The sequence below is a fragment of the Candidatus Rokuibacteriota bacterium genome, assembly GCA_030647435.1.
GTDB lineage: Bacteria > Methylomirabilota > Methylomirabilia > Rokubacteriales > CSP1-6 > AR37.
Genome location: JAUSJX010000073.1, coordinates 1 through 53697, shown reverse-complemented (window position 1 = coordinate 53697; position 53697 = coordinate 1). Strand labels below are relative to the sequence as shown.

Below are 53697 nucleotides of genomic sequence, written 5' to 3'. Positions count from 1 at the left end.
GACGCTGACGGCGCCCGACGGCACGGCGCACCGCTTCGAGGTGGACGCGTTCCGCAAGCAGGCGCTCCTCCGGGGGCAGGACGAGATCGCGCTGACCATGGAGTACGAGCAGGCCATCGCCGCGCACGAGTCTCGGCGCGCGGCCGAGATGCCCTGGCTGACCTGAGGCGTGTCGACCTTGCTAGGCCAGGCACTGAAGTCCTCGTAGGAGCTGTAGGAGATCGTCCATCAGTTGCGTCATCGAATCCTCCGGATTGTCCGAAAGATCCTAGACAAGCTCAAGTTTGACCTGACGGCCGATGGCGCGCGCTGCGCGAGTGAGTGTCTCCAGAGTCACGGAGTCGCTGTCCGGATCGAGGAGTCTGTCAAGCTGGCTCCGACTCGTCTCCATCCGCCGCGCCATCTCCGCCTTGGTGAGGCGCTGCTTCTTCATCGCCTTCTCGATCTGCCAGGCAAGAACGCGCTTGATGGCAACGCTCTGGGTCGCTTCGTAGGTTCCTTCGTCTTTCAAGAAATCTTCGAACGCTGTGCCGATATCTGCCTTCTTGGTTGTGCGCTTCTTCATTGCTCGATCTCCTCCATGCGTCTGCGGGCTAGGGCCAGGTCCTCGTTCGGAATCTTCTGCGTCTTCTTCAGGAATCCGTGCAACAGCACCATCCGCCCTTGCGCGATGCAAAAAATCACGCGAGCGATGCGGTTGCCGGGAAGGGTACTGCGAACCTCCCAGAGGCCCTGGCCCAGCGGCCGGCACACTGGCATCCCGACGGGCCACCCGTACTCGACGGTGGCGATGTCCTCGCCGATCTCGCGGCGCTCCTCGACCGACAGGCCTTTGAGCCAGTCGCGAACCGGCTCAGTGCCGGCCGCCGTCCGATAGAACGCCGCGGCGATCTTCTTCAGGGCTTGTCCGCTAGCGCAAGGTACCAGAGATGGTACACATTGTCACGTGCTGCTCAGCTCAGTAGCCGCCTACCTCGTAAGTGGGTGCTGAGGCGCCACCCCAGATACTGAGTCCATCAAGGCCGGCCTCCTCACTATCTTGTGCTTGCTAATACTAAACAGATGACGTGTAATATTGGGACTCCTTTAGTTAATGGGGAGCTGCCATGGCTACCTCGACCGAGTCCTTGCCCCCGCCAGGGTGGGATCGTGAGGGGCTCGATGGCTTGCTGAATGCTTTCCCTGAAGGCCGGCTCAGCGAGATCGTCGGACCCCGATCCTCCGGAGGCGGCAGCCTGCTGCTGGCGCTCCTGGCTCGTGCCGCATCGCGCGGGGGCTTGGTCGCCCTCGTGGACGGTGCCGATACATTCGACCCTGAGACGGCCGCGCGCGCGGGGCTCGACCTGCGCGCGCTGCTCTGGGTGCGCTGCGGCGGCCGCCTGCAGCCTGCGTGGAGCGCGGCCGATCTCCTGGCGCGCTGCTCGGGCTTCGCCGCGGTCGCGCTCGATTTGGGAACGGCGTGGGGCACGGCGTCCGTCGCCGCGCCGCCGTCCTTCGGCGTGCGCCTCCAGCGCGCGGCGGCGGGGAACGCGGCCGTGGTCGTGGTCCGCGCCCCGCGGCACCTGACGGGTAGCGCCGCCGCGTTCGTGGTCTCGGTGCGCCGCGTGCGCGCGCGCTGGATCGGCGCGCCCCGGCGCATCCGTCTTGGCGGGCTCGTCTCCGAAGCCCGCGTGCTCCGTTCCCGCTTCGACCCGCGCCTGGCCGCGCCCGGGCGCGCCTGGCTCATCGAGTGGCGGGCGTGACGCGCATCGCCTGCCTCTTCGTTCCCGGCGCCGACCCGCGGGTGAAGCCGGCCTTGCTCGAGATCGCGCTCCGCCACTCGCCTTCGGTGGAGGACGGTGGCCCGGGCATCGTCTACCTCGACCTCGGCGGGCTCGAGAGGCTGTGGGGCGGTGAAGAGGAGATCGCGCGCCGGCTCCACCGCGCCGCCCGCGAGCGCGGCGCGGCGGCGCGGGTCGGGGTCGCGGGCAGCCGCGCCGGCGCCCGCTTCGCGGCCCGCGCCGGCGGCGACGTCACTATCGTTCCGCCGGGCCTGGATGCCCGCTGGCTCGGCCCCGCGCCGCTGGTCTTGCTCGACTTAGGCCCCGAGATGACGGCGCGCCTCGATCGCTGGGGCATCCGCACTCTCGGCGAATTGGCCGACCTGCCTTCGCGCGGGCTCGCGGAGCGGCTCGGCGGCGAGGGGCCGCGGCTTCAGCGGCTGGCGCGCGGCGAAGATGCGACGCCGCTTCGCCTCTGGACGCCGCCGCCGGTCTTCGAAGAGTCGGCGGATTGCCCTTGGGGCGTCGAGGCTCTCGAGCCGCTCGGCGATCTCGTCGCGGGCCTGGCCGAGATGCTCTGCGCGCGGCTGCGCCGCTACGAGCTCTCGGCCGACGCCTTCGAGTGGACCTGCCGGCTGGCCGACCGGACGGTGCATGAGGGCGACTGCGCGCCGGCGGCGCCGCTCGCCGATCCCGTCGCCGCCGCCGCGCTCCTGCGCGCCTCGCTCGCGGCGCGGCCCCCGGGCGCCGCCGTGGAGGCGATCACGCTCCGCGCGCGTCCCGTGCGCGTGGGGAATATCCAGCCGCGCCTCGACGAGCCGCCGCGCCCGAGCCCGCGCCTGCTCACGGCCACGCTGGCGCGTCTCGCCGCCCTCGTGGAAGCGCCCGGTATCGGCTCGCCGGTGTTGGTGGACAGCCACCGGCCCGACGCCCATCGGATGACACCGTTTCTTCTCCCCTCACCCCAGCCCTCTCCCCAGGAGGGAGAGGGGGGTCGAACCCTTCCAGAGGAAAATCGAAACCCTCTCCCCCACCGGGGGAGAGGGCCGCAGTTCGAGCCGAAGGGCGAAGCCGTGAGGCGAGGGCTGAATAGTCAGGGGGCTATTCTGGCCGTTCGCCGCATGCGGCCGCCGAGGCCGGTAGAGGTGACGGTTGATGCGGGGGCGCCCGCCCACCTCCGCGCCGCCGGGCTCGCGGGGCGGATCATCGCGGGCGCGGGGCCGTGGCGCGTGTCGGGCGAGTGGTGGACGGAAGCGCCCTTCGTCCAGGACGAGTGGGACGTGGAGCTCGACGACGGCACGCTCTGCCGGCTCGCGCGCGACGGCCGCGGCTGGCGCCTCGAAGCCGTCTATGACTGACCCCTCACCCCAAAGGGAAGAAGGGTGAGGGGACCCTACTTAGGGGGAGTAGAAATGTGGACGGAGATCTTCTTCAGGTATGAACCGGCCGGCCTGTCGGAGGATTGCGCGGCACGTTCCCGTGTCCAGTTCATGGTGTGTCGGGACCGTGAGGGTCTCGGTTGTGCCGTCGGCAAGAGTCCGTCGTGGATCGTGAAACCGAAGCGGCCAAGGATCGCAACGATCTCCGCGCCTGAGAGGCGGCGGAGCTTAGGCATGCGTGGGCGAGAGCTCCATCGTTACGACAACGGTGGGGTTGGGGGCAAGCCCCAAGGCGGACAGGTCCTCATCAGCCAGATGGAGAGCGACGGCTTCCTGAAGGTTTCGAGTGACCTCGTCCAGCGTGAGGCCCTGAGTAACTACCGGGATCTCGGGGCATTCCGCCACGTATCCCGACTGTTCTCCTGGACGAATCACGGCCTTGATCGTGTGTTGGAGCATCTCTCCCCTCCCTTTTGCAGGCCAGTATAGCGCGACTCCCAGTCATGTTCGTCGAGCTGCACGCCAAGAGCGCATTCAGCTTCCTCGAAGCGGCCGTCCTGCCCGAGGCGCTGGCCGAGCGGGCCGCCGCCCTCGGCCAGCCCGCTCTCGCCCTCGTGGACCAGGACGGCGTCTACGGGGCGCCGCGCTTCTACGGCGCCTGCACGCGCCTCGGGATCACGCCGCTCGTCGGCGCCGAGGTCGGCATGCGGGACGGCGGCAGGCTGCCGCTCCTCGTGGAGGACCGTGAGGGCTACAAAAACCTCTGCCGCCTGCTGACGCGGATCAAGATGCGTGCGCCCAAGGGTGAGGGCCTAGCCGGCTGGGACGATCTCGAAGAGCACGCCGGCGGGCTCGTCTGTCTCACGGGAGGCGTTGAAGGTCCCGTGGCCCGGCGGCTCATCCGTGACGGCCATGAGGCCGCGCGCGCGACGCTCGACAGGCTCGCCGGCCTCTTCGGCCGCTTCGGCGTCTACGCCGAGCTCCAGCGCGCGCTCGAACGCGAGCAGGAGGTGCACAACGAGTGGCTGAACGCGGAAGCGGAGCGGCTGGGGCTGCCGCTCCTCGCCAGTAACGCCCCGCTCATGGCTCAACGCGGGGATCGGCCGCTGCTGGACACGCTGACCTGCATCCGCCACGGCATGACGCTGTCACAGGCGGGCAGGCTGCTCGCGCGCAACAGCGAGCGCTTTCTCAAGCCCGCGCGCGAGATGGAGCGGCTCTTCGCCGACTGCCCGGCGGCCGTGGCCAATAGCGGCGAGCTGGCATTGCGGCTCGGCTTCACGCTCAAGCACCTGGGCTACCGCTTCCCCGACTACCCGCTGCCGCCGGGCCAGACGCCGGTCGGCTTCCTCCGCGCCCTCTGCGAGAAAGGCGCGGCGACGCGCTACGGCACGGGACCGCTCCGCGGGCGCGCGCGAAGACAGATCGAACGCGAGATCGACCTCATCGGCCGCCTCGACCTGGCGGGCTACTTCCTGATCGTCTGGGACCTGGTCGAATACTGCCGCCGCCACGACATCCTAGTGCAGGGGCGGGGCTCGGCGGCCAACAGCGCCGTGTGCTATGCGCTCGGGATCACGGCCGTCGATCCGGTGGGGATGGAGCTTCTCTTCGAGCGCTTCCTCTCCGAGGAGCGCGGCGAGTGGCCCGACATCGACCTCGACCTGCCGAGCGGAGACCGGCGCGAGCGGGTCATCCAGTACGTCTACGAGCGCTACGGGCGCCTGGGCGCGGCCATGACGGCCAATGTCATCACCTACCGGGGCAGGAGCGCGGCGCGGGAGGTAGGCAAGGTCTTGGCGCTCCCCGCCGCCCTCTGCGACCGGTTGTCGGGGCTCGTCAGCGACTGGGAATACAAGGATCCGGGCGACACGCTCCTGGTCCACCTCCGCGAGGTCGGCTGCGATCCCGGGGAGCCGGTCATGCGCCACTTCGCCCATCTCTGGACGGCCATCCAGGACCTGCCGCGCCATCTCGGCCAGCACTCGGGCGGCATGGTCATCTGCGCCGGACGGCTCGACGGCGTGGTCCCGCTCGAGCCGGCCGCCATGCCCGGGCGCTCGGTCGTGCAGTGGGACAAGGACGACTGCGCGGCCATGGGCATGATCAAGGTGGATCTCCTGGGGCTCGGGATGATGGCGCTCCTCGAGGACGCGCTCGGGATGATCCGCCGCCGCGGCGGCCACGTGGACCTGGCTCACCTGCCGCCCGACGACCCCACGGTCTACGCCATGCTCAAGAAGGCCGACACCATCGGCGTCTTCCAGGTGGAGAGCCGCGCCCAGATGGCGACCCTGCCGCGCCTTAAGCCCGAGTGCTTCTACGACCTCGTGGTGCAGGTGGCCATCATCCGTCCCGGGCCCATCGTGGGCGACATGGTGCACCCGTATCTCAGGCGCCGCGCGGGGCGCGAGCCCGTGACCGTGCCGCATCCGGCGCTCGAGCCCATCCTCAAGCGCACGCTCGGCGTGCCGCTCTTCCAGGAGCAGCTCCTGCGCATGGCCATGGCGACGGCGGGTTTCACCGGCGGCGAGGCGGAGGAATTGCGGCGCGCCTTCGGCTTCAAGCGCCGCAAGCAGGCCATGGACGAGGTGGAGCGGAAGCTCCGCGCCGGCATGGCGGGGCAGGGGATCACGGGCGAGGCGGCGGAGGCCATCGTGCGCGCGATCACCTCCTTCGCCCTGTACGGCTTCCCGGAGTGCGTCGTCGGCGAGACGCGTGTGGTCGATGCCGATACCGGGCACCTGGTGCGGATCGAAGATGTCGTGAAAGGCCGCGAGAGAATCTGTCACACCCTCGCCTGCGATACAGACATGAAGATCCGAAAGCGTCGCATTCTCAAAGCCACATCCAGCGGGCGCCGCATGGTCTACCGCGTCCGTACCGCCTCTGGGCGGACGATCACGGTGACTGCGGAGCACCCCCTGCTCACCATGGGCGGCTGGCGCCCGCTCCACGACCTCCGTCTGGGTGATCACATAGCGGCGATCCGCGCATTACCTCCTCTCGGGCGCCAGCGGTGGTCTCGCCACTGGCTGATCGTTCTGGCGGATCTCATCGCCGAGGGCAACCTGTGCCATCCGTCTACACCGTACTTCTACACAACTGACTCGCAATACTGCGATGAGTATGTGAGAGCCGTGGAAAAGTTCCCAAATACACGCGCGACGGTTGCCCGCCACAAGAGCTGCTATAGCGTGCACGTTCGGCGCCGTGACAGGGCACGAGCGGCCGGAGTTGTCGAATGGCTCAAAGAGCTTGGTCTCTGGGGGCTCGATTCACGAGGGAAGCACGTGCCTGATACGGTGTTCGGCCTCCACGCAAGCGATGTGGGGCTCTTTCTCGCGCGGCTCTGGGAGGGAGATGGATCGTTTTCACGGACAGGTCATGTGTCGTATGACACTGCTTCATCCCGTTTATCGGAGGATGTCCGACATCTTCTCCTCCGTCTGGGGATCATGGCGCGCCTCTACAAGCGCGTCCGCCCATATCGGGGCCGGACGGTGACAGGTTTTGTCGTCACTGTTACGGGCCAAGAGAATTTGCGACTTTTTTATCGGAAGATCGCCCGTCGTTTCTTGATTGGACGGAAGCGCGAGCTTGCCAAGGTCATTGCTGATATGGCCGTAGAAGATCGATCCTCTCGTGATGTCATTCCTGTCGAGATCAAGGCGGTGATTGATCGCGCGCGTCAGCAGCGGAGTGTGACGTGGGAGAGCATGGCAGAGGCGACGGGGCTGTCGATGCGCGCTATTTGCTCTCCGGACAGAGCGAAGCGTGGATACCGGCGATGGACGATTGGCAGGTTGGCTCAATATTTTCAATCCAACGAATTGAAGTGCTTGGCTGAATCCGATCTTTACTGGGATCGAATCGTCGCTATCGAACGTGTAGGCTTACACGAAACGTACGACCTCAGCGTCGAAGGCGATCGCAATTTTGTCGCCAATGGCCTCGTCGTCCACAACTCGCACGCCGCCAGCTTCGCGCTCCTGGCCTATGCCAGCGCGTATCTCAAGGCGCATCACCCGGCGGCCTTCTACGCGGCGCTGCTCAACAACCAGCCCATGGGCTTCTACCACCCCGCCACCATCGTGGGAGATGCCGCGCGCCACGGGCAGGTGATCCGACCGGTGGACATCAACCACTCGGACTGGCTCTGCGCCATCGAGGCCGACGGGACCGTGCGGCTCGGGCTTCGCTATGTCCGCGGGCTGCGCGAGGAGGCGGGGCGGCTCATGGAGCGCGAGCGGCCGTTTTCCTCCGCCGACGATCTCGTCAGGCGCGCCGGGCTTCACAGGGACGAGGTGGCCAGGCTGGCCGAGATCGGCGCGCTCGGAAGCCTCGGCCTCGAGCGCCGCGCGGCGCTCTGGGAGATCGAGAGAGCGGCGCGGCCATCGGGTCCGCTCTACGTTGATCTTCGCGCGCCGGCCGGGTCATCGCCGCTTTCGCCCCCGCTCCCACCCCCGCTCCCACCCCCGCTTCCACCCCCGCTTCCACCCATGACGCCGTCCGAGGCGTTGGTGGCCGATTACGAGGGCACGGGGCTCACCCTGGGCCCGCACCCCATGGTCTTTCACCGGGCCCGGCTTAGGCGCCTGGGCGTGGCCCGAGCCGCCGATCTTCGGGGGATGCGGCACGGCGCGCCGGTCCGTGTCGCGGGAGCGGTGGTGGTGCGCCAGCGGCCCGGCACCGCCAAGGGTTTCGTTTTCCTGAACCTTGAGGACGAGAGCGGACTCGTCAACGTGGTGGTGCCCCCGTCCCTCTTCCGGCGCTGCCGGCTCATGCTGGTGGGCGAACCCTTTCTCTGGGTCGAGGGGGCGCTCGAGCACCGCGAAGGGGTCATCTCGGTCCGCGCCGGACGGCTCCATCCGCTCCACCACCGGCTGCGGCAGGTACCGTCCCACGACTTCCACTAGCCCAACCCGCCCACTTCCTGCTACCTTCATGCCGCGACAACCCTCAAACACGGCCCCTGCGGCCGGGGAGGATCGTGCGTGCTGTTTGCCCCGTGGCTCGTGATCCTGCTGGCCGGCGCAGCAGGCATCGTCGAGATGAGCATCGGGCTCCACGCGGCGCGCATCAAGAAGCCGTTCCTTCTTCCCGCCCACCACCTGTACTGGACCCGCGCCGCCGTCATGGCGGCGGTGATCCTCGGGCTGCCGCGGCTGACCTTCCTGGCGCCCGCAGTCAACAGCAACGCCTTCGACGCCGTGCTGCTGCTCCCAATCGGCCTGGCTGCGGGCTGCTTCTGGATGCTCGGACGCGGCTATGCTGCCCCCGGCCTCGACCGCGACGCGATGCTCGACACCGTCCGGGAGGTCCTGCGTGAGATGGGCTACAACGCGCGCGAGTCCTCGCCGCGGGCGGGCGAGGACGAGTTCATGCTCTTGGGGGCGGGCACCGCGATCATCGTGCAGGCGCCGTCGTGGAGCGGGACGCCGCGCCTGCGCGTCCAGCCCGCCGACGCGACGCCGCTCCTCCGGCAGATCGCGAGCGCGATCAACGTCCTTCTCGTGCTGGGGGCCCACGACGTGCGTAGCGCCCCCTTTGTCCTGCACACGCTCAAGGGGGCGCTCCTGATCGTCGCAGCCGTCGCCGGGTTTCTGGTCCTGATCGTGGGCGCGCGCTGAGGACAGGTCAGGGACGGGTGATCGTGGTGCTGTCGCCCGCCGCGGTGATGGTGTAGCCGGTCGGCCCGCCGGTGGAGTAGCCGTAGGTCCAGCCGGCCGGCGGCGCCGGGTCGGCCGCCATGAAGGGGCCGGCGACCTGGCCCGTGACGTTGGTCTGGGCCACGGTCAAGTCGGCCAGCGCGGCCGGCATCTGTCCCATGTGCGCCTGGTACGCCCCAACCGCCGAGGCCAACGTCCGCGTGTCGGCCTGGGCCTTGGCCATCCGCGAGCGGGACTGGACGTTGTTGAAGATCGTGAGAGAGATCGTGGTGAGAATGGCGATCACCGCCACCACCACGAGCAGCTCGACCAGGGTGAAGCCGCGCTGGTCCCTTGGCATAAGGTTGTCTACCGCAAGCTCGATGCCACGTCGCCTGGCGCCTTCGGGGTCTCCAAAGGCCTTGAAATACAAACCCTTCTCCCACGCAGTGTATGGTCGGCCCGGCCTGATGGTGTCAAATTTTGTAGCATCGGGCTGACATTCGCGCAACCTGGGGGCCCGGGTAGCAGGCTGGGGGTGACGCGAGGGCGGCTTCACGGTATGCTCGGTGTCCCGTGAGTCCAGCATCCAAGCCACGCATAGCCCGGCCCCCGGCGGCGGGGCCGACTGCCGCAAGTCCGGCTCGGCGGAAGCGGCTCCGCCGGGAGTACGCGCGCCGCCTGCTGGGTCCCGCCATCGCCGTGGTCGTCGTGGCGCTCATCGAGATCCTCTCGTGGACCCCGCTGAAGTTCGCGGCGTTCGCCCCCATCCTGATCCTCGCCGTCGTTTGCGCGACCTTCGTGGGCGGCCTCGTGGACGGGCTCATCGCGGCGGGGATCGTGGTCTGGTACTACGCCTACGATCTCTCCTCGACCGGCACGGCCTTCTCCTACACGCATGAGACGCTGCGGCGGGTCCTCGTCTTTGCCTGCTCGGCGCCGGCGGTGGCCCTCATGGTCGGCCTACTCGAGCAGCGGGCGGCCCGGATCGCCGCCGAGGCAGCGCGCAAGGAGCGGGAATCTGCCGACGCGGTGTACACGTCGCTGACCTGGACCCGTGAGGCCGAGCGGTTCGGGCGCGAGGCGGAGAGACGCTTCCGCGCCTTCTTCGACACGAGCGAGGTCGGGGTCATGCACACGCTGCGTGACAGGCGCCTGGTCGAATGCAACCAGACCTTGGTCGAGCTCCTGGGCTGCGACTCGCGCCAGGAGCTCATGACCATGGAGGCCGATCGCCTCTTCGAGGATCCGACGGACTACGCCGGGCTCATGGCGGAGGTCGATCGCGGCTCCGCGCCCGCGAAGCGCGACCTCGCCCTGTGGCGGCGGAGCGGCAAGTCACTCTGGGTGCGCGTGTCCGTCAGGCGGCTGGACGACCCGACGCGCCCGGTCTTCGAGTGGAGCGTGGTGGACATCACGCGTCAACGCCAAACCGAGGCGCGCGCGGCCGCTCTCCAGGCCGAGCTCGAGCGGCGCCAGGGCAACCAGGGCGCGCTGCTGCAGGAGATCGAGGGCTTCGCGTATGCGGTCGCGCACGACCTCCGCAGCCCCGTGCGCAGCATCGACGAGCTCTCCCAGGCGCTCCTGGCGGGCTACGGGCTCAAGCTCGACGCCGCGGGCCGGGACAGCCTCACGCGGCTGGCCTCCATCAGCAGAGCCATGGAGCGGCTGGTGCAGAGCCTGCTCGAGCTGGCGCGCGCCTCGGGCGGCGAGATGCGCCGGAACGCCGTCGACCTCTCCGCGCTGGCACAGACCATTGTCCAGGCGCTCCGGACCCGCGACCCCCAGCGCCGGGTCGATGTCGTCATCGCCCAAGGGCTGACGGCCGTCGGCGACCCCGCGCTCCTGCGCCAGGCGCTCACCCACCTCATCGGCAACGCCTGGGCCTTTACGAGCGGCCGTCCGTCCGGCCGCATCGAGTTCGGGGAGACCAAGGCGGAGGGACGCCCGGCCTACGTGGTGCGCGACGACGGCGCCGGCTTCGACCGTGCGTATGCGGGGCCGCTTCCCGGCGCCATCCAGCGGTTGCGGAGCGCCGACGCGTGGTCGGGCGCGGGACTCGCCCTAGCCATGGTGCAGCGGATCGTCCAGCGCCACGGCGGTCGCATCTGGTCCGAGGGCAGCCCCGAAGGCGCGATGTTCTATTTCACCCTGGGCGAGGCCCCGGGGCCCCCCGCAGCATCCGCATGATGCGATAAGCCATCTCAATGTCGGGAAAGCCGAGGACCCAGGGTGCCCATCTACGAGTATGAGTGTCGGGGCTGCAGCCGCCGCGTGAGCCTGCTCGTCCGTTCGCTCGCGTCTCGGGAAACACCCCGATGTCCGCGCTGCGGCAGCGCCGAGCTGTCCCGACTCATGTCCCGCTTCGCCACGCCCAAGTCCGAAGATGCCCGCCTCGAAGCTGCCGCCGACCCGTCACAGTACGGCGATCTCGACGAGAACGACCCGCAGGCCGTCGCGCGCTTCGTCAGGCGCATGGGCGACGAGATGGGCGAGGACCTGGGTGACGACCTCGGCGCGGCCATGGAGGAGGCGTCGGGGGAGGAGGGCGGGATCGAGGAGAGTGGCTTTGGCGGAGCCGGTGACGGCGAGGCGAGTCTCAGCGAGGCCGGAGGCGACGATGAAAGTTGAAGCGCTGCCGGGTTTCGAGAGCTTCGACGAGGGTGGCTGGAACGGTCTCCTCGCCCAGGCCCGCCACCCCTCGGTGTTCCTCTCCTGGCAGTGGCAGACGGCCTGGGCCCGCGCCTTCCTCGCTTCGCGGCCGCTGCACCTGCTCCGGGTCAGCGACGATGCCGGCACGCTTGCGGGGTTGCTGCCGCTCTACGACGAGGACGCCGGGCTCCGGCGCTTCGTGGGCGGGGTGGACGTCTCGGACTACCTCGACCTGATCGTCCCCGCCGGCCGCGAGGAGGAGGTCTGGCAGGCCCTCCTCCAGCACCGCGCGGGCGAGGCCACCGAATGGGACCTCCGGGCGATCCGTGCCGCGTCGCCGACCCTCGACATCCTGCCGCGGCTCTGCCCCGCAGCCGGGATCCGGGCGCAGGTCGAGCGAGAGGACCGCTGCCCCGTGCTCGACCTGCCCGCTTCCTGGGACGCTTATCTCGAGCGTCTCCCGGGCAAGGACCGCCATGAGCTGCGGCGCAAGATCCGAAAGCTCGAGCGCGAGCTGCCGGGCACGTCCGTGCGCTCCCACGCCTCGCCCGAGGGATGGGACGGCGCGCTGGCGGTGTTCCTGAGGCTCCACCGCCTCTCCAAGGCCGGCAAGGCGCGCTTCATGGACGAGCGCATGGAGGCCTTCTTCCGCGACGCGACCCACGCGCTGGCGGCTCGGGGCTGGGCGCGGCTGTGGTTCCTCGACTGGGACGGGGCGGCCGTGGCGAGCTTCCTCTGTCTGGAGAGCTTGGGTTCGGCTGGGGGCTCGGTCGGGTTGTACAATTCGGGCTTCGACCCGCTCCACGCCAAGCTTGCCCCGGGCATCGTGCTCCTCGCCCACGTGATCCGCGACGCGATCGACCGCGGCGTCGCCGTCTTCGACTTCCTGCGTGGAGAGGAGCCTTACAAGTACGCCTTCGGACCCACGGCCCAGGATCTCTTCCGCGTGCGGGTGGCGCCGTGAGCCTCCGCATCGCCGTGCTCAGCGTCCACACCTGCCCCCTGGCCGCGCTCGGCGGCAAGGAAACGGGCGGCATGAACGTCTACGTGCGCGAGACGGCGCGCGAGCTCGGGCGCATGGGCGTCGCCGTGGACGTCTTCACGCGCTCGCAGAACGCCTCGATCCCCCGCGCGGCCGAGCTGGGAGAGGGCGCGCGGGTCATCCATCTGCCGGCGGGCCCTCAGGCGCCGATCGCGCGCGAGGCACTCCACCGCCACCTGCCGGAGTTCGTCGAGGGCGTCGAAGCGCATCGCTGGGCGGAGGGGATAGACTACGACGTCATCCACGCGCACTACTGGCTCTCGGGCGTGGCGGGTCTCGAGCTGCGCGAGCGCTGGGGCGTGCCGCTCGTCCAGATGTTCCACACTCTCGGCCGCCTCAAGAACTCGGTGGCGCAGGGGCCCGACGAGCTCGAGCCCGAGTTGAGGATCGCCGAGGAATCGCGCGTCGTCGCGGGCGCCGACCGGATCGTGGCGGCCAACGTCGTCGAGCGCGCGCACCTCGTCTGGCACTATGGCGCCGCGGCCGAGCGCATCGCCGTCATCCCCTGCGGCGTGGACACCGAGCTGTTCCAACCGATGTCCCAGACCACGGCCAAGGACCTCCTCGAGCTGCCGCCCGACCCGATGCTGCTCTACGTCGGGCGGCTCCAGCCGATCAAGGGGCTCGAGACCCTGCTGGACGCCATGGCGCGGCTGGGCGGGGCGGCGCGACTCTACATCGTCGGAGGCGATTGGGACGAGCCCGATCCCGGGGACACGGCCTCGGGCCATGCCCGGCAGCTGCGGTCGCGCGTGGCGGCGCTCGGGCTGGGCGACCGGGTGCGCTTCCTCGGCCCGCAGCCCCAGCGGCGGCTCCGCCTCTTCTATGCGGCGGCGGACGCCACGGTCATGCCGTCCTACTACGAGTCGTTCGGCATGGTGGCGCTCGAGGCCATGGCCTGCGGCAGCCCCGTGGTCGCCTCGCGCGTCGGCGGGCTCACCACGACGGTCAAGGACGGCGTGACGGGCTATCTCGTGCCTGAAGGGGATCCAACCGCCCTCGCCGAGCGGTTGGAGCGGCTCCTCCACGACCCCGAGACCCGGGCGCGCCTCGGCGTCAATGCATCGCGCTGGGCGGCAGACCACCGCTGGCCGTGCGTGGCGGAGGCCGTATGTCGCCTGTACTCCGAGCTCCGGCCGGCGGCGGCTTCCCACCTCGGCCGCGGCCGCTGCCAGACGTAGCGGATACGGTATGGCGCGGGGCGGCGGGCCGATTACCGTCAACGGGCGGACCTACGGGTGGCCGGCCCGGCCGCTCGTGGTCGTGTGCGTCGACGGCTGCGAGCCCGACTACCTGGCGCAGGCCTTCCTGGCCGGGGCCATGCCCTTCCTCGCCTCGGCCGCGGCGCGTGGCGCAAGCCTGCTGGGCGCCGCGGTCATCCCGAGCTTCACGAACCCGAACAACCTTTCGATCGTCACGGGCGCGCCGCCCTCAGTGCACGGCATCTGCGGCAACTACTTCTGGGACCGCGAGGCCGGCGCCGAAGTGATGATGAACGACCCGAAGTACCTGCGCTGCGGGACGATTCTGGCGGCATTCGCTGAAGCCGGCGCCTCGGTGGCTGTCGTCACGGCAAAGGACAAGCTCCGAAGGCTCCTCGGGCACGGGATGCGGGGGACCTGCTTCTCGTCGGAGCAGGCGGACCGGACCACGAGGGCCGAGCACGGTATCGACGACGCGCTCGGGTTCGTCGGGCTGCCGCTCCCGTCCGTGTACAGCGCAGCACTCAGCGAGTTCGTCTTCGCGGCGGGCGTCAAGCTCATGGAGTCGGCCCGGCCCGATATCCTGTACCTCTCGACGACGGACTACGTCCAGCACAAGCACGCCCCCGGGACGGCGCAGGCCAACGCCTTTTACCGCATGGTGGACGGCTACCTCGTCAAGCTCGACGCCATGGGCGCGGCGATCGCGCTCACGGCCGACCACGGCATGAACGCCAAGACGGACGAGCACGGAGCGCCCCAGGTCATTTACCTCCAGGATGTGCTCGACGCCTGGCTCGGCGCGGGCCGTGCGCGGGTGATCCTGCCCATCACCGACCCGTACGTGGTTCACCACGGGGCGCTCGGCTCCTTCGCCACGATCTATCTTCCCGAAGGCGCCGACGCGCGCGCGGCGGTGGCCGGCGTGGGCGCGCTGCCGGGCATGGAGCTCGTCCTCGACCGGGAGGAAGGGTGCCGGCGCTTCGAGCTTCCGCCCGACCGCATGGGCGATCTCATCGCCATCTCCGCGCGCCACGTCGTCATCGGCACCAGCGCCGTGAGGCACGATCTCTCGGGACTGGATGCGCCGCTCCGCTCCCACGGCGGGCTCACCGAGCAGACGGTGCCGTTGGTGTTCAGCCGGCCGCTCGCCGCTCTGCCGGAGGCGCGCCGGCTGAGAAACTTCGACATCTTCGACTTGGCACTGAACCGCGCCCGGTGATTGCGAGCCACGCGCGCGCCGTCATTGTCGGCGGCGGGATCATCGGCACGAGCGTCGCCTATCACCTGACGAAGCTCGGGTGGAAGGACGTGGTGCTGCTCGAGCAGGGCAGCCTCTCCGGCGGCACGACGTGGCATGCGGCGGGTCTCGTGGGTCAGCTGCGGGCCTCGAGCAACCTGACCCGGCTCATCCGGTACAGCGCCGATCTCTACGAGCGCCTCGAAGCCGAGACGGGCCAGGCGACAGGCTGGAAGCGCTGCGGCAGCCTCTCCGTGGCGCGCACGTGCGAGCGCATGACCCAGCTCGAGCGCAACGCCGCGCTCGCGCGCTCCTACGGTATCGACGCGGAGGTCATCAGCGCCTCGCTCGCGGGCGAGCGCTACCCGCTCATGCGCACCGACGACCTGGTCGGCGCCGTGTGGATCCCCGGCGACGGCAAGGCCAACCCCGCCGACATTACCCAGGCGCTGGCGCGCGGCGCGCGGGCAGGCGGCGCCGCTATTCACGAGGGCGTCAGGGTCACCGGCGTCCGGCTCGAGCGCGGCGCCGTCGCGGGGGTCGAGACGTCCCAGGGCCCTATCGCCACGGAGATCCTCGTGAACTGCGCCGGCATGTGGGCGCGGGAGCTCGGCCGTCTGAGCGGCGTCACGGTGCCGCTCCACGCCTGCGAGCACATGTACATCGTCACGAACCCAATAGACGGCGTGACGCCCGACCTGCCCGTTATGCGTGACGCTGACGGCCACATTTACTTCAAAGAAGAAGTGGCCGGGCTTCTCATGGGCGGCTTCGACCCGTGGGCAAAGCCATGGGGCATGGACGGCATCCCCGAGGGCTTCAGCTTCGGCACTCTGCCCGAGGACTGGGGCAAGTTCGAGCTCCTGATGCGGAACGCCATCCAGCGAGTGCCCGTCCTCGAGTCGGCCCAGGTGCGCCTGCTCATGAACGGGCCCGAGAGCTTCACGCCCGACAACTACTTCATCCTGGGCGAGGCGCCGGAGGTCCGCCGCTATTACGTCGGCGCCGGCTTCTGCTCGGGCGGCATCGCCGCGGCCGGCGGCGCGGGACGCGCGCTCGCCGAGTGGATCGTCGAGGACCGGCCGTCGATGGACCTCTGGCAGGCCGACATTCGCCGCTTCGCGCCCTTCCATGCCAGCCCCGCGTTCCTGCGGGAGCGGGCGAGCGAGATCGTGGGCGTGCACTACTTCGTGGCCTTCCCGAACCGCGAGCTCGAGACCGGGCGCGGCCTGCGCCTCTCGCCGCTCTACGAGCGCCTCCGCGACAAGCGCGCCTGCTTCGGCAACAAGATGGGTTGGGAGCGCGCCAACTGGTTCGCCCCCGACGGTGTCGCCCCCGAGACGGTCTACTCCTTCGGCAGGCAGAACTGGTTCCCCTACGCCGCGGCCGAGCACCGCGCCTGCCGCGAGGCCGTCGCCGTCTTCGACCAAAGCTCGTTCTCCAAGTTCCGCCTCGAGGGCCCCGACGCGGAGGCCGCGCTCCAGCGGCTGTGCGCCAACGACGTCGCCGTGGCGCCGGGGCGGGTGGTCTACACGGGGATGCTCAACGAGCGCGGCGGCTTCGAGAGCGACCTGACCGTCACGCGGCTCGGCGCGGACGCGTACCTGATCGTCACGGGCTCGGCGCAGACGACGCGCGACGCCCACTGGATACGCCGGCACATCCCCGACGGCGCTCGCGCCGCGCTCACCGACGTCACGGGCGCGTACGCGGTGCTGGGCGTGATGGGCCCGCGCTCGCGCGATCTCCTCTCGAGGCTCACGCGGGCGGACCTGTCGAACGCGGCCTTCCCCTTCGCGGCGAGCCGGGAGATCTGGCTGGGGCGCGCCCTCGTGCGCGCCTCGCGCATCACGTACGTCGGCGAGCTCGGCTGGGAGCTCTACGTGCCTGTCGAGTTCGCCGCCGGCGTGTATGATGCGCTTCATGCGGCCGGCGGCGACCTCGGGCTCGCGGACGCGGGCTACTACGCCATCGAGTCGCTCCGCGTCGAGAAGGCCTATCGCGCCTGGGGGCGCGAGCTGACGACGGACGACACGCCGCTCGAGGCGGGGCTGGGCTTCGCCGTCCGCTTCGACAAGGCGGCGCCCTTCATGGGCCGGGAGGCCCTGCTCGCGCAGCGCGGCAAGCCTCTCGGCAAGCGGCTCTGCAGCTTCGTCCTCGACGACCCCGAGGCGCTGCCGCTGGGCGACGAGCCGATCTGGTGCGACGGGAGCATCGTGGGCTCCACCAGTTCGGCCGCCTACGGCCACACGCTCGGCCGCGCCGTCGCCATGGGCTACGTCAGCCGCCCCGTGGGCGTGGACGCGGCGTATCTCTCGCAGGCGCGCTTCGAGATCGAGATCGCCGGCGACCGCTTCGCCGCGCGCGGCAGCCTCAAGGCCCCATACGACCCCGATGGCCTCAGGGTCAAGAGCTAGCCCAGAACATGCGTGAACACATGCGCCACCCTCACCCCGACCCTCTCCCTCTCCGAGGGAGAGGGAGCTGTTTCGATCCCCTCGCCCCCGGGGGGAGAGGGGAGGGTGAGGGGGCGGCGGGAACGCGGAACACGCGTTCGTGAATAGCACGCTAGCAGAGAGAGGAGCATCGCCATGACCGAGCCGCGCCGCGATCCCTGGCTGCTGACGCCGGGACCGCTCACGACCTCCCGTACCGTCAAGGAGGCGATGCTGCACGATTGGGGCTCGCGCGACGGCGAGTTCATCAAGCTCAACGCCCGCGTGCGGGAACGGCTGGTGGAGCTGGCGGGCGGGCAGGGCACCCACGTCTGCGTGCCGCTCCAGGGCAGCGGCACCTTCATCGTCGAGGCGATGATCGGCACCCTCGTACCGCGCGCGGGCAAGCTCGCCGTGCTCGTCAACGGCGCGTACGGCGCGCGCATGGTCCGCATGTGCGAGTACCTGCGCCGCGAGCGCGTCGTGCTCGAGACGCCGGAAGACACGCCGGTCGATCCGGCAGCCCTCGACGCCGCGCTCGCGGCCGACGCGGCTATCACGCATGTCGTTGTGGTCCAGTGCGAGACGACCTCGGGCGTGCTCAACCCCGTGGAGGAGATCGCGGCGGTCACGGCGCGCCGGAGCCGTCGCCTGCTGGTGGACGCAATGAGCGCCTTCGGCGCGCTGCCTCTCGATGCGGCGGTGACCCCCTACGATGCCCTCGTGGCGTCCTCGAACAAGTGCCTCGAGGGCGTGCCGGGGGTGGGCTTCGCCATCATCCGCCGGTCCGCGCTCGAGGCCGCAAAGGGGAATGCTCCCACGCTGTCCTTCGATCTCCACGACCAGTGGGCGGCCATGGAGAAGACCAGGCAGTGGCGCTTCACGCCGCCGACGCACGTGCTGGCGGCCCTCGACCAGGCGCTCGCCGAGCACGCCGCCGAGGGTGGGGTGGCGGGGCGGGGCGCGCGCTACGCGAGCAACTGCCGGATCCTCGTCGAGGGCTTGCGCGCGCTCGGCTTCGAGACCCTGCTGCCGGACGCGCTCCAGGCGCCGATCATCGTCACGGTGCGCATGCCGGCCGACCCGAAGTTCAACTTCGAGAGCTTCTACGACCGGCTCTCGCGCCGCGGCTACGTCATCTACCCGGGGAAGCTGACCGTCGCGGACAGCTTCCGCATCGGCTGCATCGGGCGGCTGGGCGAAGGCGAGATGCGCGGGGTTCTTCGAGCCATCAGCGAGATCCTGGCTGAGATGGGCGTGACCCGCTGCGCGCCCGCCGGCCGGTAGCACGCGACCACACACCCCCACGCGACCATATACCCTAAGGAGACGAGCATGAGCTTCACCTACGAGCGCCGCTACCGCGGCAAGATCCAGGCCGTCCTGCTCGACTGGGCCGGCACCACCATGGACTACGGCTGCATGGCGCCCGCCGTGGTGTTCGTCGAGGTCTTCAAGCGCCAGGGCGTGCCCATCACCATGGACGAGGCGCGCGCGCCCATGGGGGCGCACAAGCGCGTCCACATCAGGAAGATCACGGAGCTGCCGCCCGTGGCGCGGCGCTGGCAGGAGAAGCACGGGCGGAAGCCCACCGAGGTCGACGTGGACGCCATGTTCGCCGAGTTCGTGCCGCTCCAGCTGGGGTGCCTGTCGGAGTACTCGGAGCTGATCCCGGGCACCCTCGAGGCGGTCAACCAGATGCGGAAGCGCGGGATCAAGATCGGCTCGACCACCGGCTATCTCACGGAGATGATGGACATCAACCGCAAGGATGCCGCCCGGCAGGGCTACGAGCCCGACTCGACCGTCTGCGCGAGCGACGTGCCCGCGGGCCGGCCGTACCCGTACATGTGCCTGCAGAACGTGATCAACCTCCAGGTCTGGCCGGTCTCGGCCTGCGTCAAGGTGGACGACACGGTGCCGGGTATCGAGGAAGGGCTCAACTCGGGCATGTGGACCGTGGGGCTCGCCATGAGCGGCAACGAGATCGGCCTGCCTCTCAAGGAGGTGCAGGCCCTGGCCCCGGCAGACCGCGAGGCGCGGCGGCAGCGCGCCTACACCCGGATGCACCAGTGCGGGGCGCACTACGTCGTCGACTCCATCGCCGACCTCGTGCCCTGCCTCGACGACATCGACGCGCGACTGGCTAGAGGCGAGCGCCCCTAGCCTGGCCGCCTCGCGAGAGTGAGCTCGTAACGAGGCCAACCGCCCGCTTGTGCTAGACTGCCCGGGCCATGGAGCAGGGCGGCGACCTCCTCCTTGATGTCAGGAACCTCCAGACGCAGTTCGCGATCTCGGGCGGCGTCGTGCGCGCCGTGGACGGGGTCTCCTGGGATGTGCGGGCGGGGGAGACCGTTGCCCTCGTCGGCGAGTCGGGCTGCGGCAAGTCGGTGAGCGCGCTGAGCGTGATGCGCCTCGTGGCGGCGCCGGCGGGGCGCATCGTCGGCGGCCAGATCCTCTTCAAGGGACGCGACCTCCTCCAGCTCTCCGACGAGGAGATGCGCGAGGTGCGTGGCGCCGCCATCGCCATGATCTTCCAGGAACCCATGACCTCGCTCAACCCGGTGCTGACCGTCGGGCGCCAGCTGACCGAGCCGACCGAGATCCATCTCGGCATGACGTCGACCCAGTCACGGGCGCGCGCCATCGAGCTCCTGGGCATGGTCGGCATCTCCGACCCCGAGCGGCGTCTCCGCCAGTACCCGCACCAGTTCAGCGGCGGGATGCGGCAGCGCATGATGATCGCCATGGCGCTGGCGTGCAATCCGGCGCTGATCCTGGCCGACGAGCCGACCACGGCCTTGGATGTCACAATACAGGCTCAGATCCTCGAGCTCATGAAGGGGCTCTCCCGGAAGCTGGGCGTGGCCATGGTCATGATCACCCACAACCTGGGCGTGGTCGCCCGCTACGCCGACCGGGTCAACGTCATGTACGCGGGGCGGGTCGTGGAGCGGGGGACGGCGCGCGAGATCTACGCCAACCCGCGCCACCCCTACACGCTCGGGCTCCTGCGCTCGGTGCCCCGCCTCGACGAGCCCCGGAAGGCCAAGCTCCTGCCCATCCAGGGCCAGCCGCCCGATCTCTCGCGGCTGCCGCCGGGCTGCGCCTTCCAGCCGCGCTGCCAGTACGCCGTGGAGCGCTGCCTGCGCGAGGCACCCCCGCTGGAGACCGTCGCGGCGCGCCACGTCTCGGCCTGCTGGGTGGCATCCGACCTCGGCCAGAAGGTGAGCGCGTGAGCCTGGCGGCATCCGTCCGCGACGATCGGTCGCCTGCTGAGCCCCACAAGGGCGACGAGATCCTGGTAGTCCGGAACCTGACCAAGTATTTCGAGGTCTCGGGCGGCTTCTTGAGCGGCAGGCGCGGCGTGGTCAAGGCGGTGGACGACGTGTCCTTCTCGATCCGCCGCGGCGAGACGCTCGGCCTCGTGGGTGAGTCCGGCTGCGGCAAGACCACCACAGGCCGCTGCGTGCTCCAGCTGGAGAAGCCGACCAGCGGCTCCATCCTGTTCGAGGGCAAGGACCTGGCGGCGGCCTCGCCATCCGAGCTCCGGGCCGTGCGGCGGAAGATGCAGGTCATCTTCCAGGACCCGTACAGCTCGCTCAACCCGCGGATGACGGTGGGCCAGATCATCTCTGAGCCCCTGGCCGTGCACGGCATCGTGCCCGAACGCCCGGCACGGGAGGCCCGCGTCAAGGAGCTTCTCGGCCACGCGGGGCTCCTGCCCGCCATGACCCGGCGCTACCCCCACGAGCTCTCGGGAGGCCAGCGCCAGCGCGTCGGCATCGCCCGCGCCCTCGCGATGGAGCCGACCTTGATCGTCTGCGACGAGCCGGTCTCGGCCCTCGACGTCTCCATCCAGGCCCAGATCATCAACCTGCTCGAGGAGCTGCAGACCGGCTTCGGCCTGACCTATCTCTTCGTCGCCCACGACCTCTCGGTGGTCCGCCATATCTCCGACCGGGTGGCCGTGATGTACCTGGGCAAGATCGTCGAGCTCACCGACCGGCAGTCGCTGTACGAGAACCCGCAGCACCCGTATACCAAGGCGCTGCTCTCGGCCGTCCCCATCCCCGACCCGGCCGTGGAGCTGACCCGCGAGCGGACGATTTTGAAGGGCGAGGTGCCGAGCCCGCTCAATCCCCCGGCGGGCTGCGTCTTCCACCCCCGCTGCCCCATAGCCATCGAGCAGTGCAGCCAGGGGGTGCCCGACCTTCGGGAAATCCTGCCCGGGCACCGGGCGGCCTGCATCCGCGTTTAGTCATCGAGCGATAACGCTTCCCGCCTTGACAGGAGGGAGGTGCGGCCGCTAATGTACGGCAAGTTGTTGGAACCACTGACGGTCTTTCCCGTCGCACCAGCGCAAGGAGGCGTCGCATGACACTGTCCACTGCCGGGCGCATCACGCTAGGACTTCTTCTCGCCGCCCTGCTCGCGGCGCCGGTTCCCGTTACAGCACAGGACAAGCCCCGCCTGGGCGGCGAGCTGATCTTCCCCGTCCCCTCGGAGCCGCCCTCCTACGACGCCCACGAGGAGGAGACCTTCGGGGTCATCCACCCCTTGGCGCCGCTCTACAGCACGATCCTCAAGGTCGACCCCTTCGACAAGACGGGCACCAAGCCGGTTGGCGACCTGGCCGAGTCCTGGACCATCTCCAAGGACGGGATGACCTACACCTTCAAGCTCCGGCGCGGCGTCAAGTTCCACGACGGCAGTGAGATGACCTCCAAGGACGTCAAGGCCAGCTACGACAAGATCATCTTTCCCCCTGCCGGCGTGAAGTCGCTCCGGAAGGCCGCGTACGACGTGGTCGAGGTGGTCGAGGCCCCGGATCCCTACACGGTACGGCTCCGTCTCAAGCGGCCGGAGGCGTCCCTGCTGCTCAACTTGGCGTCGCCCTGGAACTGGATCTACAAGGCCGACATCCTCGCCAAGGACATCCACTGGTACGAGAAGAACGTCATGGGCACCGGGCCTTTCAAGTTCGTGGAGCACGTGAAGGGCTCGCACTGGGTCGGCAAGAAGAACCCGGACTACTGGGACAAGGGCAAGCCCTACCTGGACAGCTACCGCGCGATCTTCATCTCCTCGTCGGCGGCCCAGGTGGCGGCCATCCGCGGCGAGCGCGCCCACATCCAGTTCCGCAGCTTCAGCCCGGGCGAGCGCGACAGCCTCGTGCAGGCGCTGGGCTCCAAGATCACGGTGCAGGAGAGCCCGTGGGACTGCCTGAACTTCGTGTCGATGCATCACGACAAGAAGCCCTTCGACGACAAGCGGGTCCGGCGCGCCCTGTCTCTCGCCCTGGACCGCTACGAGGGCTCCAAGGCGCTCTCGCGGATCACCCTGGTCAAGGACGTGGCGGGCATCCAGGTGCCCGGAACGCCCTACGCCACGCCGCCGGCCGAGCTGGAGAAGCTGGCGGGCTACGGGCGCGACATCAACGCCAACCGGGCCGAGGCCAAGCGCCTGCTGCGCGAGGCGGGGGTGCCGGACGGCTTTTCCTTCACCTTCAAGAACCGCGGCATCCCGCACCCGTACGAGCCCCTGGGTATCTGGCTCATCGACCAGTGGCGCCAGATCGGGCTCAATGTCAAGCAGGAGACGATCGAGGCGTCCTCCTACTATGCGATGCTCAAGCGCGGCGACTTCGAGGTCGTCATGGACTTCCAGTGCGGGTTCATCGTCGAGCCGGACCTGGACCTGCCGCGGTTCGTCAGCACGTCGGACGCCAACTACGGCAAGCACAAGGACAAGGTGATCGACGAGCTCTTCGTCAAGCAGGGGCGAGCCAACGATATCGAGGAGCGGAAGCGGTATCTCCGCGCCTTCGAGAAGCGCCTCCTCGACGAGGAGACCCACGTGATCTACACGCTCCAATGGCACCGGATCATCCCGCACTCGAGCAAGGTGCACGGTTGGACGATCACGCCCAGCCACTACCTGAACAACCAGCTCGACACGGTCTGGCTCAGTGAATAGCGAAGCTACTCCCTATACCCCTCTCCCCGCCCCGGGGAGAGGGCAGGGTGAGGGGCAGCCCTGAGGGGCGAGCCCCCGACACTATGTGGAAGTACGTCGTCAAGCGGTTCTTCCTGATGATCCCGACGCTCCTGGGCGTCGCGGTTTTGATCTTCCTCCTCATGCGCGTCGTGCCGGGTGACATCGTCGAGCTCCGCCTGGCCGGCGACAGCGGCGCCGTGTCGGAGGAGCTGCTCAAGACCGAGCGGGCGCGCTTCGGTCTGGATCAGCCGCTGTGGAAGCAGTTCGGGACCTGGATCTGGGGCGTGGTGCGCTTCGACTTCGGCACCTCGATGTGGACCGGGGCGTCGATCGGCGAGGAGATCAAGCTCCGCTTCGCGCTGTCGCTCCAGCTGGCGATCATGGCGACAGCGATCGGGGTGGCGATCGCGATCCCCCTGGGCGTGGCGTCGGCGCTCAAGCAGGACTCGTGGGTGGACTACGTCGCGCGCATCGTGTCCATCGCCGGGATCGCCACGCCGTCCTTCTGGCTGGGCATCCTGATGATCCTGGTGTTGCTGGTCGTCTTCCGCTGGCTGCCGCCCATGGTCTACACGCCGTTCTGGGTCAATCCCTGGCAGAACATCATCCAGCTCATCTGGCCGGCCCTGGCCGTCGGCTACCGTCTCTCGGCCGTGGTGACGCGCATGACGCGCTCGGCGATGCTCGAGGTGCTGCGCGAGGACTACATCCGTACGGCGCGCGCCAAGGGGCTGGTCGAGACGCTCGTTCTCAAGCGTCACGCGATCAAGAACGCCATGCTGCCGGTGCTGACGGTGACGGGCATCGAGTTCGCCTTCCTCATGGGCGGGCTCGTGGTCACTGAACAGGTGTTCAATCTCAACGGGCTGGGGCTCCTGTTCGTCCAGGCCGTCGCGCACCGGGACTACACGCTGACGCAGGCGCTGGTGCTCCTCGTCGCCTCGGTCTTCATCATCGTCAACTTCTTCATGGATCTCATGTACGGCTGGCTCGATCCCCGCATCCGGTACCGGTAGCCCATGGCCATCAACGTCCCGTTCGACGTCGTCGAGATCGCCGCCGCCGCGGAAGCCCGGGCGGGATGGTGGGGAACCGTCCTGGACTTCGCCCGGCGGCGCCCGCTGGGCGCGGCGGGCGCGTTGGTCGTCGTCTTCCTCATCGCCCTCGCGCTGTCGGCGAATCTGATCGCGCCGTACAACCCGGTGGCGGTGGACTTCGGGGCCATGCTTACCCGGCCGGGCGCCGCCCACTGGCTCGGCACGGATGCGTTCGGCCGCGACGTGCTGACACGGCTGATCTACGGCTCGCGCACGGCCCTCATGGTCGGCTTCGGCGCGGCCGTGGTCGGCTCCACGCTGGGCGCCATCCTGGGCGTCGGCAGCGCGTTCTTTGGCGGCAAGGTGGACCTGTACCTCCAGCGCTTCATGGATATCTTGATCGCCTTCCCGCTGATCATCCTGGCCCTGGCCATCGTGGCTATTCTGGGCAACACGATACCGAACCTCATCACCGCGATTACGATCCCCATGATCCCGCGCTGCGCGCTCGTCATCCGCTCGAGCGCGCTCAGCATCCGCGAGATGCCATATGTAGACGCCGCGCGTACGGCGGGTTTCAGCAACGCGCGGATCATCATGCGGCACATGCTGCCCAACGTCATGGCGCCGTATCTCATCATGCTCACCGCCTTCCTGGGCCAGGCTATCTTATTGGAGTCGTCGCTCTCCTTCCTCGGCCTGGGCGTCCAGGAGCCGACGGCGGCCTGGGGGCTCATGTTGCGCGGGGCGGCCGTGGACTTCGCCGAGTCGGCCCCCTGGATGGCCGTTTTCCCGGGGCTCGCCATCAGCCTGGCCGTCTTCGCCTTCAACCTCTTCGGGGACTCGCTCCGGGACGCGCTCGACCCCAAGCTCCGGACCCTCTAGTCCCCGGCCGTAACCTCTTGACACGTCTCGGGCAGGTTGGTACAACTACGGGGGTTTTGGCGCCCGGCGCCGATCGCCGGCGAGGAACACCGTGCAGTTCACAGGGAGGCCGGAATGGCGTACATCATCGCTGAACCCTGCATCAACGTAAAGGACAAGGCCTGCGTCGAGGTCTGCCCCGTGGACTGCATCTACGAGGGCGACACGATGCTCTACATCCACCCGGATGAGTGCATCGACTGCGGCGCCTGCGAGCCCGTCTGCCCCGTCAAGGCGATCTTCGCCGAAGACGAGACGCCGGCGAACTGGAAGAACTTCATCGAGCTGAACAAGCAGTTCTTCAAGGACAACCCCGGCGTCAAGCCGGCGACCAAGGCCTAGCGACACGCCTCGAGCTGCGCATCTCTAGCGGGGACCCGCCGACGGGTCCCCGTTTTTTTGTGCCCGCCTGGCGTGCCCCCCGCCGTGCGTGCCCCCCGCCGTGCGTGCCCAAGGACGAGTGCAGCGTGGAGGCACTTCTGCACACCGCGAGCGGCAGCCGTCGGGGCCTGGGTGCCGCATCCGGTTGATTTTGCGGCCGCGCCTTCATGGCACATGACTTGCCACAGATGCTCGGCATGGGCGCAACGCCGCCGGCTCCATCCCCAGCGACTCCATCTCCACCGCCTGGGCCCAGGCCGCATGGGTTCCACGGCGCCGTCAGCGAATTCAAGCGGCGGTTGATCGAGGCGACGCTGACCCAGTCAGGCGGCAACCGCACGCACGCGGCCCGGGCGCTGGGGCTCCAGAGGACCTACCTGCTTCGGCTCATGCGCGAGTTTCAGGTCCACATCCCGCCGCCGCCGGGCCCGTGGCGCCGCGCCGACAATGGCAATGGCGCCGGCGGGGCCCACGCAGGCAACGGAGGCGGCCCGGTCGCGCCGACCCAAAGACATTGACACGCGGGAGCCCACGGTTTGAAATGAGCAGGTGAACAACGTCTGGATCGCCGGGGCGGGGATGACCCGATTCGGCCGGCGCGACGAGAGCCTGCCCGACCTGATCGCCGAGGCCGGTTTGGCCGCGCTCCGCGATGCGGGCATCGAGCGCCCCGACGCGCTCGTCGTCGCCGCCATGAACCCCGAGGAGTTCACGGGGGCGGGCAACTACGGCTCGCTGATCAATACGCACCTCGGCCTGGCCCAGGTGCCAACCGTGCGGGTCGAAACGGCGACCTCGTCGGGTATGGCCGCCATCTACGCGGGTTTCGCCGATATCGCGGCCGGTCTCCACCGGACGGTGCTGGTCGTGGGCGGCGAGAAGATGAGCCACATCCCCACCCCGCGCGTGTCCGAGATCATCGGCCGCTCCATCGATCCGCACGAGCGCACCTACGGGACGACCATGCCGGCCTTGGCGGGGCTCATCACGCGCGCGGCCATGCACAGCCGCGGCCTCACGCTGAGAGAAATGGCGCAGGTCGCCGTGAAGAACCACGCCAACGGCGCGCGGAACCCGCTCGCCCACTTCCGGGAGCCGGTGACGCTCGAGGCCGTGATGGAGAGCCGGCTCGTAGCCGACCCGCTCCGGCTCTACCACTGCTGTCCGATCTCGGACGGAGCGGCGGCGATTGTCCTGACGGCTGAGCCCGCCGCTGTCCGCATCGCCGGAATCGGGCAGGGGACGGACACCATGGCCGTGCGCTACCGGAGCCAGCTGACCTCGTTCCGCGCCACCCAGGCGGCGGCGCAGGCCGCGTACAGGATGGCGGGCTTCGGCCCCGAGCGCGTCGAGGTGGCGGAGATCCACGACGCCTTCTCGCCCTTCGAGCTGATCTCCCTCGAGGACACGGGGCTCATCCCGGCCGGCAAGGCCGGGCGCGCGACGCTCGACGGCGAGACCGCGCTCGACGGCCGGCTGCCGGTGAACACCTCCGGCGGGCTCAAGGCCCGGGGGCACCCGCTGGCCGCCACCGGCATTGCCCAGATCGTCGAGCTCTGCTGGCAGCTTCGCGGGATGGCCGAGGGGCGGCAGGTCCAGGCGCGCGTGGGGCTGGCGCAGTCCATCGGGGGGCTCGCCACGAACAACTGGGTGGCGCTCGTCGAGGCGCGCGCAGCATGATCGTCCAGTCCATCGAGGCCTCGCGCTGCCCCCGCTGCGAGCGCATGGTCGTGCCCCCAGCGCACTACTGCCCTGATCACCCGGTGGCGATGGAGCCGGCGACCGTGGCCGGGGTGGGCGAGATCGTCTCCTTCACCACGCTGCACTCGCCTCCCGAGGGCTTCAAGGCGCCGCTGTACATCGCGCTGATCGAGCTCGAGGGGGGCGCGCGGCTCTTCTGCCACGGGCAGGAGACCCGCGGCATCAAGATCGGCTCGAGCGTCGGCGTCGAATCGCTCGATGGCGTGTTCTACTTCTCGCACATGAGCTTCGCCGACCGGGCGCGGCTCTTCTGGCGGCGGGCCGGCGCTCGCGGCGAGAAGGTCACCTCCATCACCAAGAGCCTGGCCAAGGGGCTCTTCCGGGGACGGTCCCGTGGCGACAGCTAGGCGGAAGGCTCCAGTCAGGAAGCAGCCGCGCCCGCCGCTCCACGGCATCCGCGTCATCGATCTCACCCGCGTCCTGGCGGGGCCGTTCTGCTCGATGTCGCTCGGCGACATGGGGGCGGAAGTCATCAAGGTCGAGGAGCCGGGCAGAGGCGACGACACGCGCGGCTGGCCACCCTTCGCAAGCGGGGAATCGACCTACTTCATGTCGGTCAACCGCAACAAGAAGAGCTTGACGCTCAACATGAAGGCGCCCGAGGGGCAGGCGATCCTCCGCCGGCTCATCGCCAAGGCCGACGTGGTGATCGAGAACTTCCGTCCCGGCACCATGGAGCGGCTGGGCTTCGGCTACGACGCGCTCCGCAAGCTGAATCCCCGGCTGGTCTACTGCTCGATCTCCGGCTTCGGCGAGAGCGGCCCGGAGTCCTCCCGCCCCGGCTACGACCTGATCGTCCAAGGCGAGTCGGGCGTCATGGACCTGACCGGCTTCCCCGACGGCCCGCCCGTCAAGGTCGGCAACTCCATCGGCGATCTCGTCGCCGGGATGTCCGCGGCCCAGGGCGTGACGCTGGCGCTCCTCGCCCGCGTGAAGACTGGCAGGGGCCAGAAGGTCGAGATCGGGATGCTCGACGTCATGGCTTCGCTGCTGACCTACCAGGCCGGGCTCTACTGGAACGCCGGCGGCAGGCCCACGCGCCGGGGCAACCAGCACCCATCGATCGTCCCCTACGAGGTCTTCCAGGCCCAGGACGCTTACATGACGCTGGGCGTGGCCAACAACTCCCTCTGGGAGCGCATGTGCGGGGCGATCGGCCGGGAAGACCTCGCGAAGGACGCGCGCTTCGACAGCGAGGCCAAGCGCGTCACGAACCGCGACGCGCTCGGGCCGCTGCTCAACTCGACCTTCTCCACCCGCCCGGCCGCCGAGTGGCTCGCGCGTCTCGACAAGGCGGGCGTGCCCGCAGGGCGCATCAAGACGGTCGCCGAGGTCTGCGAGAGCGAGCACCTGCGCGCGCGCGGCATGTTCGTGCGGCTCGCGCACCCCAAGGCCGGCGCCGTCACCGCAATGGGCGTGCCGATCCGCCTCTGGGACACCCCGGGCGCCGCCCAAGCCCCCGCGCCCCTCCTCGGCCAGCACACCGAAGAGATCCTGAGCGGCCTCCTGCGCATCCCCAAGTCCAAGATCGACAAGCTCCGCGCCGCCGGCGTCGTATAACTGGATCTCTCCAGTGCGTTTCCAGGATTTTCGAGAGGGCTTTCATTGGACGCTATCGGACGAGCGCTCAAAATGACGCGATCCCAGAAGGCGGGAGCGCCGCGGAAGGGATTCTCCGGCGCAATCAGTCGGGTGGCGTCTCCGGGCGACCGCATCGTCATCCAGCAGCGGGGCAAGCCAATGGCGGCGCTTGTGTCGCTGAACGATCTGCGGATGCTCGAGACTCTCGAGGATCAGATCGATGTTGAGGCGGCGCGCAAGGCGCTGGCCGATCCTAAGAATCGCAAGCGCATTCCGTGGAGGCGGGTCAAGGCCACCCTCGGCCTCTGACGGCGTAGCTGCACCCCCTCACCCTCTCTCAGCCCTCGCCTCGCCGCAAGCGTCTCAGCTCGAACTGCGGCCCTCTCCCCCGGTGGGGGAGAGGGGAAGGCGCGCAAACTTGACACCCGGGGCGGGGCGGCGGGATGATAGGCGTCCCATGTCACGGGAAATCAAGGTTTACGATACGACGCTGCGCGACGGCACCCAGGGAGAGGGCGTGTCCTTCTCTATGGAGGACAAGGTCAGGATCGCCCAGCGCCTCGACGCCCTCGGCATCCACTACATCGAGGGCGGCTGGCCCGGCTCCAACCCCAAGGACCTGCGATTCTTCAAGCGCGTCCAGGACGCCGTCTTCAAGACCGCCAAGATCACCGCGTTCGGCTCGACGCGGCGCCCCGGCGTGAGGCCGCAGGAGGACAGCAACATCCTGGCGCTCGTCGAGGCCGGGCCGCCCGTCGTCACCATCTTCGGCAAGTCGTGGGACCTGCACGTGACGCACGCGCTCGGCACCACGCTCGAAGAGAACATCGCCATGATCGGCGATTCGGTCGCCTACCTCCTCAAGCACTTCGAGGAGGTCATCTACGACGCCGAGCACTTCTTCGACGGCTTCAAGAAGAACCGCGAGTACGCGCTCGCCACGCTCAAGGCGGCGGAGGCCGCGGGGGCCCACTGCCTCGTGCTGTGCGACACGAACGGCGGCGGCCTGCCCCACGAGGTCGTGGAGATCATCCGGGAGGTCAAGAAGCACGTGAAGCCCGAGACGCCGCTCGGCATCCACGTCCACAACGACACCGAGTGCGCCGTGGCGAATACCCTGGCGGCGGTCGCCGAAGGCGTCAACCACGTCCAGGGGACGGTCAACGGCTACGGCGAGCGCTGCGGCAACGCCAATCTCGTCTCGATCATTCCCAACCTGATGCTGAAGATGGGCCTCGACTGCATCCCGAAGGAGAACCTGCGCGAGCTGCGCGACGTCTCGCGCTTCGTGTCGGAGCTGGCGAACCGCAAGCCGTGGGGCTCCCAGCCCTACGTCGGCGACTCGGCCTTCGCCCACAAGGGCGGCATCCACGTCTCGGCCGTCCTCAAGCGCGCGGAGACCTACGAGCACGTCGACCCGGAGACGGTGGGCAACCACCGGCGGGTGCTGGTCTCGGAGCTGGCGGGGCAGTCGAACATCCTCTGGAAGGCCAAGGAGTACGGCATCGACCTCGACAAGAACACGCCCGAGGCGCGCCGCATCCTCGAGCTGCTGAAGCGCATGGAGGACGAAGGCTTCCAGTTCGAGGGCGCCGAGGCGTCCTTCGAGCTCCTGATGGAGCGCGCGCTCGGCAACCACAAGCCGTACTTCGACCTCGACGGCTTCCGCGTCATCGTCGAGGAGGAGCGCGGCGACGCGGAGCCGGTCGCCGAGGCGACGGTGCGGCTCAAGGTCAAGGGCATCGCCGAGCACACGGCCGCCTCCGGCCACGGCCCGGTCAACGCGCTCGATGGTGCGTTGAGGAAGGCCCTCGAGGAGTTCTACCCGAACTTGCGCGAGATGAGGCTGCTGGACTACAAGGTGCGCATTCTCGACGAGTCCAAGGGCACGGCGGCCAAGACGCGCGTGCTCATCACCTCCGGCGACGGCGACGAGACCTGGGGCACCGTGGGCGTGGCCGACAACATCATCGAGGCGTCCTGGCAGGCCCTCGTCGACTCCATCGAGTACAAGCTCCGCCGCGACGAGCGTAAGGGCAAGCGCTGATCTATAACTCTCCCTCTCCCCTAAGGGGAGAGGGTCGCATTTCGAGATGAAGCCCCGAGGCGAGGCGAGAGCTGAGAGAATCAGGGGTGTCGTTCCCAGGCGCACATGACTACCATCCCCGCCAAGCTGATCGAAGACACCGCCCGCGAGCTGATGGCGCGCGCGGCCATCGACATCCCGCCGGACTATCGCGAGGGCGTCCGTTTGGCGCGCGACCGGGAAAAGAACCGCCTCGCCCGCTTCGTGCTCGACGAGATGCTCGAGAACTGGAACATCGCCACCGCCGAGCGGCGCCCCATGTGCGGCGACACCGGCCTGCCGCGCTACTACGTCAAGCTCGGCAACGAGGCGCTCATCGAAGGCGGTCTCGTCGCACTCGAGAAGGCGCTCCGGCGCGCGACGGCGGACGCCACGGCCTCGATTCCCCTCCGCCCGAACCGCGTCCACCCGCTCACGCGCGAAGACCAGAACAACAACGTCGGCTACCACGCCCCCGAGGTGACCTACTCGATCGAGCCCGGCGGTGACTGGGTGGACGTGACCACGGTCCACAAGGGCGGGCTCTTCGGTACCGACTGGCGCATGCTCTTTCCCGGCGACGGCGTCCCGGGCATCAAGCGCTTCTTCGTGGACACGCTGATCGAGTCGGGCAAGCGCGGGCTCGCCTGCCAGCCCGCCATCGTGGGCGTGGGCATCGGCGGCTCGAAGGACACGTGCATGCGCCTCGGGAAGGAGGCCGCGTGCCTCCGCGCCGTCGGCACCCGCAGCCCGGATCCCGCGGCCGCGGCGCTGGAGGAGGAGCTGACGGCGCTCGGCAACCACATCGGCATCGGCGCCATGGGCTTCGCGGGCACCTCCATGGTCGTCGCGACGCACGTGGAATTGGCGCACACGCACACCGGCGGCATGCCCATCGCCATCCACCAGTTCTGCCTGTCCTCCCGCCGCTCGACCGCGCGCGTGTTCCCGAGCGGCACCGTCGAGTTCAGGACCGACCCGCAGTGGTTCACCGACTACTATCGCCGGCAGGGTATCGAATGAAAGAGATCCGTCGGCTCGACGATGTCCAGATGGATGAAGTCCACCTCAGCACTCCCGTCTCCGCCGAGGCCATTGGCTCGCTGAAGCTCGGCGACGTGGTCTATCTCTCGGGCGTGCTCTACACGGCGCGCGAGGGCGTCTACCGCCAGGTCGTGGACAAGGGGCTGCCGCTGCCGGCGGGCCTCCGCGAGTTGACCAACGTCAACTTCCACTGCTCGCCCGCGGCCTCGGTGCGCCCGGACGGCTCCTATTCGGTCGAGGCCGTCACGGCCACGGCCAGCTTCCGCTTCGGCAAGTCGATGGCGGCCTGGTTCGAGCGCTCGGGCGCCAAGGTGATCGTGGGCAAGGCGGGTTTGACCGAGCTGGCCTATCGCGAGTGGTTCGTGCCTCACGGCGCCGTCTACCTGACGACCGTCGGCTACGGGCTCGGCGCGATGTACGGGCGGAGCATCAAGCGCGTGCTCGACGTCCACTGGCTGAAGGAGCTGGGCATCGCCCAGGCGTGCTGGGTGCTCGAGGTGGAGAAGCTCGGGCCCTTCCTCGTCGAGGGCGACGCCGCCGGCCGGAGCCTTTTCGCGCTCGCGAACCGCGAGATCAACGTCAGGATCGAGGAGGTATACAAGACCCTCCCGCCTCCCGCGCTGTCCCGCTTCGGCGAAGTCCTCTCCCGCAAGGACGAGGTCGTCTAGCAGGCTGCTGAAAAGGGCCCATCTGCGTCATTTAGCAAGAACGTGTTGGGGCGCCCTCGGCCGCACGCTCCTGGCCGTTCGAGCTGAGGGGCGGAGCCACGAGGCGAGGGCTGAGACAGTCGTACGCCTCGCGTGCGGATTCAACCCAGCCCTCGTCTCGCGACGGCACAGGCTGTCGCTCAACTCGAACAGCGGGGCGCCGCCTCGCATCTGGACCCTTTTGAGCAGCCTGAGCCCAAGTGATGCCGCTAAGCGAAGCGGCAGGGGAGGCCGAGCGCCTGCTCGAGCCTCCGCTCGTACTCCCGCCGCGTGATCTCGACCGCGCCCAGGCTCTCGAGGTGCGGGGTGACGTACTGGACGTCCAGCAGGACGAAGCCCCGCTCCCGCAGCCGCGAGCAGAGCGCCCCCAGCGCCACCTTCGAGGCGTCGGTCTCGCGGTGGAACATGCTCTCCGCCATGAAGGCGCCGCCGAGCGCAACGCCGTAGACGCCGCCCACCAGCCGCCCCTCGCGCCACGCCTCCACGCTGTGAGCCTTGCCCGCCCGGTGGAGCGCCGCGTACACCTCGACGAAGCGCTCCGAGATCCACGTGCCTTCCGGCCTGTCGGCGCAGCCGCGCATCACGCCCTCGAAGTCGGTGTCGACGCGGATTTCGAAGAGGCCGCGCCTGAGCGCGCGCGCGAGCGAGCGCGAGACGTGGAAGCCGTCGAGGTGGATGATCGCGCGCGGGTCGGGCCTGAACCAGAGGACGTCACCGGAGCGCTCGTCCGCCATCGGGAAGATCCCGTGGCCGTAGGCGAGCAGGACGCCCTCAGGCGTGAGGGTGAGCTTGCGCCCAGACATTGCGGCAGCGTGTCTCCGTCGTGAGCCACGCCATCACGAAGGAGGCGAAGGCGACGACGAAGCAGAGCATGAAGGCGGCGCGGTAGGCCGCCAGCGGGTAGACGCGGCTCCCCGCGACCAAGGCGCCCGTCCAGTTGGCGTCGAGGAGCACGCCGGTGAGCCACTGCATGAGGGCAAAGCCCAGGAAGATGGGCAGGTTCTGGCAGCCGAGGGCCACGCCCACGTGGCGCGGATCGTTGACCTCGCGGATGCAGGGGAAGACGAGCGAGACGCCGCCCGAGGCGAAGCCCAGGAGGAAGCAGAGCGGGCCGAGCCAGCCGATCGGCACCGGCGCCCGCGGGAGCGCGATGAGCGCCCAGATCGCGACGTACAGCGCCGTCGCCGCGATGAGCGGCGGGCGCCGGAGTCCCAGCCAGCGATCGGAGACCCAGCCGCTCAGGGGCGCGCTGATGAGAAGCCCCGCGGCCGTCATCATGAGCACGTTGGACGCAGCCACACGCGGCAGGCCGTAGATTTGGGTCAGGTACGGCACGCCCCAGAGCCCGAAGAAGGGCACGAAGGAGCCGTACATCGCAGCCCCCGTGAGGAGGATGGGCCACGAGCGCCTGTTGGCGGCGACGGCCGGCATGGCCGCTATCGTGTCGCGCAGGCTGGGCGCGGGGGCGCGCGGCCCGTCTGCGATGCGGGGGAGCCCCAGGTCCTCGGGCTTGTCGCGGATGAATATGAAACAGGCCACGGCAAGGACCAGCGTGACGGCGCCAATGCCGATGAAGGACCAGCGCCAGCCGATGGCCTCGACCAGGAGGGCCAGCGGCCCCGTGCCCACGAGCGCGCCCACGGCGCCGATGCTCTGGCTTGTTCCGGCGACCGTCGCGAACTCGTGAGGGCGGAACCACTCCGAGGCGAGGCGCAGCGAGGCGATGAGCATCACCGAGGCGCCCAGGCCCACCAGCAGCCGGCCGGCGAGCGCCGCTTCGATGACGGGCGCGGCGCCGAAGAGTATGCTGCCGGCGGCCATGGTCACGCCGCCCAGCGCCAGCACGCGGCGCGGGCCCAGCGTGTCCGCCAGGCTGCCGCCGGGCAGCGCCATGGCCGCGAAGCAGTAGGGGTAGATGGCGATCAGCGTGCCGAGGGTCGCCGCCGGGATCGCGAAGGCCTGCATGAGGTCGCCCGCCACCACCACGGGCGCCACGCGGTGGAAGTAGGAGAAGATGTAGAGCAGCGCCGGTGCCGCGACGATGCCCCACCTCGCGTGGAGCGTCCGCCGGATCGGGTCCGTTTCAGATCCCCCTGGACTTGCGCCAGGCGGCGATGTCGCGCGCCGACCAGGTCCCGCACCAGACCTCGCTCATCTGGGCTTCGCTGAGGCCTCCGAACGCCTCCTTGAACTTCACGAACTCGGCGTCGGCGCCTGCGAGCAGGTCGGCCTTCTCGGACATGAGGTCTCCTTCAGCGGATGGAGTGCGGCGGGATGCGCTTGTAGAAGAGCAGCTCCCGCGTGCCCTGGGGCAGGTTGTCGATATGGCCGCTGGGCTGAAAGCCCAGCGCCGTGTGCATGCGGATGGACGCCTTGTTGGTTTCCTCCGTCGAGGAGAACACGCGCGGCGACGGCGAGACCGCCTCGACGGACTTGAAGAACTCGCGGGCGATGCCTTTGCGACGAAAATCCTCGCGCACCACGACGAGGCTCACGAAGGTGCACTGGAACCAGTCCGTCCGGTACGCGAGGAACCCCACGATCTCCTTCTCCGCCTCGGCCACGATCAGGTGGTGGCGCTCCATGTGCGACTTGATGAAGGCGCCCGCGCGGTCTTCGCCGATCGCGAGGGCGGCCAGCTCGGCGCAGCCGGCGGCATCGGTGGTACGGGGCAGGCGGATCTCGATCATGGGGCCGTGAGTGGAAAATACACCGGCGCGCCCTCGCGGGCAATCCGCTTCCGCCATTCAAAAGGAGGACGCATAGCGGGTTAGCAACCCAGTGACGGGCGCGCCTCTGCTAGTATTCCGCCGGATGGCGCACATGACCGGTACGGCGGATGGCTCCGGGAATCGCTGGGTCGCGCTCGCGGTACTGACCTTTGCGCGGACGGCCATGGGATTCCAGTTCCAGTCTGTCGGCGCTGTCTCGCCGCTGCTCATGGAGCGGCTTCACATCGCCAACACCGAGCTCGGCTGGCTGATCGGACTTTTCTCGCTTCCCGGCGTGTTCCTGGCGCTGCCCGGCGGTCTGCTTGGCGGGCGGTTCGGCGACCGGCGCGTCGTGCTCGCGGGCCTTGGGCTGATGACGTTGGGCAGCGCGCTGATGGGCGCCGCTGAGGGCTTCGCCGCGGTCGCGGTCGGGCGGCTCCTCAGCGCGGTCGGCGCGATCCTCCTCAATGTGCTCCTGACCAAGATGGTGACGGACTGGTTTGCCGGGCGCGAGATCATCTGGGCGATGACCGTTCTCATCAACTCGTGGCCGGTCGGCATCGGACTTGCCTCGTTGATCCCCCCCCGGTCGTCGCCAATGCGTGGGGCGTGTCCGCCGTCTTCCACGTGGCCGCTGGGACGGCCGCCGTCGGCGCTGTGGGCATCGCGCTCCTCTACAAACCGGCGCCCCGGGCTGCGATGCACGCGAAGTCAATAGGGCTTACCGGTCTTTCACGGCGCGAGACGGGACTCGTGGGCCTGGCCTCGGTGCCGTGGATGCTCTACAACGTCGGCTACGCCCTGATGCTCGGTTTCGTTCCGTCACTGCTCGTGCGCGGCGGGCTTTCCGTGGAGCAGGCAGGGCTGGTTCTGGGTCTGAGCACGCTCCTGTTCATCGGGTCGGCGCTGTTGGGAGGTGCATCCGCGCAGTGGCTGGCACGGCCCGACGTCGTCGTCACCCTCGGTTTGCTGGCCTTCACTGGCGGTCTCGTGGTGCTACCGTATGCGCCGCCCTGGCCGACACTGATAGCCGTCGGCCTTCTTGCGGGACCGCCCGCGGGCACGCTCGCTGCGGCGCCGACAGCGGTGTTGAGGCCCGAGAGCCGGGGTGCCGGCATGGGGCTCTTCTACACCGCGTACTACGTCGGCATGGCGCTGCTGCCGCCGGTCGCCGGGTGGCTCCAGGACGCGTTGGGCCGCTCCGCGGCGCTGTACTTCGCGGCGGCAGCGGTCCTTGCCACGCTCCCGTTCTATGTCGCCTTCCGGGCCGTGAGCGCGGCGCGCGAGGGCGCGGTCGCGGGCGCGGATCGAGCTCGGCAGGCCTGATCCGCCACGGTCTCAGTACGTCCCCGGCCGGATCTGCTTGTAGACCTCCTTCAGCTTGTCGGGCGTGAAGCCCGGCGCCTTGCAGGTGGAGATGATCTTCTTCTCGTCGGCCTCGACCTTGGCGATGGCGTCGGGGATGCCGCCCGCGATCTCGGGCGGGATCGTGACCACGCCGTGCTGGTCGAAGTGAACGATGTCCCCCGGCTTGATCCAGACGCCGCCCACCTTGACGGGAATGCCGAAGTCCACCATGTGGACGTTGGCGTGGGAAACGGAGATGTGGGCGGCGGCGAACTGGAACTTGAGCGCGCGGACCTCGTCCAGGTCTCGCACGGAGCCGTCGGTGACCACGCCGACGCAGCCCATCGCGCGGTGGATGTTGGCCTGGACCTCGCCCCACTGCGCGCCCTGGCCGCGCGGCTCGTCGAGGTCGTGGACGACGATGACGCGCGGGGCGGGGATGCTCATGACGAAGTCCCACCAGCCGAAGAGGCTCGCGCGGTGCCCCTCGATCGGGCCGTGCTCCGCCCGGATCAGGCAGGTGGCGGCGTGGCCGACCGAGGGTCCGAGCTCGGGGAAGAGCCCGCGGATGTCCGAGGAGACGTTGCCCTCTTCGCGCGGCCTGACCTTGAAGGTCTCGATGGCGTTGGCCACGCTGGGGCTGGTGATCTTCTTGAGAGCGTCGATCTGCTGCGTCGTGAGCGGCACGGGCTGTCCTCCTTGAAAGGGTGGCTGGCTTGAACGGCGGTTGGCTTGACGAACGGTTAGATGGTCCCTTTGCGCTTCTCGATGAGCGCCTGCTTGAGCTGCTCGATCATCTGCCCGATCTGCTGGAGGTTGGGGTTCGCGGCGAGCGCGCGCTGGAAGTAGGCGAGCGCCTGTTCCGGCTTGTCGAGCTGGAGGTAGATCTGGCCGTAGCCCGAGAGCGCCCCCCAGTGCTTCGGGTTGCGCTTGATCACCTCGTCGCAGTCTCGGAGCGACTTGTCGTACTCGCCGATGAAGAAGTACACCGTCGCCCGCTTGTTCCACCCCTCGGCGAACTCGGGCTTGAGCCTGATGATCTGGCTGAACGTGTCGATCGCAGCCTGCGCCTGGCCGTGGTTCATCTGCTCGACGCCGGCGGCGAAGAGCCCGTCCACCTTCGGATCGCCCGAGCGGCTCCACACCTGCCAGATCGAGCTCTCCGACACCGCCCGCACGAGGTCGTCCTGGTCGCGGAGCGCCTTGAAGAGGGTGGGCAGGTCGGCGGGCGCGCCGAGCTCGCCCATCCAGGCGGCGGCGAGGCGGCGCGCCTCGACGTCGGTGCTGCCGAGATCGCGGAGCGCCTGCTCCCGCGAGGGGCGCGGCTTGTCCTGGGCGTCCGCCGCGGCCGGCATGAGGAGCGCCAGCCCGAGAGCCAGCCCAAGAGACATGGTGACCGCCTTGACTTCCACCACGTTCATTGCGGGCGCCTTCATTGGGATCGCCCGATGAGCGAGAGGAACCGCGCCTCGTCCAGCACGGTGACGCCGAGTCGCTTGGCGTCGTCGGCCTTCCCGCCGGGGTCCTCACCCGCGATCACGTAGTCTGTCTTCCTGGAGACCGTGCCCGTGACGCGCCCGCCCAAGCGTAGGATCGCGTCCTTGGCTTCATCCCGCGTCATGCCGCGCAGGCCGCCCGTGAGGACGAGCGTCTTGCCCGTGAGGGGACCGGGCTTGTCCGAGACGCCTTTCTCGCTTAGGTCGACGCCGACCTCGCGGAGGTGGCGGATGATCTTCCGGTTCCGATCCTCCAAGAAGAAGCGGGAGACTGAGCGGGCGATCTTGGGCCCGATCCCGGAGATCTCGTTGATGTCGTCCTCGGTCGCCTTCTCGAGGCGCTCCATGCTGCCGAAGCGGGCGGCCAGGAGCTGCGCGGCGCGCTCGCCCACCATGCGGATGCCGAGGCCGTTGAGGACGCGGGAGAGCCCGCGGCCCTTGGAGGCCTGGATGGCCTCGAGAAGATTGGTCGCCGACTTTTCCGCCATGCGCTCGAGCCCCGCCAGCTGTGGGGCGTCGAGCTCGTAGAGGTCGCCGAAGTCCCCGCAGAGCTCCCGGTCCACGAGCTGGGTGATGACGACCTCGCCCAAGTGCTCTATGTCCATCGCGCGCCGCGAGCCCCAGTGGAAGAGCCGCTCCTTGAGCTGCGCCGGGCAGGCGACGTTGGTGCAGCGCCAGATGGCCTCGCCCTCGGGCCGCTCGGCCGGCGCGCCGCAGACGGGGCACGCCCGCGGCATGTGGAAGGGCCTGGCGCCGGCCGGCCGCTTGGCGGTGACGACCTGGACCAGGTAGGGGATGACGTCGCCGGCGCGCTCGATGAGCACGGTGTCGCCCACGCGCACGTCCTTCTTGCGCACCTCGTCCTCGTTGTGGAGGCTGACATTGCTCACGGTGACGCCGGCCAGCTCGACGGGTTCGAGCTGGGCGGTCGGCGTGAGCGCTCCCGTCTTGCCCACGTTGATCGTGATGCCCTTGACCTGTGTCGTCGCCTGGCGGGCGGCGAACTTGAAGGCGATGGCCCATCGAGGGTGGTGCGCCGTGGCGCCGAGCCTGCGCTGCTGCTCGAGGTCGTTGACCTTGACGACGGCGCCGTCGGCGTCGTACTCGAGCTCGTCCCGCTCCGCCTCCAGGCGCCGGCAGTAGGCGATCACGGCGTCGATATCGCGGCACCGCTCCGACCGCGGGTTGACCGCGAAGCCGCTCTTCTTGAGGGCCTCGAGCCGCTCCCAGTGAGAGTCGAAGAGCACGGGCTCGAGGACGCTCGTGTGGTAGAGGAAGATCTCGAGCGGCCGCGTCGCCGTGGTCGCCGGGTCCTTCTGTCTCACCGCGCCGGCGGCGGCGTTCCGGGGATTGGCGAACGTCGGCCCGCCGGCCTCCTCGAGCCTGGCGTTGAGCCGGGCGAAGGCCTCGCGCGGCATGTACACCTCGCCGCGAACCTCGAGCCGCTTCGCGTCCTTGAGCGGTCCGTGAAGGATCGACGGGATGGCCTTGATGGTGCGCAGGTTCTGCGTGATGTCCTCGCCGACCCGGCCGTCTCCGCGGGTGGCGCCGCGCGTGAACCGCCCGCGCTCGTAGAGGAGCGCCACGCCGAGGCCGTCGACCTTGGGCTCGCAGACGAAATCGAACTTGGCCTGAGGAAGCGCGCGGCGGATGCGCGCCTCGAACTCGCGCAGGTCATCCGGGCTCATCGCGTTGTCCAGCGACAGCATGGCCACCAGGTGCTCGACGGGCGCGAAGGCCGGGCCGACCCGCCCGCCTATGCCCTGGGTCGGGCTGTCGGGCGTGATCAGCTCAGGGTACGTACTTTCCAGTGCCCCGAGCTCACGCAGGAAGCGGTCGTATTCGGCGTCGGAGATCTCGGGGCGGTCCTCGACGTAGTAGTGGTAGTTGTGCCGGTGGATGGCCTCGCGGAGCGCCTCGATCTTTTCGGCGGCGTCCTTTGGCTTCGTCATGGCGAGGCCCAGAATACCACTAGCGGCGAGGGGCTTTGGTCCGGGCTTCCTCGATGAGCACGGCGATGCGCCGGCGGTCCTCGCCGGGGGGCATGAGCGTGACGAAGCGCTCCCATGCCTTGATGGCGCCGGCGTAGTCCTGCTTGACCTCGTAGAGCACCTGGCCCTTGTACATGAGCGCCGGGGTGTACTTCGGGTCGATCTTGAGCGCCTTGTCGAAGGTTTCGAGCGCGGCGTCGGCGTGGCCGCCCATCGCCACGATCAGGGCAAGGTGCGTCATCGCGTCGACGTTCTTCTCGTCGCGCTTGAGCACGGCCTGGTAGGCCGCGATGGCCTCCGGGTAGCGGCCCGCATTCAGGCTCTCGCGAGCAGCCTGGAGCATCCTGGCCATGATCTCGGGCGTGATGGGCCTGCCGGCGGCGGCCCCGGTCCCGGGAGCGCCGGGCAGGAGGGGGCCGGGGTCAGTCAGGGCGGGGCCGGGCATGCCGGGCATGCTGCTGCCCGGCGAGGCGGCGGTGGGGTCAGGTGCGCTGTACCGGCTCACTCCCACGCCGAGAGCGATGCCCAGCACGAGGAGTGCCACGCCGGCGGTGGCGATGGCGGCGGGGCTCCGCGTCCAGGAGCGCGGGGCGGCGGCCGCCCGCTCGGCAGCAGGCGGCGCAGGCAGGCCGCCCAGGGCGTCGAGCGTGGTGAGCAGATCGGCGGCGCGACCCTCGTACCTGTCCCTGAGCGCCTGGAAGTCGTCGTCCGAGAGCGAGCCCGCCTCGTGGTCGAAGGCAAGCTCCTTGAGGGCGCGGTAGGCCGAGGCCTTCTCCTCGCCGAGCTCGAGCCGGCGGTCGGGCTGTGCCGCGGGCGAGGCGGCCGTCCCTCCGGCCCCGCCGCGCAGGAGCGGCCAGAGGACGATCGCGAGCGCGGGCAGGCCGATGGCGGCAATGGCGATCCACTGGGCACCGGTCATGATTTATCCATCTCGGACATCTCGCGCCGGATGCGCTCCCGCACGGCGGGGTCGAGCTGCGAGGGCGCGGCGGCCTGTGGTGTGCGGCTCCAGCGACGGACTGTGATCGCGACCAGCACGAGCCCGATCCCGAGTCCCACGAAGGGCACGACCCAGACGAGGAGCGTGAAACCCGACTTGGGCGGCGAAAGCAGGATCCAGTCGCCGTACTTCTCGACGAAGTAGGCGCGCACCTGCTCGGGGCTGTCGCCCGCGGCCAAGCGCTCGCGGATGATGGCGCGCATCTGGTTGGCGGTCTCGGAGGGCGAGTCCGCCACCGAGAGGCTCTGGCAGACCACGCAGCGGAGTTGGCTCGCCACGTCCTGGACGATGTTCTCGTCTACCTGTGTCGCCGCGGGCGCTGGCTGTGTCGCCGCGGGCGCTGGCGCTGCCCACACGGCGACGGCGACCAGCATGACGGCCGCGGCGGCGGAGGCAAAGCCGCGCCTCATGACGGCTCCTTCAGCAGGGCGTCCAGGTGCCGGCGGGCGATCTCGTCAGTCAGCGCCCCCACGTGCTTGAAGCGCACGCGCCCCTTGCGGTCGATGAAGAAGGTCTCGGGCACGCCGTAGACGCCGTAGTCCACCGAGACCCGGCCCCTGGGGTCCGGAGCGTTCGGGAACGAGTGGTCGAAGCGCCTGAGGAACTCCCGTGCCGCCTCCTCCTTGTCCTGGACGTCGACGCCCACGACCATGACCCCCTTGTCCTTGTAGGCCCGCCAGGTGCGCTCGAGGGCCGGCGCTTCCTCGTAGCAGGCCGGCACGCACCACGAGGCCCAGAAGTTGAGCATCACGACCTTGCCGCGGAGGTCCTCGAGGCTCAGGGGAGAGCCCGCGAAGGTCGTGAGCGAAAAGGCCGCCGCCGGCCGGCCCAGGAGCGGCGAGGGGATCTCGCGAGGGTCGGTCCTGAAGCCGTAGGCCAGCAGCACCAGCACCGGCACGACGGCCGCGGGGATCGCCCACCGCAGCCTGGATGCGTTCACGCCGGCCTCCGCGCGTCCGGCAGGATGGCCAGCGCCGCGCCCAGCGTCAGCACGAGACCGCCCAGCCAGAGCCAGGAGACCATGCGGTTGACCTGGAGCTTGACCGTCGCGTGGGAGCCGTCGGGAGCGAAATCGCCCAGCACGAGGTAGATGTCCTCGATCCAGCCAAGTTGGTAGTCGACGGCCGCGATGGGCGACTGCTCCTGCGGGTAGAACTTCTTCGCGGGGTAGAGCATGTGGCCGCCCGCTCGCCCGTTCGTCACCGTGAACGCGCCGGTGACCTTGCCGTGGTTGGACTCCTCCGAAGCCGAGAGCCCGTCGAATCGCACGTGGTAGCCCGCCAGCTCAGTGCTCTGACCCTTGTCGAGCGTAACTTCCTTCTGCACCGACCAAGCCTGCGAGCCCGCCACGCCAAGCGCGATGACGAGGATCCCCAGGTGGACGATGAAGCCGCCGTACCGTCGGTTCTGGCGGAGCAGCAGTCCCCAGGTGGCGGCGCCCCAGTCGTCGCCGCTCCGCCGCCTCGCCCGCACCGCGCGGAAGAGATCGAGCGCGATGGTCCCGGCGACGAAGACCACCAGGGCCATTGTCGTCAGCACCAGCCCGTTGGCCACGCCGAGCGCCCGCAGCGCCGCAGCCGCCACGAGACCCGCGACGACGGGCTTGAGGAAGTTGCGCTTGAGGTTCTTGGCGGAGGCACGGCGCCAGGCGATGAGGGGACCCACGCCCATGAGGAAGAGCAGCGCGAGGAAGACCGGGATGTTGACCAGGTTGAAGAAGGGCGCGCCCACGCTGATCTTGACCCCGCGCACGGCCTCGGACAGGAGCGGGAAGACCGTCCCGAAGAAGACCGTGAAGGTGGCGGCGACCAGGAACAGGTTGTTCAGGAGGAAGGTGGACTCCCTCGAGACGACCGAGTCGAGCACGCCCTCGGCGCGCAGGCGCTCCACCCGCGAGGCGAGCAGCGAGAAGGAGCCGAGGAGCACCAGCGCCAGGAAGGCCAGGAAGAAGACGCCGATCGAGCCCTGGGTGAAGGAGTGGACGGAGCCGATGATCCCCGAGCGCGTCAGGAAGGTGCCGAAGATCGTGAGGCCGAAGGTCAGGATGATGAGGGAGAGGTTCCAAAGCTTGAGCATGCGCCGCCGCTCCTGGACCATCACCGAGTGCAGGAACGCCGTGGCGGTGAGAAACGGCATGAAGGCCGCGTTCTCGACGGGGTCCCACGCCCAGTAGCCGCCCCAGCCCAGCACGTGGTAGCTCCACCAGCCGCCGATGAGGAGCCCGAGCGAGAGGAAATACCAGGCGATGATGGTCCAGCGCCGCGTGATGGTGATCCACTCCTCGCCTGTGCGCCCGACGATCAGCGCGGCCATGGCGAAGGCGAACGGCACCGTGAAGCCGGTGAAGCCCAGGTAGAGGGCGACCGGGTGGGTGATCATGCCCGAGTCCTGCAGCAGCGGGTTGAGGCCGCGGCCGTCGGCCGGGATCGGCGTGAGGCGCTCGAAGGGCGGCGCGGGGATGGTCATGACGAGAAGGAAGAAAGCCAGGATGCCGAGCATGACCGAGAGCACCCACGGGTAGAGCTCGGGCTGGCGGCGCCGGTACTGGACGACCACGATCAGCGTGTAGATCGACAGCATCCACGACCACAGGACGATCGAGCCTTCCAGCGCCCCCCAGAGCGCCGTGATCCGGTAGTAGAAGGGCGTGCCGCGGTTCGTGTTGACGGCGACGTACTGCACCGAGAAGTCGAAGGTCAGGAAGGCGTACAGCATGAGCGCGATGCAGGCGGTGACGAGCGCCCAGGCGCCGACCGCGGCCCGCTCGCCCGAGCGGAGGAGCGCGGCGCGCCCGGTGCGGGCGCTCGCCACCGCGGCAACAGCGCCCCAGAGCGCAAGCACGAACGCGGCGACGGTCGCGCCGTATCCCAGCTCCGGAATCATCGTGATGGCGCTCCGGCCAACGAGCCTGCGCTGCGCCGTGGCCTCTTCGGGCCTGCGGCCCTCATCGGGATCGCGCTCCGGCCAACGAGCCTGCGCTGCGCCGTGGCCTCTTCGGGCCTGCGGCCCTCATCGGGTGCCGTCTCCGCGCAGGCTCTTCATCAGCTCCTTGTACCCCGGCTGGGCGCCGTCGTGGGGCGCCTTGTACTCCTCGGAGTGCTTGGCCAGGATCAGCGAGGCCTTGAAGTAGCCGTCCTTCGTCCACGAGCCTTCGACGACGGCGCCCCGCCCCTCGGCGAAGAGGTCGGGCGGCGCGCCCTTGTGCCTGACGGGGACGCTCGCCTTGCCGTCGGAGAGCGTGAACGAGAGATCCAGGCTCTTGGGCTCCCACTTGAGCGACCCCGCCTGGACGAGGCCACCGAGGCGGTAGGTCTTGCTCGGCGTAGGCGCAGCCAGGAGCTCGCTCGGCGTGACGAAGTAGACGACGGACTGGCTCACGCCCGACCAGATGAGATAGGCGATGGCCGCCACGATGACGAGGCCGCCCGTCACGAACCTGCCGCGGCGGCTCATTTTTCCTGCCACCGCCGCCGCCGCTCGCCGCGCCCGGCGAGGCTCTTCGCGCGGCCCGCCAGGCGGCGCCAGTACCCGAGCAGCGCGACGGCCGCCAGGCCGTAGGCGGAGAAGACGTAACCCCAGTTATCCGGCATGCGTGTCCTCGAGCCGCGCGATCTCCATCCGTTCGGCCAGCAGATAGGCGAAGAGCAGGGTGAAGGCGATCCAGTTGATGAGGAGCGTCGCCGCGATGGGCGCGGCGATCGGCGAGGGCTCGGGGCCGAGGATGGTGGACGGCTGGTGGAGCGCGCGCCACCACTTGACCGAGAAGTGGACGATCGGCATGTTCGCGGCGCCCAGTATGCCCACGACGGCGGCGGCGCGCGCCCGTCTGTCAGGGTCGTCCACCATGCCGCGGAGCAGCAGGTAGCCGACGTACACCAGGAAGAGCACGGCCGTTGAGGTGAGACGCGCGTCCCAGGTCCACCACGTGCCCCAGGTCGGCTTGCCCCAGATGGAGCCCGAGGCGATGGTGATGCCGGTGAAGAGCACGCCGGGCTCGGCTGCCGCCAGCGCCAGCCTGTCCCAGCCAGCGCGGCGGGTGAGGAGATAGCCCACGCTGCCCACGAAGACGAGCGCGAAGGCGAGGTAGGCGGTCAGCACGGCCGGGACGTGCAGGTACATGATGCGCTGGACATTGCCCTGCACGGCCTCGCGCGGAGCGTAGCCGAAGGCCGCGCCGAGACCGGCGATGAGGGCCAGCACCGCGAGCCATCCGAGCGCGCGGGCGGCCATCAGCCTTCCAGCACGAATTCGAACGTGAGCACGCCCACCACGAGGTACACGAGGTCCGCCGCGGCCAGCAGCTTGAGCCATGCCGCCGCTTCGGCCAGGGGCTCGCCCGCGAGCACGGTCTGCGTCGCGCTCACCGAGCTCAGGAGCACCGGCACCACGGCGGGCAGCAGCAGGACCGGGAAGAGCAGCTCCCGGGCGCGCATCTGCGCCGTGACGGCGCCGAAGAGCGTGCCGACGGCCGCGAACCCGAGCGTGCCGAGCGCTAGCACGGCCGCGAGCCCGGGGAGAAACGGCGTGAAGTCGATCGCGAAGAAGACGGCGAAGAGCGCGAGGAGCACGACTTCCACCACGATCATCACCAGCACGTTGCCCGCGAGCTTGCCCAGGTAGATGGCCGACTTGTCGCCGGGTGTGAGGACGAGCCCCTCCCAGCAGTCGTTCTCGCGCTCGATGAGAAACGTCCGCCCGAAGGCCAGGAGCCCCGATAGGATGAAGCCGAGCCAGAGGAGCCCCGGCAGCGCCGCCTCGACGCGCGCGCGCTCGGGCCCGAGCGCGAACTGGAACACGAAGAGCAGCAGGAGTGAGAAGAAGACGAGGGCGTTGAGGCTCTCCTTGCTCCGGCGTTCCGTCAGTATGTCCTTCCAGACCACCATCCAGGCCCGCCGGACGTAGGCGCTCACGACGCCGTCCCCGGGCCCATGGCCAGCTCGTCGTAGAGGCGGCGGAGGTCTTCGAGTCCGAGCGCGGCCGCCGGGCGGTCGAGAACGATCCGCCCGCCGGCGAGGATGGCGACACGGTCGGCCACTCCCACGCCCGCGTCGAAGCTGTGCGTCGCGACGACGAGCGCTCCGCCGCGCGCCTTGAAGGACAGCAGGAACTCGCCGAGCCACTTCCTGCCGGCGCGATCGAGGCCGGTGAAGGGCTCGTCGAGAAGAAGGAGGCGCGCCCGGCCCAGCAGCACGCGCGCGAGCGCCAGGCGGCGCTTCATGCCCGCCGAGAAGGTGCGCGCCCGCTGGTCGGCCGACGCATCGAGCTCGACCTCCTCGAGCGCCGCGCGGAGCCGCGCGTGTCCCGCGTCGTGGCCGCCCATGACCGCCCAGAAGCGCAGGTTCTCGAGCGCGCTCAGGTCCTCGTACACCCAGCTGCCGTGCCCGACCATGTCGATGGCGGCCCTGACCGCTTCGGGCTCCTTCACGGCGTCAGCCCCGGCGACGCGTAGCGAGCCCGACGTGGGCCGCAGGAGCGTGGCGACGATTCGCAGTAGTGTCGTCTTGCCTGTGCCGTTCGGCCCCAGGAGGGTCAAGCCCTCGCCCGCGCCGAGCTCGAGCGAGACGTCGTCGAGGACGGCGGTCCGGCCATAGGTCTTGCGGAGGTGCTCGGCCTGGATCATGAAGCCGGAGGCGGGGTGAGGCGCCGTCCGTTCGCGCCCCGCGCCCGGTCCCGTCGCGATCAAAGCTTCATCGCCCTCAAACGCGCGATGCGTTCCTCGATCGGAGGATGCGTCGAGAAGAGCGTGGCGAAGCCTCCGCCAGTGAGCGGGTTGACGATGAAGAGATGGGCCGTAGCCGGCGTGGCGTTCAGAGGCTCCTGCCGCGAGGCGACGTCGAGCTTCTCGAGCGCGTGCTCGAGCCCGGAGGCGCGGTGGCAGAGGCGCGCGCCGGAGGCGTCGGCTTCGTATTCGCGCGAGCGCGAGATGGCCATCTGGACGAGCATGGCGGCAAAGGGCGCCAGGATGGCCATCAGGAGCATGCCGATGAGGCCGCCCCCGCCGCCGCCCTCGTCGTCGCTGCGGCGGCCGCCGCCGAAGATGGCCGCCCACTGCGCCATCTGCGCCAGATACGTGATGGCGCCCGCGAGCGTGGCCGCGATGGTCATGATGAGCGTGTCGCGGTTCTTGACGTGCGAGAGCTCGTGGGCGAGCACGCCCTTGAGCTCGTCCTCGCTCATGATTCGGAGGATGCCCTCTGTGACGGCGACGGCGGCGTGCTGCGGGTTCCGGCCCGTCGCGAAGGCGTTCGGCGAGTTGTCCGGGATGAGGTAGATCGGCGGCACCGGGATCTTCGCCTCCGCCGCCAGCTCGCGGACGATGCGGTAGAGCCCGGGCGCCTGCGCCTCGTCGACGGGCTGGGCGCCGTACATCGACAGCACGATCTTGTCGGAGAACCAGTACGAGCCGACGTTCATCACGAAGGCCAGGATAAAGGCGATGGTCATGCCCTGCTGGCCGCCGATGGCTCCGCCGACCAGGACCAGCAGGCAGGTGAGAACGGCGAGAAGGAATCCGGTCTTGATCAGGTTGCCCATTGCGTGGAGCCTCCGGGGCGAATGCTAACAGTCAGTCCAGGGAGCGTCAAGCAACAGGCCGGGGAGCGTCAGGCAACGGGGTCGGCGGCGCCGCGCTGCGTCCTTCCGCTTGCGCGCGGGTCGAAGCCGACCCAGCGGATGCCCTGCGCGCCTTCGAAGCGGCTGGCCATGACCTCGAGCGCCTCCGGGTTGTCGTCTACCAGCATGAATCGGCGGTTGAGAGCGAGGCAGGCCTCGCCGGTGGTGCCGCTGCCGGCGAAGAAGTCGAGCACGAGGTCGCCCGGACGGGAGGACGCCTGCACGATGCGGGTGAGAACGCCGAGCGGCTTCTGCGTCGGGTAGCCCGTCCGCTCGCGGCCGTTGGTCGGCACGATGGTGTGCCACCAGGTGTCGGTGGGGAGCTTGCCGCGCGCCGCCTTCTCGGGTCCGCAGAGCCCCGGCGCCATGTACGGGATCCGCTCGACAGCCTCCGTGTCGAAGACGTAGCGCGACGGGTCCTTGACGTAGACGAGGATGTTGTCGTGCTTGGGCGGCCACCGGCGCGTCGGGCGCGCGCCGTAGTCGTACGCCCAGATGATCTCGTTGAGGAATGATCGCCGCCCGAAGATGCCGTCCAGCAGCACCTTGCAGTAGTGCGCCTCGCGGTAGTCGATGTGGAAGTAGAGCGTGCCGTCCGGCGCCAGCGCTCGGTAGGCCTCGCGCAGACGCGGCTCGAGGAATCCGAGGTAGTCGTCGAAGCGGTCGGGAAAGGCGCGCGAGCCCATCTTGATGGTCTCGTAGCGCTGTCCCTGGAAGCCCACGCGGTCGCCGGAGGCGCTCCGCACGGTCTTGACGCGCGTATGCGACTGGGCCTTGCCGGTGTTGAACGGCGGGTCGATGTAGATGAGGTTGACCGCGCCGTCCCGCGCGTGCCGGCGGAGGATGTCCAGGTTGTCGCCGAAGTAGATCGTGTGCACAGGATGGCTAGTATAGGGCGTAGCCGGGCTCGGAGCCGTATGCTGGAGGAGGGTCTGGGGGCCTTTCAGGTTGACAACCGGAGAGGGGGCCCGTAAACTGACCCGGTTTTACGGATTTCTACAAATTCTGTCGAGGGTTAGCGAGAGTCGAGCCATGGTCATCAGGGTCTCCGAGATTCCCGAGGAGGGGCTCAGGTTCGAAGGCCCCGAGGCCTTTCCGGAGCCTTTCCAGGACCGCGCCTGGCGCCTCGAGGACGCCCAGCTCGCCGTGGACAAGGACGGCGATGTCGTGTTCGTCCACGGGCGGCTCCGGTCGCGCGTGCCCCAGGTCTGCTCGCGCTGCCTCGAGCCGTACGAGGCGACGGTGGAGACGAACGTGGACACGCGCCTCGTGCCCAGCCCTGCGATGCGGGGTGAGGAGCGCGAGCTGGGCAGGGACGACCTCGAGACCGACGTCTACGCGCACGACCTGATCGATCTCAACGCCCTGCTCGAGACCGAGACCACGCTGGGGCTGTCGATGAAACCGCTCTGCCGCGAGGGCTGCGGCGGTCTCTGCCCGACGTGCGGCGCGAACCGGAACGCGGCCCCGTGCGCCTGCCCGCCCGCCGCCGACCCGCGGTGGTCGCCGCTCAAGGGCCTGGCCGACCGGCTGTCCAAATAACCCGCTGGGCCGGGCCCGTGAGCCCGGCAGAGGAGCCACGAACACATGCCGCTGCCAAAGCGACGCCATTCGAAAACGCGCGGGCGCAAGCGCCGGACCCACTACAAGATGTCCGCGCCCACTCGCTCGGTCTGCCCGCAGTGCAGGGAAGTCAAGCTGCCGCACCAGATCTGCGCCAAGTGCGGCTTCTACAAGGGGCGGGAAATCCTCTCGGTCGAGGGCGGGTAGCGCCCGGACGGGAGATCCGCGGCCAATGCCGATGAAGATCGCGGTGGACGCCATGGGCGGGGACTTCGGCCCCGCCGTCGTCGTCGAGGGCGCCGTGACGGCGGCCCGGGAGTTCGGGCTCGCCTCGGTGCTGGTCGGCGACAGGGCCGCCGTCGAGCGTGAGATCGTCCGCCTCAAGGCGCAGGACCTGCCGATCACCGTGCGCCACGCCACCCAGGTCGTGGGCATGGCCGAGCCGCCTGCGCACGCGCTCCGCCGCAAGCTCGATTCCTCGCTGCGCGTGGCGGCGGAGCTCTGCAAGGAGGGCGAGTGCGACGCCCTCGTCTCGGCCGGCAACACCGGCGCCGCCATGGCCATCGGCATGCACGTGCTGGGCCTCCTGCCGGGCGTGGACCGCCCCGCCATCGCCGCCGCGCTGCCGAACCTCTCCGGCTACACCATCCTCATCGACGCCGGCGCCAACGTCGACCCCAAGCCGCGGCACCTCTTCCAGTTCGCTGTCATGGGCCACGTGTACTCGCGCGACATCGTCGGCAAGGACAACCCGCGCGTCGGCCTGCTCTCGGTGGGTGAGGAGGAGGGAAAGGGGAACGAGCTGACGAAGGAGGCGTTCGAGGAGCTCCGGACGTCGTCGCTCAACTTCATCGGGAACATCGAGGGGCGCGACATCTACAACGGCCGCTGCGACGTGGTGGTCACCGACGGATTCACGGGCAACGTCTGCCTGAAGGTCTCCGAGAGCCTGGCGGAGATGCTGACGGAAATGATCCGCCAGGAGCTCGGGCGCGATGTCTTCTCGCTGGCTGGCGCGGCCCTGTCCAAGCGCGCCTTCGCCCGCATGAAGCGGCGCGTGGACTACACCGAGATGGGCGGCGCGCCGCTCCTCGGCATCAACGGGGCCTCGATCATCTGCCACGGCGCCTCGCCGGTGAAGGCCATCAAGAACGCGGTCCGCGTGGCGGCCGAATGGGTCACGAGCGGCGTGAACGAGCACATCAAGACCGCTCTCGAAGCCGAGACGGAGCTGGCCGAGGGGCGCGAGGGAGGCCGCGAATGACCCGCGCCCGGATCATCGGTATCGGCGCCTACGCCCCGAAGCGCATCCTGACCAACGCGGAGCTCGGGCGGATGGTCGAGACCTCGGACGAGTGGATCGTCCAGCGCACCGGCATCCGCGAGCGGCACGTCGCCGACGAGAGCGAGGCGACGTCCGATCTGGCCATCCGGGCCGCGCAGCAGGCCCTCGAGCGCGCCCAGGTCGAGCCGGGCGAGATCGACCTGATCGTCCTCGGCACGACGACCGGCGACATGGCCTTCCCGACCACGGCCAACATCGTCCAGCACCAGCTGGGCTGCAAGAACGCGGGCTCCATGGATGTCTACGCCGCCTGCTCCGGCTCCATCTACAGCCTCTCGATCGGCGCGCAGTACGTCCAGACGGGGAAGTACAAGACCGTGCTGTGCATTGGCGCGGAGTGCCTGTCGCGCATCACGGACTACACCGACCGCGGCACGTGCATCCTCCTGGCCGACGCGGCGGGCGCGGTCGTGCTCCGCGCCTCCGACGGGGACGCGGGCATCCTCGATACCGACCTCTACTCCGCCGGGCGGTACGGCGACCTGCTGATCCAGCCGGCCGGCGGCTCGCGCAACCCGGCGACCCACGAGACCGTGGACAAGCGGATGCACTACGCCCGGATGAAGGGCAACGAGGTCTTCAAGGTCGCGGTGCGCATGTTCGGCGACGCCGCGGAGCGGATCCTCAGCCGGAACGGGTTCACGGCGCAGGACCTCGCGCTCTTCGTCCCGCACCAGGCCAACCTGCGCATCATCGAGGCGGCGGTGAAGCGGCTCAAGCTGCCCATGGATCGCGTGCTCGTCAATGTCGACCGCTACGGCAACACGGGCGCCGCCTCGGTGTACGTGGCGCTCGAGGAGGCGTGGGCCTCGAAGCGGCTCAACCCCGGCGACCTCGTGCTGATGGCGGCTTTCGGCGGAGGCTTCACCTGGGGCGCGGCGCTGCTTCGCTGGTAGGGGCCCAATGAAGATCGCGTTCCTCTTCCCGGGGCAGGGCTCGCAGTCGGTCGGCATGGGCAAGCACTTTGCCGTTGCGTCGCCCGCGGCGGCCGCCGTCTGGCGCAAGGCCGACGAGGCCGTCGGCTTCCCGCTCGCGCGGCTCTGCTTCGAGGGACCGGCAGAGGAGCTCGCGCTCACGATCAACACGCAGCCCGCCATCCTGACGGCGAGCGTGGCGGCGGCGGCCGTGCTCGCCGAGCGCGGGATCAGCCCGGACCTCTGCGCGGGGCACAGCCTGGGTGAGTATTCGGCCCTCGTGGTCGCGGGCGCGCTCGGCTTCGCCGACGCCGTGCGGCTCGTGCGCAGGCGCGGCGAGTTCATGCAGGACGCCGTGCCGGTGGGAACGGGCGCCATGGCGGCGCTCATGGGGCTCGACGTGGAAACGGCCGAGAAGGCTTGCGCCGAGGCGGCGCAGGGCGAGGTCGTCAACGTCGCCAACATCAACTCGCCAGGCCAGATCGTCATCGCGGGCCACCGGGCCGCGGTCGAGCGGGCGCTCAAGGTCGCGGCGGCCCTCGGCGGCAAGAAGAGCGTGCTGCTGCCGGTGAGCGCGCCGTTTCATTCGGCGCTGATGAAGCCCGCCGCCGACCGGTTGGCCGCCGAGCTCGAGCGCGTGGCCGTGCGCACTCCGCGAGTGCCGGTCGTCCGCAACGTGGACGCGGGCCTGACCACGACAGCCGACGACGTCAAGCCGTTCCTGATCCGGCAGGTAGCGAGCCCGGTCCGCTGGACCGACTGCCTGACGGCGCTGGCGCGCGAGGGCACCACGGTCTGGCTCGAGGTCGGCCCCGGGCGAGTGCTCAGCGGGCTGCTCAAGCGCACGATCGACGGCGCCCGGGGGCACGCGGTCGAGGATCCCGACTCGCTCGACAAGGCGGCCGCCGCGCTCGGCGGAGGGCCGGGCTTGTGACGGACGGCAAGCCGCTGGCCGACCGCACCGCGGTCGTGACGGGCGGCACGCGCGGGATAGGGCTGGCCATCGCCCGCGCGCTGGCAGAGGACGGCGCCTCCGTGGTAGTCTCTGGTCGCGACGCGGGCCGGCTCGAGTCTGCGGTCAAGGAGCTCGAGAGTCTGGGCGCGTCGACGCTGGGGGTCGCGGCCGATCAGTCGAAGCGCGAAGACTGTGACCGGCTGGTGGATGCGGCGAAGGAGCGCTTCGGGCGCATCGACGTGCTGGTCAACAACGCGGGCATCACGCGAGACCAGCTCCTGGTGCGGATGAAGGACGACGACTGGGACCAGGTTCTGGACACGAACCTCCGGGGCGTGTTCCTGATGACCCGGGCCGTGGTCAAGTCGATGATGCGGCAGAAGAGCGGCCGCATCATTAATATCGCGTCCACGGCAGGGGCCATGGGCAATCCCGGCCAGGTCAACTACTCGGCGGCCAAGGCGGGCGTCATCGGCCTCACGAAGGCGGCCGCGCGTGAGCTGGCGCACTGGAACATCCTGGTCAATGCGGTGGCGCCGGGGCTGATCGAGACGGACATGGCCGCCGCGATGTCGACGGAGGCGCGGGAGGCCCTGCTCCAGCAGGTGCCGCTCAAGCGGGTCGGCGCGGCGCGGGAGGTGGCGGAGGTGGTACGATTCCTGGCCGGCGACGGCGCCGCCTACGTCACGGGGCAGACCATTCACGTGAACGGCGGTCTGTACATGTAGCAACGGCCCCTTGGGGCCGACGCAGCATCGGGGGGCGACGCAACTCGGCAGTGTGAGTTTAATCCACGCGGTAGCGGGAGGTGTTCATGGCAAAGCCGGTTGAGGAGCGGGTCAAGGAGATCATCATCGAGCAGCTCGGGGTGGAAGAGGACGAGGTCAACCCCAACGCGAAGT

General features: G+C 69.4%; 56 protein-coding genes and 1 pseudogene. 34 read left to right on the top strand and 23 right to left on the bottom strand.

All coding sequences use genetic code 11. The features are described from left to right. Positions 1-268: 268 nt before the first annotated feature. Both Q7W02_13335 and Q7W02_13330 read right to left on the bottom strand, forming a co-directional pair. Positions 269-565: a helix-turn-helix transcriptional regulator gene (locus Q7W02_13335; GenBank protein ID MDO8477152.1), complete on the bottom strand. Its 297-nt coding sequence runs from the start codon at positions 563-565 to the stop codon at positions 269-271. After that, positions 562-900, bottom strand: coding sequence for a type II toxin-antitoxin system RelE/ParE family toxin (locus Q7W02_13330; GenBank protein MDO8477151.1), 339 nt, complete (start codon positions 898-900; stop codon positions 562-564). Before Q7W02_13330 ends, Q7W02_13335 begins: the two co-directional genes overlap by 4 nt. A gap of 266 nt (positions 901-1166) precedes the next feature. On the opposite strand from Q7W02_13330, the gene Q7W02_13325 reads away from it, so the two are divergent. Continuing rightward, the gene (locus Q7W02_13325; protein MDO8477150.1) at positions 1167-1742 is read left to right on the top strand and encodes a hypothetical protein; all 576 of its coding nucleotides are present in this window, start codon (positions 1167-1169) and stop codon (positions 1740-1742) included. Beyond that, positions 1739-3118 carry a hypothetical protein gene (locus tag Q7W02_13320; protein ID MDO8477149.1) on the top strand — a complete coding sequence of 460 codons (1380 nt, stop codon included), beginning with the start codon at positions 1739-1741 and terminating at the stop codon, positions 3116-3118. Before Q7W02_13325 ends, Q7W02_13320 begins: the two co-directional genes overlap by 4 nt. A 39-nt stretch (positions 3119-3157) precedes the next feature. Here Q7W02_13320 and Q7W02_13315 read toward each other — a convergent pair. Both Q7W02_13315 and Q7W02_13310 read right to left on the bottom strand, forming a co-directional pair. Further along, positions 3158-3250: pseudogene (locus Q7W02_13315) on the bottom strand (type II toxin-antitoxin system HicA family toxin). A gap of 117 nt (positions 3251-3367) precedes the next feature. Continuing rightward, positions 3368-3598: a type II toxin-antitoxin system HicB family antitoxin gene (locus Q7W02_13310; protein ID MDO8477148.1), complete on the bottom strand. Its 231-nt coding sequence runs from the start codon at positions 3596-3598 to the stop codon at positions 3368-3370. 44 nt (positions 3599-3642) lie between these two features. Here Q7W02_13310 and dnaE point away from each other — a divergent pair, with 44 nt between their 5' ends. Continuing rightward, entirely contained in the window at positions 3643-8058 is a 4416-nt protein-coding gene (gene dnaE, locus Q7W02_13305) for a DNA polymerase III subunit alpha (GenBank protein ID MDO8477147.1), read from the top strand. A gap of 78 nt (positions 8059-8136) precedes the next feature. Then, a complete protein-coding gene (locus tag Q7W02_13300) occupies positions 8137-8772 on the top strand; it encodes a hypothetical protein (protein ID MDO8477146.1) in 636 nt (211 codons plus the stop codon). 7 nt (positions 8773-8779) lie between these two features. Here Q7W02_13300 and Q7W02_13295 read toward each other — a convergent pair whose 3' ends face one another. After that, entirely contained in the window at positions 8780-9151 is a 372-nt protein-coding gene (locus Q7W02_13295; protein MDO8477145.1) for a prepilin-type N-terminal cleavage/methylation domain-containing protein, read from the bottom strand. 215 nt (positions 9152-9366) lie between these two features. On the opposite strand from Q7W02_13295, the gene Q7W02_13290 reads away from it, so the two are divergent. The 22 genes from Q7W02_13290 (at position 9367) to Q7W02_13185 (ending at position 32822) form a co-directional block, all read left to right on the top strand. Then, positions 9367-10980, top strand: coding sequence for a PAS domain S-box protein (locus Q7W02_13290; protein MDO8477144.1), 1614 nt, complete (start codon positions 9367-9369; stop codon positions 10978-10980). Between the two features lie 42 nt (positions 10981-11022). Then, positions 11023-11421, top strand: coding sequence for a zinc ribbon domain-containing protein (locus Q7W02_13285; GenBank protein ID MDO8477143.1), 399 nt, complete (start codon positions 11023-11025; stop codon positions 11419-11421). Continuing rightward, positions 11411-12406: a GNAT family N-acetyltransferase gene (locus tag Q7W02_13280; GenBank protein MDO8477142.1), complete on the top strand. Its 996-nt coding sequence runs from the start codon at positions 11411-11413 to the stop codon at positions 12404-12406. Before Q7W02_13285 ends, Q7W02_13280 begins: the two co-directional genes overlap by 11 nt. Further along, positions 12403-13665, top strand: a complete 1263-nt coding sequence (locus tag Q7W02_13275; protein ID MDO8477141.1) for a glycosyltransferase — start codon at positions 12403-12405, stop codon at positions 13663-13665. Before Q7W02_13280 ends, Q7W02_13275 begins: the two co-directional genes overlap by 4 nt. A gap of 10 nt (positions 13666-13675) precedes the next feature. After that, positions 13676-14908, top strand: coding sequence for a phosphonoacetate hydrolase (gene phnA, locus Q7W02_13270; GenBank protein ID MDO8477140.1), 1233 nt, complete (start codon positions 13676-13678; stop codon positions 14906-14908). Then, positions 14905-17343, top strand: coding sequence for an FAD-dependent oxidoreductase (locus Q7W02_13265; GenBank protein ID MDO8477139.1), 2439 nt, complete (start codon positions 14905-14907; stop codon positions 17341-17343). The genes phnA and Q7W02_13265 overlap by 4 nt, the downstream gene beginning before the upstream one ends. 174 nt (positions 17344-17517) lie before the next feature. Further along, positions 17518-18648 carry a 2-aminoethylphosphonate--pyruvate transaminase gene (locus Q7W02_13260; GenBank protein MDO8477138.1) on the top strand — a complete coding sequence of 377 codons (1131 nt, stop codon included), beginning with the start codon at positions 17518-17520 and terminating at the stop codon, positions 18646-18648. Positions 18649-18696: 48 nt separating this feature from the next. Next, positions 18697-19527, top strand: a complete 831-nt coding sequence (locus tag Q7W02_13255; protein MDO8477137.1) for a phosphonoacetaldehyde hydrolase — start codon at positions 18697-18699, stop codon at positions 19525-19527. A gap of 68 nt (positions 19528-19595) precedes the next feature. Next, positions 19596-20600: an ABC transporter ATP-binding protein gene (locus tag Q7W02_13250; GenBank protein MDO8477136.1), complete on the top strand. Its 1005-nt coding sequence runs from the start codon at positions 19596-19598 to the stop codon at positions 20598-20600. A 2-nt stretch (positions 20601-20602) separates the two neighbouring features. Further along, on the top strand, positions 20603-21622 hold the full coding sequence (locus Q7W02_13245) for an ATP-binding cassette domain-containing protein (protein ID MDO8477135.1): 1020 nt from the start codon (positions 20603-20605) through the stop codon (positions 21620-21622). Positions 21623-21738: 116 nt separating this feature from the next. Beyond that, positions 21739-23340, top strand: coding sequence for an ABC transporter substrate-binding protein (locus tag Q7W02_13240; protein ID MDO8477134.1), 1602 nt, complete (start codon positions 21739-21741; stop codon positions 23338-23340). Positions 23341-23423: 83 nt separating this feature from the next. Further along, the gene (locus tag Q7W02_13235) at positions 23424-24377 is read left to right on the top strand and encodes an ABC transporter permease (protein MDO8477133.1); all 954 of its coding nucleotides are present in this window, start codon (positions 23424-23426) and stop codon (positions 24375-24377) included. Between the two features lie 3 nt (positions 24378-24380). Beyond that, a complete protein-coding gene (locus Q7W02_13230) occupies positions 24381-25283 on the top strand; it encodes an ABC transporter permease (GenBank protein MDO8477132.1) in 903 nt (300 codons plus the stop codon). Between the two features lie 114 nt (positions 25284-25397). Then, positions 25398-25664 carry a ferredoxin family protein gene (locus tag Q7W02_13225; GenBank protein MDO8477131.1) on the top strand — a complete coding sequence of 89 codons (267 nt, stop codon included), beginning with the start codon at positions 25398-25400 and terminating at the stop codon, positions 25662-25664. 236 nt (positions 25665-25900) lie between these two features. Next, positions 25901-26221: a helix-turn-helix domain-containing protein gene (locus Q7W02_13220; GenBank protein MDO8477130.1), complete on the top strand. Its 321-nt coding sequence runs from the start codon at positions 25901-25903 to the stop codon at positions 26219-26221. Between the two features lie 31 nt (positions 26222-26252). Beyond that, the gene (locus tag Q7W02_13215; GenBank protein ID MDO8477129.1) at positions 26253-27383 is read left to right on the top strand and encodes a hypothetical protein; all 1131 of its coding nucleotides are present in this window, start codon (positions 26253-26255) and stop codon (positions 27381-27383) included. Beyond that, positions 27380-27811, top strand: a complete 432-nt coding sequence (locus Q7W02_13210; protein MDO8477128.1) for an OB-fold domain-containing protein — start codon at positions 27380-27382, stop codon at positions 27809-27811. Before Q7W02_13215 ends, Q7W02_13210 begins: the two co-directional genes overlap by 4 nt. After that, positions 27798-29024 carry a CoA transferase gene (locus tag Q7W02_13205; protein ID MDO8477127.1) on the top strand — a complete coding sequence of 409 codons (1227 nt, stop codon included), beginning with the start codon at positions 27798-27800 and terminating at the stop codon, positions 29022-29024. Before Q7W02_13210 ends, Q7W02_13205 begins: the two co-directional genes overlap by 14 nt. Positions 29025-29096: 72 nt before the next feature. After that, the gene (locus tag Q7W02_13200) at positions 29097-29354 is read left to right on the top strand and encodes a type II toxin-antitoxin system Phd/YefM family antitoxin (GenBank protein MDO8477126.1); all 258 of its coding nucleotides are present in this window, start codon (positions 29097-29099) and stop codon (positions 29352-29354) included. A 148-nt stretch (positions 29355-29502) separates the two neighbouring features. Continuing rightward, complete coding sequence (gene cimA / locus Q7W02_13195; GenBank protein MDO8477125.1) at positions 29503-31092, top strand: citramalate synthase; 1590 nt, start codon at positions 29503-29505, stop codon at positions 31090-31092. A 105-nt stretch (positions 31093-31197) separates the two neighbouring features. Further along, the gene (locus tag Q7W02_13190; GenBank protein MDO8477124.1) at positions 31198-32133 is read left to right on the top strand and encodes a fumarate hydratase; all 936 of its coding nucleotides are present in this window, start codon (positions 31198-31200) and stop codon (positions 32131-32133) included. Further along, entirely contained in the window at positions 32130-32822 is a 693-nt protein-coding gene (locus Q7W02_13185; protein ID MDO8477123.1) for a fumarate hydratase C-terminal domain-containing protein, read from the top strand. Before Q7W02_13190 ends, Q7W02_13185 begins: the two co-directional genes overlap by 4 nt. A gap of 248 nt (positions 32823-33070) precedes the next feature. Here the strand turns inward: Q7W02_13185 and aat are convergent, their stop codons facing one another. The 4 genes from aat to Q7W02_13165 form a co-directional block, all read right to left on the bottom strand. After that, positions 33071-33664 (bottom strand): leucyl/phenylalanyl-tRNA--protein transferase, encoded by a 594-nt coding sequence (gene aat, locus Q7W02_13180; GenBank protein MDO8477122.1) that lies wholly within the window; start codon positions 33662-33664, stop codon positions 33071-33073. Further along, positions 33633-34877, bottom strand: coding sequence for an MFS transporter (locus Q7W02_13175; GenBank protein ID MDO8477121.1), 1245 nt, complete (start codon positions 34875-34877; stop codon positions 33633-33635). Before Q7W02_13175 ends, aat begins: the two co-directional genes overlap by 32 nt. A 67-nt stretch (positions 34878-34944) precedes the next feature. Beyond that, positions 34945-35103 carry a hypothetical protein gene (locus Q7W02_13170; GenBank protein MDO8477120.1) on the bottom strand — a complete coding sequence of 53 codons (159 nt, stop codon included), beginning with the start codon at positions 35101-35103 and terminating at the stop codon, positions 34945-34947. Positions 35104-35113: 10 nt separating this feature from the next. Continuing rightward, complete coding sequence (locus Q7W02_13165; protein MDO8477119.1) at positions 35114-35551, bottom strand: GNAT family N-acetyltransferase; 438 nt, start codon at positions 35549-35551, stop codon at positions 35114-35116. Positions 35552-35684: 133 nt separating this feature from the next. Here Q7W02_13165 and Q7W02_13160 point away from each other — a divergent pair, with 133 nt between their 5' ends. Together Q7W02_13160 and Q7W02_13155 are read left to right on the top strand one after the other, a co-directional pair. Next, complete coding sequence (locus Q7W02_13160) at positions 35685-36290, top strand: MFS transporter (GenBank protein ID MDO8477118.1); 606 nt, start codon at positions 35685-35687, stop codon at positions 36288-36290. A 35-nt stretch (positions 36291-36325) separates the two neighbouring features. Then, a complete protein-coding gene (locus Q7W02_13155; GenBank protein MDO8477117.1) occupies positions 36326-36898 on the top strand; it encodes an MFS transporter in 573 nt (190 codons plus the stop codon). Between the two features lie 12 nt (positions 36899-36910). On the opposite strand, the gene Q7W02_13150 is transcribed toward Q7W02_13155, so the two are convergent. From Q7W02_13150 to Q7W02_13085, 14 genes are all read right to left on the bottom strand, one after another. After that, positions 36911-37606, bottom strand: a complete 696-nt coding sequence (locus tag Q7W02_13150) for an RraA family protein (GenBank protein ID MDO8477116.1) — start codon at positions 37604-37606, stop codon at positions 36911-36913. Positions 37607-37662: 56 nt separating this feature from the next. Further along, a complete protein-coding gene (locus Q7W02_13145; protein MDO8477115.1) occupies positions 37663-38355 on the bottom strand; it encodes a tetratricopeptide repeat protein in 693 nt (230 codons plus the stop codon). Beyond that, entirely contained in the window at positions 38352-40367 is a 2016-nt protein-coding gene (gene ligA / locus Q7W02_13140; protein MDO8477114.1) for an NAD-dependent DNA ligase LigA, read from the bottom strand. Before ligA ends, Q7W02_13145 begins: the two co-directional genes overlap by 4 nt. A 19-nt stretch (positions 40368-40386) precedes the next feature. After that, positions 40387-41325 (bottom strand): tetratricopeptide repeat protein, encoded by a 939-nt coding sequence (locus Q7W02_13135; protein ID MDO8477113.1) that lies wholly within the window; start codon positions 41323-41325, stop codon positions 40387-40389. Further along, positions 41322-41816, bottom strand: a complete 495-nt coding sequence (locus Q7W02_13130) for a cytochrome c-type biogenesis protein CcmH (GenBank protein ID MDO8477112.1) — start codon at positions 41814-41816, stop codon at positions 41322-41324. Before Q7W02_13130 ends, Q7W02_13135 begins: the two co-directional genes overlap by 4 nt. Continuing rightward, positions 41813-42331 carry a TlpA disulfide reductase family protein gene (locus Q7W02_13125; GenBank protein ID MDO8477111.1) on the bottom strand — a complete coding sequence of 173 codons (519 nt, stop codon included), beginning with the start codon at positions 42329-42331 and terminating at the stop codon, positions 41813-41815. The genes Q7W02_13130 and Q7W02_13125 overlap by 4 nt, the downstream gene beginning before the upstream one ends. A gap of 11 nt (positions 42332-42342) precedes the next feature. Beyond that, positions 42343-44289, bottom strand: a complete 1947-nt coding sequence (locus Q7W02_13120; protein MDO8477110.1) for a heme lyase CcmF/NrfE family subunit — start codon at positions 44287-44289, stop codon at positions 42343-42345. Positions 44290-44415: 126 nt separating this feature from the next. Further along, positions 44416-44859 (bottom strand): cytochrome c maturation protein CcmE, encoded by a 444-nt coding sequence (locus Q7W02_13115; GenBank protein MDO8477109.1) that lies wholly within the window; start codon positions 44857-44859, stop codon positions 44416-44418. Further along, positions 44856-44996: a hypothetical protein gene (locus tag Q7W02_13110; protein ID MDO8477108.1), complete on the bottom strand. Its 141-nt coding sequence runs from the start codon at positions 44994-44996 to the stop codon at positions 44856-44858. The genes Q7W02_13115 and Q7W02_13110 overlap by 4 nt, the downstream gene beginning before the upstream one ends. Beyond that, on the bottom strand, positions 44986-45636 hold the full coding sequence (ccsA, locus tag Q7W02_13105; protein ID MDO8477107.1) for a cytochrome c biogenesis protein CcsA: 651 nt from the start codon (positions 45634-45636) through the stop codon (positions 44986-44988). Before ccsA ends, Q7W02_13110 begins: the two co-directional genes overlap by 11 nt. Continuing rightward, a complete protein-coding gene (locus Q7W02_13100) occupies positions 45636-46316 on the bottom strand; it encodes a heme exporter protein CcmB (GenBank protein MDO8477106.1) in 681 nt (226 codons plus the stop codon). Before Q7W02_13100 ends, ccsA begins: the two co-directional genes overlap by 1 nt. After that, a complete protein-coding gene (gene ccmA / locus Q7W02_13095; protein ID MDO8477105.1) occupies positions 46313-47089 on the bottom strand; it encodes a heme ABC exporter ATP-binding protein CcmA in 777 nt (258 codons plus the stop codon). The genes Q7W02_13100 and ccmA overlap by 4 nt, the downstream gene beginning before the upstream one ends. Next, a complete protein-coding gene (htpX, locus tag Q7W02_13090; GenBank protein MDO8477104.1) occupies positions 47086-47940 on the bottom strand; it encodes a zinc metalloprotease HtpX in 855 nt (284 codons plus the stop codon). Before htpX ends, ccmA begins: the two co-directional genes overlap by 4 nt. Positions 47941-48008: 68 nt before the next feature. Continuing rightward, positions 48009-48896, bottom strand: coding sequence for a site-specific DNA-methyltransferase (locus tag Q7W02_13085; GenBank protein MDO8477103.1), 888 nt, complete (start codon positions 48894-48896; stop codon positions 48009-48011). 154 nt (positions 48897-49050) lie between these two features. Here Q7W02_13085 and Q7W02_13080 point away from each other — a divergent pair, with 154 nt between their 5' ends. The 6 genes from Q7W02_13080 to fabG are packed head-to-tail and all read left to right on the top strand — an operon-like array spanning position 49051 to position 53523. Beyond that, positions 49051-49560, top strand: coding sequence for a DUF177 domain-containing protein (locus Q7W02_13080; GenBank protein ID MDO8477102.1), 510 nt, complete (start codon positions 49051-49053; stop codon positions 49558-49560). A gap of 45 nt (positions 49561-49605) precedes the next feature. Then, on the top strand, positions 49606-49788 hold the full coding sequence (rpmF, locus tag Q7W02_13075; GenBank protein MDO8477101.1) for a 50S ribosomal protein L32: 183 nt from the start codon (positions 49606-49608) through the stop codon (positions 49786-49788). A 25-nt stretch (positions 49789-49813) separates the two neighbouring features. Continuing rightward, on the top strand, positions 49814-50845 hold the full coding sequence (gene plsX, locus Q7W02_13070) for a phosphate acyltransferase PlsX (protein ID MDO8477100.1): 1032 nt from the start codon (positions 49814-49816) through the stop codon (positions 50843-50845). Next, positions 50842-51822, top strand: coding sequence for a beta-ketoacyl-ACP synthase III (locus tag Q7W02_13065; GenBank protein MDO8477099.1), 981 nt, complete (start codon positions 50842-50844; stop codon positions 51820-51822). Before plsX ends, Q7W02_13065 begins: the two co-directional genes overlap by 4 nt. A gap of 7 nt (positions 51823-51829) precedes the next feature. Next, the gene (fabD, locus tag Q7W02_13060; protein MDO8477098.1) at positions 51830-52774 is read left to right on the top strand and encodes an ACP S-malonyltransferase; all 945 of its coding nucleotides are present in this window, start codon (positions 51830-51832) and stop codon (positions 52772-52774) included. Continuing rightward, positions 52771-53523 (top strand): 3-oxoacyl-[acyl-carrier-protein] reductase, encoded by a 753-nt coding sequence (fabG, locus tag Q7W02_13055; GenBank protein ID MDO8477097.1) that lies wholly within the window; start codon positions 52771-52773, stop codon positions 53521-53523. Before fabD ends, fabG begins: the two co-directional genes overlap by 4 nt. Positions 53524-53697 lie beyond the last annotated feature (174 nt).

Coding starts and splice junctions, on each gene's coding strand:
- Q7W02_13335 (MDO8477152.1), bottom strand. CDS start 565: ATGAAGAAGCGCACAACCAAGAAGGCAGATATCGGCACAGCGTTCGAA.
- Q7W02_13310 (MDO8477148.1), bottom strand. CDS start 3,598: ATGCTCCAACACACGATCAAGGCCGTGATTCGTCCAGGAGAACAGTCG.
- dnaE (MDO8477147.1), top strand. CDS start 3,643: ATGTTCGTCGAGCTGCACGCCAAGAGCGCATTCAGCTTCCTCGAAGCG.
- Q7W02_13295 (MDO8477145.1), bottom strand. CDS start 9,151: ATGCCAAGGGACCAGCGCGGCTTCACCCTGGTCGAGCTGCTCGTGGTG.
- Q7W02_13280 (MDO8477142.1), top strand. CDS start 11,411: ATGAAAGTTGAAGCGCTGCCGGGTTTCGAGAGCTTCGACGAGGGTGGC.
- phnA (MDO8477140.1), top strand. CDS start 13,676: ATGGCGCGGGGCGGCGGGCCGATTACCGTCAACGGGCGGACCTACGGG.
- Q7W02_13260 (MDO8477138.1), top strand. CDS start 17,518: ATGACCGAGCCGCGCCGCGATCCCTGGCTGCTGACGCCGGGACCGCTC.
- Q7W02_13255 (MDO8477137.1), top strand. CDS start 18,697: ATGAGCTTCACCTACGAGCGCCGCTACCGCGGCAAGATCCAGGCCGTC.
- Q7W02_13250 (MDO8477136.1), top strand. CDS start 19,596: ATGGAGCAGGGCGGCGACCTCCTCCTTGATGTCAGGAACCTCCAGACG.
- Q7W02_13240 (MDO8477134.1), top strand. CDS start 21,739: ATGACACTGTCCACTGCCGGGCGCATCACGCTAGGACTTCTTCTCGCC.
- Q7W02_13235 (MDO8477133.1), top strand. CDS start 23,424: ATGTGGAAGTACGTCGTCAAGCGGTTCTTCCTGATGATCCCGACGCTC.
- Q7W02_13230 (MDO8477132.1), top strand. CDS start 24,381: ATGGCCATCAACGTCCCGTTCGACGTCGTCGAGATCGCCGCCGCCGCG.
- Q7W02_13225 (MDO8477131.1), top strand. CDS start 25,398: ATGGCGTACATCATCGCTGAACCCTGCATCAACGTAAAGGACAAGGCC.
- Q7W02_13220 (MDO8477130.1), top strand. CDS start 25,901: ATGGGCGCAACGCCGCCGGCTCCATCCCCAGCGACTCCATCTCCACCG.
- Q7W02_13210 (MDO8477128.1), top strand. CDS start 27,380: ATGATCGTCCAGTCCATCGAGGCCTCGCGCTGCCCCCGCTGCGAGCGC.
- Q7W02_13200 (MDO8477126.1), top strand. CDS start 29,097: ATGACGCGATCCCAGAAGGCGGGAGCGCCGCGGAAGGGATTCTCCGGC.
- cimA (MDO8477125.1), top strand. CDS start 29,503: ATGTCACGGGAAATCAAGGTTTACGATACGACGCTGCGCGACGGCACC.
- Q7W02_13190 (MDO8477124.1), top strand. CDS start 31,198: ATGACTACCATCCCCGCCAAGCTGATCGAAGACACCGCCCGCGAGCTG.
- Q7W02_13185 (MDO8477123.1), top strand. CDS start 32,130: ATGAAAGAGATCCGTCGGCTCGACGATGTCCAGATGGATGAAGTCCAC.
- aat (MDO8477122.1), bottom strand. CDS start 33,664: ATGTCTGGGCGCAAGCTCACCCTCACGCCTGAGGGCGTCCTGCTCGCC.
- Q7W02_13170 (MDO8477120.1), bottom strand. CDS start 35,103: ATGTCCGAGAAGGCCGACCTGCTCGCAGGCGCCGACGCCGAGTTCGTG.
- Q7W02_13165 (MDO8477119.1), bottom strand. CDS start 35,551: ATGATCGAGATCCGCCTGCCCCGTACCACCGATGCCGCCGGCTGCGCC.
- Q7W02_13160 (MDO8477118.1), top strand. CDS start 35,685: ATGACCGGTACGGCGGATGGCTCCGGGAATCGCTGGGTCGCGCTCGCG.
- Q7W02_13145 (MDO8477115.1), bottom strand. CDS start 38,355: ATGAAGGCGCCCGCAATGAACGTGGTGGAAGTCAAGGCGGTCACCATG.
- ligA (MDO8477114.1), bottom strand. CDS start 40,367: ATGACGAAGCCAAAGGACGCCGCCGAAAAGATCGAGGCGCTCCGCGAG.
- Q7W02_13135 (MDO8477113.1), bottom strand. CDS start 41,325: ATGACCGGTGCCCAGTGGATCGCCATTGCCGCCATCGGCCTGCCCGCG.
- Q7W02_13130 (MDO8477112.1), bottom strand. CDS start 41,816: ATGAGGCGCGGCTTTGCCTCCGCCGCCGCGGCCGTCATGCTGGTCGCC.
- Q7W02_13120 (MDO8477110.1), bottom strand. CDS start 44,289: ATGATTCCGGAGCTGGGATACGGCGCGACCGTCGCCGCGTTCGTGCTT.
- Q7W02_13115 (MDO8477109.1), bottom strand. CDS start 44,859: ATGAGCCGCCGCGGCAGGTTCGTGACGGGCGGCCTCGTCATCGTGGCG.
- Q7W02_13110 (MDO8477108.1), bottom strand. CDS start 44,996: ATGCCGGATAACTGGGGTTACGTCTTCTCCGCCTACGGCCTGGCGGCC.
- ccsA (MDO8477107.1), bottom strand. CDS start 45,636: ATGGCCGCCCGCGCGCTCGGATGGCTCGCGGTGCTGGCCCTCATCGCC.
- htpX (MDO8477104.1), bottom strand. CDS start 47,940: ATGGGCAACCTGATCAAGACCGGATTCCTTCTCGCCGTTCTCACCTGC.
- Q7W02_13080 (MDO8477102.1), top strand. CDS start 49,051: ATGGTCATCAGGGTCTCCGAGATTCCCGAGGAGGGGCTCAGGTTCGAA.
- rpmF (MDO8477101.1), top strand. CDS start 49,606: ATGCCGCTGCCAAAGCGACGCCATTCGAAAACGCGCGGGCGCAAGCGC.
- plsX (MDO8477100.1), top strand. CDS start 49,814: ATGCCGATGAAGATCGCGGTGGACGCCATGGGCGGGGACTTCGGCCCC.
- Q7W02_13065 (MDO8477099.1), top strand. CDS start 50,842: ATGACCCGCGCCCGGATCATCGGTATCGGCGCCTACGCCCCGAAGCGC.
- fabD (MDO8477098.1), top strand. CDS start 51,830: ATGAAGATCGCGTTCCTCTTCCCGGGGCAGGGCTCGCAGTCGGTCGGC.